The organism is Paraburkholderia sp. J69-1 (genome assembly GCF_905220255.1).
Classification (GTDB): Bacteria; Pseudomonadota; Gammaproteobacteria; order Burkholderiales; family Burkholderiaceae; genus Paraburkholderia.
In genome coordinates this window covers 1-44,422 of the sequence record NZ_CAJMZG010000037.1, presented here as the reverse complement: position 1 = coordinate 44,422, position 44,422 = coordinate 1, and the positions used below count along the sequence as shown (strand labels likewise).

The 44,422-nt window shown below is 59.7% G+C and carries 32 protein-coding genes and 4 pseudogenes; 9 read left to right on the top strand and 27 right to left on the bottom strand.

From position 1 onward, the window contains the following. Positions 1–213: hypothetical protein (locus U5A67_RS38695; RefSeq protein ID WP_321818498.1), on the top strand; the 213-nt coding region annotated here is incomplete at its 5' end. A gap of 195 nt (positions 214–408) precedes the next feature. After that, on the top strand, positions 409–1,608 hold the full coding sequence (locus tag U5A67_RS38690; protein WP_321818497.1) for a tyrosine-type recombinase/integrase: 1,200 nt from the start codon (positions 409–411) through the stop codon (positions 1,606–1,608). A gap of 370 nt (positions 1,609–1,978) precedes the next feature. Here U5A67_RS38690 and U5A67_RS38685 read toward each other — a convergent pair. From U5A67_RS38685 to U5A67_RS38645, 9 genes and pseudogenes are all read right to left on the bottom strand, one after another. Then, positions 1,979–2,605, bottom strand: a pseudogene (locus U5A67_RS38685) (IS5 family transposase); the annotation flags it as partial. A gap of 389 nt (positions 2,606–2,994) precedes the next feature. After that, positions 2,995–3,870 carry a MurR/RpiR family transcriptional regulator gene (locus U5A67_RS38680; protein ID WP_321818496.1) on the bottom strand — a complete coding sequence of 292 codons (876 nt, stop codon included), beginning with the start codon at positions 3,868–3,870 and terminating at the stop codon, positions 2,995–2,997. Next, entirely contained in the window at positions 3,867–5,039 is a 1,173-nt protein-coding gene (locus tag U5A67_RS38675) for a Gfo/Idh/MocA family oxidoreductase (protein WP_321818495.1), read from the bottom strand. Before U5A67_RS38675 ends, U5A67_RS38680 begins: the two co-directional genes overlap by 4 nt. Positions 5,040–5,136: 97 nt before the next feature. Further along, complete coding sequence (locus U5A67_RS38670; RefSeq protein WP_321818494.1) at positions 5,137–6,321, bottom strand: porin; 1,185 nt, start codon at positions 6,319–6,321, stop codon at positions 5,137–5,139. Positions 6,322–6,421: 100 nt separating this feature from the next. Continuing rightward, the gene (locus U5A67_RS38665; RefSeq protein WP_321818493.1) at positions 6,422–7,342 is read right to left on the bottom strand and encodes a sugar ABC transporter substrate-binding protein; all 921 of its coding nucleotides are present in this window, start codon (positions 7,340–7,342) and stop codon (positions 6,422–6,424) included. A gap of 139 nt (positions 7,343–7,481) precedes the next feature. Continuing rightward, positions 7,482–8,501, bottom strand: coding sequence for an ABC transporter permease (locus U5A67_RS38660; RefSeq protein WP_321818492.1), 1,020 nt, complete (start codon positions 8,499–8,501; stop codon positions 7,482–7,484). Next, entirely contained in the window at positions 8,501–10,021 is a 1,521-nt protein-coding gene (locus tag U5A67_RS38655) for a sugar ABC transporter ATP-binding protein (protein WP_321818491.1), read from the bottom strand. The genes U5A67_RS38660 and U5A67_RS38655 overlap by 1 nt, the downstream gene beginning before the upstream one ends. A 335-nt stretch (positions 10,022–10,356) precedes the next feature. Further along, positions 10,357–11,298, bottom strand: a complete 942-nt coding sequence (locus U5A67_RS38650; RefSeq protein ID WP_321818490.1) for a sugar phosphate isomerase/epimerase — start codon at positions 11,296–11,298, stop codon at positions 10,357–10,359. 59 nt (positions 11,299–11,357) lie between these two features. Continuing rightward, positions 11,358–12,377 (bottom strand): Gfo/Idh/MocA family oxidoreductase, encoded by a 1,020-nt coding sequence (locus tag U5A67_RS38645; RefSeq protein ID WP_321818489.1) that lies wholly within the window; start codon positions 12,375–12,377, stop codon positions 11,358–11,360. A 478-nt stretch (positions 12,378–12,855) separates the two neighbouring features. Here U5A67_RS38645 and iolD point away from each other — a divergent pair, with 478 nt between their 5' ends. From iolD to iolB, 4 genes are read left to right on the top strand one after another with little or no spacing between them, the layout of a single operon-like run. Beyond that, complete coding sequence (gene iolD / locus U5A67_RS38640; RefSeq protein WP_321818488.1) at positions 12,856–14,793, top strand: 3D-(3,5/4)-trihydroxycyclohexane-1,2-dione acylhydrolase (decyclizing); 1,938 nt, start codon at positions 12,856–12,858, stop codon at positions 14,791–14,793. A gap of 45 nt (positions 14,794–14,838) precedes the next feature. Continuing rightward, the gene (locus tag U5A67_RS38635; protein WP_321818487.1) at positions 14,839–15,702 is read left to right on the top strand and encodes a sugar phosphate isomerase/epimerase family protein; all 864 of its coding nucleotides are present in this window, start codon (positions 14,839–14,841) and stop codon (positions 15,700–15,702) included. 48 nt (positions 15,703–15,750) lie between these two features. Next, a complete protein-coding gene (locus U5A67_RS38630; RefSeq protein WP_321818486.1) occupies positions 15,751–17,691 on the top strand; it encodes a bifunctional 5-dehydro-2-deoxygluconokinase/5-dehydro-2-deoxyphosphogluconate aldolase in 1,941 nt (646 codons plus the stop codon). After that, positions 17,688–18,485, top strand: a complete 798-nt coding sequence (iolB, locus tag U5A67_RS38625; RefSeq protein ID WP_321818485.1) for a 5-deoxy-glucuronate isomerase — start codon at positions 17,688–17,690, stop codon at positions 18,483–18,485. The genes U5A67_RS38630 and iolB overlap by 4 nt, the downstream gene beginning before the upstream one ends. A 90-nt stretch (positions 18,486–18,575) precedes the next feature. Here iolB and U5A67_RS38620 read toward each other — a convergent pair whose 3' ends face one another. From U5A67_RS38620 to U5A67_RS38610, 3 genes and pseudogenes are all read right to left on the bottom strand, one after another. Further along, positions 18,576–19,646, bottom strand: coding sequence for a LacI family DNA-binding transcriptional regulator (locus tag U5A67_RS38620; protein WP_321818484.1), 1,071 nt, complete (start codon positions 19,644–19,646; stop codon positions 18,576–18,578). Beyond that, a complete protein-coding gene (locus U5A67_RS38615; protein ID WP_321818483.1) occupies positions 19,643–21,091 on the bottom strand; it encodes a sugar porter family MFS transporter in 1,449 nt (482 codons plus the stop codon). Before U5A67_RS38615 ends, U5A67_RS38620 begins: the two co-directional genes overlap by 4 nt. A gap of 357 nt (positions 21,092–21,448) precedes the next feature. Continuing rightward, positions 21,449–21,891 (bottom strand): annotated as a pseudogene (locus U5A67_RS38610) (transposase); the annotation flags it as partial. A gap of 314 nt (positions 21,892–22,205) precedes the next feature. Between U5A67_RS38610 and U5A67_RS38605 the strand changes: the two are divergent. Together U5A67_RS38605 and U5A67_RS38600 are read left to right on the top strand one after the other, a co-directional pair. Continuing rightward, positions 22,206–23,945 (top strand): site-specific integrase, encoded by a 1,740-nt coding sequence (locus tag U5A67_RS38605; protein WP_321818482.1) that lies wholly within the window; start codon positions 22,206–22,208, stop codon positions 23,943–23,945. Further along, positions 23,942–24,196, top strand: coding sequence for a hypothetical protein (locus U5A67_RS38600; RefSeq protein WP_321959814.1), 255 nt, complete (start codon positions 23,942–23,944; stop codon positions 24,194–24,196). The genes U5A67_RS38605 and U5A67_RS38600 overlap by 4 nt, the downstream gene beginning before the upstream one ends. Positions 24,197–24,348: 152 nt before the next feature. Here U5A67_RS38600 and U5A67_RS38595 read toward each other — a convergent pair whose 3' ends face one another. The 13 genes and pseudogenes from U5A67_RS38595 to U5A67_RS38535 form a co-directional block, all read right to left on the bottom strand. Next, on the bottom strand, positions 24,349–25,200 hold the full coding sequence (locus U5A67_RS38595) for a hypothetical protein (RefSeq protein ID WP_321818481.1): 852 nt from the start codon (positions 25,198–25,200) through the stop codon (positions 24,349–24,351). Further along, positions 25,197–26,948 carry an AAA family ATPase gene (locus U5A67_RS38590; protein ID WP_321818480.1) on the bottom strand — a complete coding sequence of 584 codons (1,752 nt, stop codon included), beginning with the start codon at positions 26,946–26,948 and terminating at the stop codon, positions 25,197–25,199. The genes U5A67_RS38595 and U5A67_RS38590 overlap by 4 nt, the downstream gene beginning before the upstream one ends. Positions 26,949–26,950: 2 nt before the next feature. Beyond that, the gene (locus U5A67_RS38585; RefSeq protein WP_321818479.1) at positions 26,951–28,867 is read right to left on the bottom strand and encodes a restriction endonuclease subunit S; all 1,917 of its coding nucleotides are present in this window, start codon (positions 28,865–28,867) and stop codon (positions 26,951–26,953) included. Further along, positions 28,867–30,642, bottom strand: coding sequence for an N-6 DNA methylase (locus U5A67_RS38580; protein ID WP_321818478.1), 1,776 nt, complete (start codon positions 30,640–30,642; stop codon positions 28,867–28,869). The genes U5A67_RS38585 and U5A67_RS38580 overlap by 1 nt, the downstream gene beginning before the upstream one ends. A 64-nt stretch (positions 30,643–30,706) precedes the next feature. Then, positions 30,707–31,414, bottom strand: a pseudogene (locus U5A67_RS38575) (DEAD/DEAH box helicase family protein); the annotation flags it as partial. A 53-nt stretch (positions 31,415–31,467) separates the two neighbouring features. Beyond that, complete coding sequence (locus U5A67_RS38570; RefSeq protein WP_321818476.1) at positions 31,468–31,695, bottom strand: helix-turn-helix transcriptional regulator; 228 nt, start codon at positions 31,693–31,695, stop codon at positions 31,468–31,470. 336 nt (positions 31,696–32,031) lie between these two features. Further along, on the bottom strand, positions 32,032–33,450 hold the full coding sequence (locus tag U5A67_RS38565; protein ID WP_321818475.1) for a UvrD-helicase domain-containing protein: 1,419 nt from the start codon (positions 33,448–33,450) through the stop codon (positions 32,032–32,034). Beyond that, complete coding sequence (locus U5A67_RS38560; protein ID WP_321818474.1) at positions 33,437–35,167, bottom strand: ATP-dependent nuclease; 1,731 nt, start codon at positions 35,165–35,167, stop codon at positions 33,437–33,439. Before U5A67_RS38560 ends, U5A67_RS38565 begins: the two co-directional genes overlap by 14 nt. A 169-nt stretch (positions 35,168–35,336) precedes the next feature. After that, a complete protein-coding gene (locus tag U5A67_RS38555) occupies positions 35,337–35,930 on the bottom strand; it encodes a TIGR02391 family protein (RefSeq protein WP_321818473.1) in 594 nt (197 codons plus the stop codon). A 215-nt stretch (positions 35,931–36,145) separates the two neighbouring features. Then, positions 36,146–37,051, bottom strand: a complete 906-nt coding sequence (locus U5A67_RS38550; RefSeq protein WP_321818471.1) for an AbiJ-NTD4 domain-containing protein — start codon at positions 37,049–37,051, stop codon at positions 36,146–36,148. A 33-nt stretch (positions 37,052–37,084) separates the two neighbouring features. After that, entirely contained in the window at positions 37,085–39,307 is a 2,223-nt protein-coding gene (locus tag U5A67_RS38545) for a S8 family peptidase (RefSeq protein WP_321818470.1), read from the bottom strand. Then, positions 39,304–40,461 carry an AAA family ATPase gene (locus U5A67_RS38540; RefSeq protein WP_186192855.1) on the bottom strand — a complete coding sequence of 386 codons (1,158 nt, stop codon included), beginning with the start codon at positions 40,459–40,461 and terminating at the stop codon, positions 39,304–39,306. The genes U5A67_RS38545 and U5A67_RS38540 overlap by 4 nt, the downstream gene beginning before the upstream one ends. Positions 40,462–40,690: 229 nt before the next feature. Further along, a pseudogene (locus U5A67_RS38535) lies at positions 40,691–40,849 on the bottom strand (DUF2274 domain-containing protein); the annotation flags it as partial. Between the two features lie 734 nt (positions 40,850–41,583). Here U5A67_RS38535 and U5A67_RS38530 point away from each other — a divergent pair. Beyond that, positions 41,584–42,510, top strand: a complete 927-nt coding sequence (locus U5A67_RS38530; protein WP_321818469.1) for a hypothetical protein — start codon at positions 41,584–41,586, stop codon at positions 42,508–42,510. Between the two features lie 505 nt (positions 42,511–43,015). Here U5A67_RS38530 and U5A67_RS38525 read toward each other — a convergent pair. Together U5A67_RS38525 and U5A67_RS38520 are read right to left on the bottom strand one after the other, a co-directional pair. Then, on the bottom strand, positions 43,016–43,306 hold the full coding sequence (locus tag U5A67_RS38525; protein ID WP_321818468.1) for a DUF6881 domain-containing protein: 291 nt from the start codon (positions 43,304–43,306) through the stop codon (positions 43,016–43,018). Then, positions 43,303–44,422, bottom strand: a 1,120-nt coding sequence (locus U5A67_RS38520) for an HYD1 signature containing ADP-ribosyltransferase family protein (protein WP_321818467.1), incomplete at its 5' end; no start/stop codon positions are given. The genes U5A67_RS38525 and U5A67_RS38520, both read right to left, overlap by 4 nt.

The following is a 44,422-nucleotide window of genomic DNA, read 5'->3' as shown; positions in this document are numbered from 1 at the left end:
GTTTGCGCTGCGGTCTTGAAAACATGCGTTTTGCCGGGACCGGGGTATCCGAGAAGAACAACGTTGCGAACTAACTCAAGTGAACTGAATCGACGAATTCCGGCGCTGCGCCTCCGGCGCCTCGTGTCGGGTTCTGCATACCTGGCGATCGATCATACGAAGCAAATTCATGGCGCTTTGGGGATTCGTCAGATGTCGCCGGCCACGTTGTGAAATCGTGCCTCCGAAGGCTCATAGGATACGAGAGCTAACGATGTCTGCCGAGGCCAAGAAATCGTTAATAATTTGACGTATTACATTAAATTCCAACCACCAAACACCAAATACACGACATTAGGCCTATAATGTCGTGTAGTGTATAATGTGGCTTCTTTTCGATTGCGCGACGCCATCTGGAGTCATCCTGCCGTGAATTCCGCCGAAATAGTTGCGATCCAACCCGTCGAATCGCTTGTCGTCCCGACCGCACTTGACGGACGCACGGGTACGAATCGTGGCGACGCGAGCCAGTCCCAACTTTCAGCTGACAACGACCTCGATGCTGTTCGGGCGTGGCTCACGAACCACATCGACTCGAAGGCGACATTCGACAACTACCGCAAGGAAGCCGAGCGCCTGTTGCTTTGGGGTGTCGTTCAACTAGGCAAGCCACTTTCATCGCTCACGCATGAAGACTTGCTGCTATTCAAGGCATTTCTGGCCGACCCGCAGCCAGCGGATCGCTGGATTTCAGCCAACGGTGGTAAATACCCCCGTGGGGATGCCCGCTGGCGACCGTTCAACGGGCCACTCTCATCCGCGAGCCAGCGCCAGGCACTCATCATCCTCAACGCCATGTTCACCTGGCTAGTAAACGCCGGGTATTTGCGAGGCAACCCAATGGCGTTGCTGCGCCAGCGCGCCAAGCGATCCGCGCCTCGCATCACGCGATACCTTTCGATTTCGCTCTGGGATGAAGTCAAGGCCTTCGTTGAGCAGCTTCCACAGGAAACCGACACCGAGCGCGCCTACTACGCACGCTGCCGCTGGCTGACGACTTTGTTTTACCTGCAGGGCATGCGGATCTCCGAAGTCGCCAGCGGGCAGATGGGAAATTTCTTCCGGCGCCTTGGCGCAGATGGACGCGACCAGTGGTGGCTGGAAACGCTGGGCAAGGGCGAGAAGGAGCGCATCGTCCCTGCCTCGCTTGAGCTCGTCCACGAGCTCAAGCGCTACCGTGAGTCGATGGGCTTGTCCGCCCTGCCCACCCGGGCCGAAGAAACACCACTCATTTTGCCGTTCAGGGGAAAGGCGCGTTGCCTGTCGCGCTCGGCCGTGCATGACGCAATCAAGAGCGTATTCAGCGGTGCCGCAAGCTGGTTACGCGGCCAGGGTCCTGAATTTTCGGACCGAGCCGATGAGCTTGAGCGAGCCTCCGCGCACTGGTTGAGACACACGGCCGGCTCACACCAGGCCGACGGTGGCGTCGATCTTCGGACAATCCGTGACAATCTTGGGCACGTCTCGCTGAATACGACGAGTTTGTACTTGCATACGGAAGATGATGAACGCCACCGCGAGACGGTCAACCGGCACCAGATGAATTGGAGTGGGACTAAGAACGGCTAACACAAGTCATCCCGTGCGACGCGTGTCGCCGTCCGCCGGACGCAATTCGGCAAAGTAGTGGATGGCAAAGCTCTTCTCTGCCTTGTCATACTCAATAGCAGTTGCCTACTCGGACGTGCGTGACTGGTAACGATCGGGTTCGAAGCTCCGAGGACAACGCACCCAACAATACGGCGGTTCACCCGGGTGACCGGGAAGGAATCGGCGTTGACAGGTACCGCATGCATAACGTACGTGAACTGCTGACAGAATCCTCGTTATTGTGAAAGAGCCCAAGCTGCTGTTGGCTCTGACCAAAACGTACATGGCTGGATACGTCTTTTTGATGTGGACGTACGTTGTCCTAAGGCCATCGGTGAAGAGACAGCTGCTAACCGGACAGGCCCGAAAGCCCTCGGGTCGGCAGGGATGGGAACGCGGGAATCCTCTCGAAGCGTGAACAGATAACGGCAGCAGCCAAAGATAGCAAGGCAAAGTGAATGTCGAGACGTCGCTCGAACCGAATGCGCAGTTTGCCGAAGCCGGCAAACCACGCATGCATGCGTTCGACCACCCAGCAAAGCCGTCCGAGCCGCTCCTTGCTGTCTACGCCGCGACGGGCGATGCGTGCCGTGATGCCGCGCCGCGTCAGGTGCGCCGACAGCGTGCAAAGTCATAGCCATTGTCCGCATGCAACTTGCCTGGACGTTTTCGGGGCTGACCATTCAGGTCCGACACTGCCGGAATGGCATCGAGCGTGGATTCGAATGCCATCGAGTCATGCCGGTTAGCACCCGTGACCGTGATGACCAGAGGAATGACGCGCACATCTTCGACCATGTGCCGTTTCGATCCGAGCTTGCCCCGGTCGGTCGGGTTCGGGCCGGTCTCCTACACTGGTCGCATCGAGGCTCGCCCGTTCCCAATCAATCTGGTCATGCTCACGCAACTGGCGAAGCATCGCCAGATGCAGTTGTTCCCACACGCCTGCGGCCTGCCAATCCCGCAGCCGTCGCCACTGACTTTCATCAATGACTATCGACTGCGATCGTTACGTGTCGACAACGTCAAGCTGCCTGCTTTGCCCTCGTGCGACTCGCTGCTTCACTGCCTGCCATCAGAGAATAGGCTTTCGCCTTAGCCGCGGCCGCATTGCGTTCCTTGACATGACCGAAGCCACGGGCTGTTTGCGGCAACTTCACCAGTTCAAATGATGCCCGCAACTGGAGCTCACCTAGGCCTTCTGACAGCAATAGAACCCATCCAAGGGGTCAGCAGGGCATTTCCGAACGCCCAGATTTCATGACTTATCCTAAAACCCAATCCCGAAACCGAAAGATCTCAGTAAGAGTCGTATTGGATGGAATGCTCTCGATCACGCGTTGCGGGCAGTCCGCTGCGTCACGCTCAGTCGCTGGCGCATTTAGACACAAGTGCGCTTGGCAAAGTACAGTGAGTGGAACGGGTGTATCCAGCTCCTTCCGCTATTCTCCTGTCTAATGCAACGTAGATCACTTGTGCCAGGCTGATAGCAGTTGCCACCGCGCGTAGGCAGCAGTCTGTCGCGTCATGAAACGTAAGCGACACGTCTGCACTTCGCATCAAGAGGCTCATCGGATTGCCAGAAAGAACGGCGAGTTGCGCACCGTGCTTCACACCATCTTTCACGATGCCGAGTGTCTCCTGCGTATCTGCTCCCAGCGTAAGTGCGAAAATCAAATCGCCTTTGCGTATGGCGTTCGCGTGATTAGCATGCAGGTTTTCAAATCCGCCTAACAGATACGCTTGAACACCTACACGCCTTAGCCCTTGCTCCAGATACACCGCAACAGGAAAGGCTTCTCTGGCACCTACGATCCAGACAACCTCCGCCTCTTTGACCAAATCGACAGTTCGTTCGAGCGAGGCGCGATCCAACATCTGCCGCAGATTACGCAGCTCCACGATATTGTGATCCAGCACGCTAGTTGCAACCGTTGACATCAGATTCTCTTCGGCTTCGTGATTCGGGTCTGCCGACCTATCGCTCCACCACTGTCTAAACAGCGCCCGCATCTCTGCGAATCCGGAGAAGCCGAAATGCTGCGCGAAACGCACTATGGCTGAAGGCTGAACCCCGCAGCGCCCTGCGAACTGCCGGATATCCCAGTGAGCCAGCTGCTCGCGATAACGCTCTACATGACGTGCGATCAACTTCAGGCGCGCACTCAGTGCAGGATACTCGCGACTCACCTCGTCCAGAAGCTCTTCTACCGTTTCTGGACACTTTGTCGACGCATTCACGCCGCGCTCTCCGGAAACATCAGCGGGAACGGATCCGGACGTAAAAAGGTCGTCTCCACTGCGACACTACGGCCGCTCCGTGCCGACGCCAGAATGCCATCCATCACCTCCTGCACATGCAGCGCCATCGCGGCGCTGGCTCGCGGAGCGCGCTCCCCGGCGATCGCATAAGCCATATCCACGAGGCCAATTCCCCGGCTGTTTTCCCTATGGCTCGTTTCGTTGAATCGATGTTCGATTGCAACGTCCTCCCAATCGCTCAACGAAACGCCACTTCTCGGCAGGTCCTTCCAACGATAATTGCGGCGCGTTCGCAGCAGCACTCGGCCGCCGAAGATATTCGGACCGTCGCACGGATCGGGGTCACTCATACAGAGCGTGCCGGCATCTCCATAGATTTCCAGCCGCGGCAACGCTGAGTCCCACACGTCGTAACTGAATATAAGGCTGCAATGCGCACCCGATTCGAATTCGAGCATTGCCGAAACGTGAGTTGGCTCCTCGACCTTGAAGAGCTCGCCTGCTCGCGGGGCGCTTTCGACTACGCGCTCGGCGGAACTCATGCTCGCGATGGCGCTGCATCTTCTTACCGGACCGAGCAGCGACGCGAGCGCGCTCAGATAATACGGCCCGATATCGAGCAACGGCCCGCCGCCGCGCTGATAGATGAACGCCGGATCCGGATGAAACCATTCCGGCCCGCGGCTGACGGCAAATGCCGTCGCGCCGAAGACGCGCCCAATCGTGCCCGCATCGATCAGCTTTCTGAATGTCTGTAATCGTCCGCCAAGAAAGGTATCCGGTGCACAGGCAACGTAAAGCCCTTTGGCATGCGCCATTTCGACAATCCGTTTGCCTTCATCGAAAGTCGTGCCAAGCGGCTTTTCGGAGTAGACATGCTTTCCAGCGCACAGAGCGGCCAGTGTGAGTTCCGCGTGCACCTGCGGCACCGTGAGATTCAGCACGATGTCGATGTCAGCGTCGGCGAGCAATTCATCGGCGCTCGCGTAGGCGCGTTCAATGCCGTGATGGCGCGCCTTTTCCAGTGCTTTTTCGCGCTCACGCCCGGCGCATCCTAGCACGTTGACGATCGGATATTTGCGCAGGTTGGCGATATAGACATCGCTGATATCACCAATACCGAGCACGCCTACGTTGAATCTACGCATCTGCACTCCCGTTTGAAAGCAAAAAGCGCCGCGGAATGCTGTTCCGCGGCTTCGTCCCGTGCGTTGATTACTCACTCAGCGACACATGACCGGTCAATCAGAATTGCGTCGCCACGCCCGCAAAGACACCGAATTGCCCGTGCCCGTAATTCGGATTCGTGCTCGACGCATTGCCATTGACGGGATCGTCGTTGACGTTCGCGCCATAGTTGCCGCCGTTGAGCCCGAGATTGGACGTCGAGCTGTTATGCAGGTAACCGAATTCCGTGTAGAGACGCGTGCGCTTAGAAAGCAGGTACGCGCCCGATAGCGTATACATCGTGGCGTTGCCATTGCCTTTATTGGCGTTGGCGTGATAAACGGCGCCGGTGATATAGGTGGCGGGCGTCACGGCCCATTGCGCGCCCACCCACCCGTTGTCGACCGCCGTCGGCAAGCCCACGCCGCCGGGCTGTGCGGTAGGCGTGCTGGTACCGAAGTAGCCCGCATTGGACGCATCGGGCGCGCTCAGGTGCTGATAGCCGGCGTATAGCGTCACCGGCCCCCAGGCATACGACCCCGCGGCGAAGATCGAGCGAGAAGCGAGATACACGTTGCTGAACTTGCCGTTGCCGTCGCGAACCTCGTCGTACACGACCTGCATGTCGACCTGGTGAGCGTTATACTCCAGCTTCACACCGTCGGTGCGGCCCTGCGAACTGCCCAGCCCCGTCGATGTACCGGCCTGACCCGGCGCGGTGCCCGGATTGCCGGAATTCCACTTCGTCGAATTGGTGAGGTTGTATTGCGCCTGCACCGTAAAGCCGCCGAAGCTCGGCGTTTTGTATTCGATGCCGTTGGCCGCCTGCGGGAACATCCGTCCGCGCACCAGCGTGCCGAATGAATACTTCTGCGTCTGCTGCGGATCGAGCACGCCCGCATACTGAAGCAGTTCGCTCGCGCCGAAGTTGCCGAGCCTGAACGAGCCATAAGCGTCGTTGCTCATGCCAACGGTGGCTTGGCCCTCGAAGAATGAGCCATTGGCATAAGACCCGTTCTGCGTATTGAGGCGCGACTCGAGCTGAAAATTCACGAAGGTGCCGCCGCCAATGTCCTCGCTGCCCTTCAAGCCAAAACGTGACTCGCCCCAGTCACCCGATTCCGCGGAAAGGCGATGACCACCCGCGAATCCCGTTTCATATTGCACGCCGTTGTCGACAATGCCATACAAGGTCACGCTGCTCTGCGCATTTGCCGCTGCGGCAAAGCCCATCGTCAACGAAACGATCGCCAAACGCTTCATTTACTCCTCCGTTTATAGATTTTATTTTCGGCGGCCGATTATTTGATCAGCCATCCGAATTTATTAAAACAAAGAGATTGATTCAATCAGACCTTCACGGCTACTTCAAATACATGCCGACGTTGTCGTGCGTAACCGATTCGAACGGAACGATGACCTCAGCCGGAGCGGGTTTGCCGCTCTTGAGCGTTTCCACGACCTGATACGCCGCGACCGCCTGGCCCTTCGCATTCTGGAAGATCGTCTGCGACATATCGCCCGCCTGGATCGCATGCAATGCGTCGCCGGTGCCGTCGACGCCCGAAATCATCACGCCTTTCAGACGCCCTGCCGTCTTCAACGCTTCCAGCGCGCCCAACGCCATCTGGTCATTCGCCGCGACAACGGCATCGAACTTCGGATAGCGCTCGACCCAGTCTTCGGTCACTTTCATACCCTCGGCGCGGTCGTAGTCTGCGGGCAGATTCGAAAGAATCTTGACGTCGGAACGCTTAGCCAGCGTTTGCGTGAAGCCCGCGAGCCGCTCCTTCGAGTGATAGAGACCCGGAGTGCCCTGCAAATACAGCACTTGCGCGTTCTTCGGCAGTTTCGCCGTCATGAACTCGCCTTGCAGACGGCCTGCATCGAAATTCTTCGAGCCGACGAAGGTGTACTTGCCGCCCGCCGATTGAATGCCTAGGGCGATAACCGGAATACCGGCCTTGTTCGCGCGCTCGACACCCGGCACGATGCCCTGGTAATCGACCGGCACGATCACGATCGCATTGACCTTCTGCGCGATGAAATTGTCGATCTGGTCGAGTTGGCGGCTGACGTCGCCATTTGCATCGGTATAGATGACGCTCAGGTCGGGGTCCGACTTCACCACGTTGCCGAAAGCAGTCTTACGGCTCATCGTGAAGACGTCGGTATCGGCGAGATTCGTGTAGCCCACCACGAACTTCTTGTCTGCCGCAGACGCACTGCCCGCCACGATCATCAATCCCATGGCGACTACCGCCACGCGTGTCCATGCTTTCATGTGCTCCTCCGAGTTCCGGAATGATTTTGATTGCGCTCTGAAAAACTAACGTCACTCTGAAAAACTAACGTCAAGCTGTTCCCCGCATTGACTCACTACCTCGGCAGCAACGGCGCGGGGCCCCGTGTGCCGTCAAAGATCACGTCGTTTGTGGCTTGCGTTTCGCGCCGCTTTGTTTAGTCTTCACGTCGAGAATCACGGCAACGGCGATGATCAAACCCTTCGCAATCTGCTGCCAGTAGGAACTAACATTCAGCAGATTCAGAATGTTGTTGATGACGCCGATAATCAGCGAGCCGATCATCGACCCCATGATCGTTCCCGTGCCGCCCATCAGACTCGTTCCGCCGACGACCACTGCGGTAATAGCGTCGAACTCATAGCCGACACCACCTGCCGGTTGTCCCGAATTGATGCGCGACATCAGCACGATGCCGCCCACAGCAGTGAGAATGCCGCTGTAGACGAAGGCCATCATCGTCACCTTGCGGGTGTTGATACCTGATGCCAGCGCGGCCTTGCTGTTGCCGCCCGTCGCGTAGACGTAGCGGCCGAATTTCGTGCGATTGAGCAGCACCCACGACGCCAGCAGCACGGCGATCAGGATCAGCACCGAGATGGGCACCGGGCCCACCGAGCCTTGACCGATCACGCCGAAATTGCCGAGCCCGCTGACAGGTACGCCGCTGGTGTAGAGCAGCACACCGCCGCGCGCCACCGTGGTCATGGCAAGTGTCGTAATGAACGACGGAATGCCGAACTGCGTAACCACGAAACCGTTGACGAAACCCACCACGATGCCCATCGCCACGCCCGCCGCCACGGCCAGCGCAATGCTGCCGGTCGCGGACATCACGCTCGCCGCAATCGTGCCGGTCAGCGCCACCACTGCGCCCAGCGACACGTCGATCTGCCCGAGAATGATGATGAAGGTCACGCCGGTCGCCAGCAGACTCACCACCACCACCTGACGCAAAACATTCGTCAGATTCGACACGCTGAGAAAGGCGTCGCTGACAAACGATGCGAGCACTACGATGCCAACGAAGATCAGCACAGTGCCGTATTTTCGGTAAATCGACGCGAGACTCGTGCCCTTGAATTTCGATACCGCGCCTTCGCGCGGCGACAAGGTTTTATCGTTCATGCTGTTCAACATCACTGACCTCCGGTAGCCAATTTCATGATCCGTTCCTGCGTCGCTTCGCTTCGATCCAGTTCCCCGGTGACCGCGCCTTCGTGCATCACGATCACGCGATCGCTCATGCCGAGAATCTCCGGCAATTCCGAGGAAATCATGATGATGGCGAGCCCTTCTTGCGCGAATTTCGACATCAGCCGGTGAATCTCCGACTTCGAGCCGACATCGATACCGCGTGTCGGTTCGTCGAGAATCAGCACGTTGAGATCGCCCAGCAGCCATTTCGCAATGACGATCTTTTGCTGGTTGCCGCCGCTCAATGTACCGGTCGTCGTCGTGAGATCTGCGGTCTTGATCTTCAGCATCTCGCGCATCTCGCGGGCGGCCGCGCGCTCGCGCGTCGCATCGATCAGCCCGCGCTTCACGAACTTGCCGAGATTGGCAAGCGCGATGTTTTCCTGCACCGAGCGGCACAGCACGAGACCTTCGCCCTTGCGGTCCTCCGAAACCATCGCAATGCCGCGCTTGATCGCGCTGGCGCTGCTTTTCAGTTTCAACGCCTCGCCTTTCAGCACGATCTGGCCTTCGTCCAGCGCATCGAGGCCGAAAATCGCGCGCGCGACTTCCGTGCGCCCCGCGCCAATCAGTCCCGCCAGTCCGACGATTTCACCGCGCCGCACCGCGAAGTTGATATTGCGGAACACACCGTGGCGCGTGGCATTACGTACTTCGAGCACTGTTTCGCCGATCTGCGCTTCGGCTTTCGGGAAGATGCTGGAGATCGTACGGCCCACCATCTGCGCGATGAGTTTCGACTCATCGTAAGCGCTGGCCGGGCCGGAATCGACATAACGGCCGTCGCGGATGATGGTGATGTCGTCGGCGATCTGGAAGATCTCGTCCATTTTGTGGCTGATATAGATAATCGCCACCCCACTCGCTTTCAGATCGCGAATCTGCGCGAACAACATATTCACTTCGGTATCGCTGATCGCGGAGGTCGGTTCGTCCATGATGATGAGCGACGCGCCACGCGAAATTGCCTTGCTGATTTCGATGAGCTGCATGCCCGCGACGCTCAATTCGCCCATCTTTTGCCGGGGATCGTATTTCAGCCCCAGGCGGTCGAGCAGCGCACGGGTATCGCGCTCCATGCGACCGAAATCCACGAAGGACTGCGCAAGCGGACCGGCGCCTCTAAGCGAAGGTTCACGCCCGAGGAAGATGTTTTCGGCAATGCTCATATCGAGCACCGGGCTCAATTCCTGATGGATCATCGCCACGCCCATTTCGAGCGCCGCTTTCGGGCCGCGCGGCACAAATGGCGCACCGCGAAAGCGGATTTCGCCGCTGTCGACCTGATGCTCGCCGCTTAATATCTTCATCAAGGTCGATTTTCCCGCGCCATTCTCGCCAACGAGCACATGGGTCGTGCCCGGCCGCACTTTCAGACTGACCTTGTCCAGCGCGAGCACACCTGGAAATGACTTCGTGACCTCGCGCATTTCCAGCACATAGTTTTCCTGCTCTAAAGCCATAGCCCTGCTCCTCACAGGCGCGCGACCTCAACCTCGATTCGCTGCTGCACCGAGACGCGGACGCGTCGTGCGATTCGAGGTGTTGTCAAACGCGCGAATACACATCGCCACCGGGCAGGCCTGAGCGGCCTGCTCGAACACGTGCGAAAGGCTTTGTACGGCGTTCGCCAGTTATCAGAGGCGATGAGAAAGGTGTGGAATCTGCCAGCGGCAAACACGGGATTGAATGCAGTACATGGGCTGTCTCCGATTATTTCTAATTGTGAGTTTTCTTTTATTGCCGGGCGGCGTTGATTCGATGAGATCGAACATCCGCTGCGCCCGGTTTGCTGCCCTTAGCGGCTGATAGTTTGCTTGAGCGCGTCGATAGAGGTGGTAATACCCGCTTCCACCGACATCGTCAGATCTTCCATTTCCAGCGATACCCAGTCGTTGTAGCCCGTCATGCGGACGACGGAGAAGAATTCTTTCCACCACTGGAGATCCTTGCCACATCCCACCGCAACATAGTTCCAGGCACGGCGGCCCACGTCCTCGACCGGCTTAGTTTCGAGCAGGCCATTCACGTCGACCATGCCGCGCTCGAGGCGCGCGTCCTTGCCGTGTACGTGGTGAATCGCATCGCCCAGTGCGCGCGCGGCGGCAATCGGGTCCGCGCCCATCCAGATCAGGTGGCTCGGGTCTAGATTCAGACCCACCATCGGCCCAACAGCGTCGCGCAAACGGAACAGCGTTTCGGGGTTCCACACCAACATCGCGCTGAAGTTTTCCAGCGCGAACTTCTCGACGCCGCATTCAGTCGCCTGCTTGACAAGCGACTTCCAGTACGGAATCGCGACGTCGTTCCATTGGTATTCGAGGCATCCCTTGAGCGTCGCTGGCCAGCTCGTAGTGTAGGTAATCCAGTTCGGCACGCGGTCATCAGGACTCGCGGGCGGCAAACCGCTCATCGTCACGATCTTCTTCACGCCGAGTTCGCCGGCAAGACGAATGGTCTTTTCGATATCGGCCTTGTGTTTCTTGCCCAGATCGCCGACATCGAGCGGATTGCCCGAGACGTTGAGCGCGGCCATCTCCATGCCCCGGCTTTCCAGCGCGGCGCGCAGCGCGCGTCGTTTTCCGGCGTCCGCGAGCAGTTCGTCGGTGCGCAGATGGGGCGCGGACGACCAGCCGCCGGTCGTCATTTCCACCCCGAAAACCTCCATTTCGCACAGCTTGTCGAGCATCTGCTCAAACGGCAGGTAGCCGAGGCTGTCAGTGCAGAATGAGAGCTTCATTGTCTTCTCCGTGTTTCATTCGCTATTCGATTGTTGTGCAGGCAACGTTGTCGCTGCGCTCAAGCGTCGCAATACAGCGCCGGCTTTTCCTTGAGCGCCACGCGGACCTTTTCGCCGCTTTGCTGCGCCGCTACACCGGCTTCGCAGCAGGCCGCCGTCGCGTAGCCGTCCCATGCGGAAGGACCGTCGATCGTGCCGCGCCGCGCCGCATCCACCCACGTTTTCAGTTCGAGATCGAAGGCCGCGCGAAAGCGCTCGACGAAGCTCGGCGTCACCTTGCCGCCCCAGCTTCCGGCGCTGCGCACATAGGGGCCGCCGTCGTTGCCGATATTGACGATGCCGTCTTCGAACACAGCCTGCGCCGCGACCTGATAACCGAATTGCGCATTCACGAAGATTTCGACATCGGCGAGAACACCGCTGGCCGTTTCGATCAACACCTGCTGCGGATCGTGCTGGCCGGGATGTGCGTGCCGCGTCGGACGGCCCAGGCGTACCTGCACCGAAGCAATCTCTTCGCCGGTAAGAAAGCGGATACCGTCGAACTCATGCACCACCGAATCGTTCACCAGCATCTGGCTCGTGAAATTAGGCGGCGTCGTGCCATTGCGGTGCGAGAAATGCAGCAGCAACGGATCGCCCAGTTCCTTCGACGCGATGAGATTGCGCAGTTGGCGGTATTCGGCGTCGAAGCGGCGCATGAAGCCCACCTGAATGAGCTTGCGGTCAAGCCGGCATTCGGCCTCCACCACGCGCCACGCAGACTGCGCATCGGGTGTGAGCGGCTTTTCGCAGAGCACCGGCAAGCCGTGTTCGAGCACCTGCAACAAGGTCTTTTCGTGAAGAAAGCCCGGCGTTGCAATGACCACCGCGTCAGCCAGCTCTTTGGCAAGCACCTGTTCGAGATCCGCTACGCCGATTGCACCCGGCGCTTTCTGCGCGACCTGTTTCGCCCGCTCGATATCGACGTCGACCACGGCGGAGACTTCCGCACCCACGATCCGGTTGGCGATTCGCTCGACGTGATCCGCGCCCATGAGGCCCGCGCCCACGACTGCCACACGAAGCTTGCTTTTCATATATCGGTATCCTGATTATTGGTCTATCGTCCCCACGCAATCCCGCGGGGCCTGTGCGTCGTTCGCTTCATGGAGCCGAAGTTTAGAGACGCGCCCTAAGCCCGCAACAAGAAAAATGACCATAAATGGTCACATGCCGCAGCATTTTTTCTTGGCCTTGAAACGCGCGTTGACGGCATTCGGCCATTGCGCCCGATTCGTGCAGGAATCTCGCCTGGCAATTGACCATAAATGGTCAACATTTCGGTTGTCGCCCCAGCCGCGCTCCCCTAACTTTGTCGACGAAAGCACGAAACGCCGCGCCCCAGGCGAGCGTTCCAGGCAAAGAAAAAATGTTGGAGACAGCCAGTGACCAGATCACCTTCCGCTTCCTTTCCCCAGGCATGCGATTCGGCGGCGCGTTCAAGCGCACGCTGAATCCCGTATCGACACTTCGCGTCTCCTCCCAAACGCACTTCAATCACCGTACGGATCTCTCATGGGTCATATCAGGCTAACGATGGCGCAGGCGCTCGTTCGATTTCTCGACAATCAATATGTCGAGGTCGACGGCCAGCAGACGAAATTCGTCAAAGGCGTGTTTGCCATCTTTGGGCACGGCAACGTGCTTGGGATCGGGCAGGCGCTCGAACAGGACCCCGGTGAGCTGGTCGTGCATCAGGGCAGAAATGAACAAGGCATGGCGCACGCAGCGATTGGCTTCGCGCGCCAGATGCGGCGTCACCAGATCTATGCGTGTACTTCGTCGGTGGGTCCGGGCGCAGCGAACATGGTGACGGCGGCCGCCACCGCTACCGCGAACCGCATCCCGCTGCTGCTGCTGCCCGGCGACGTGCATGGCGGTCGCCAGCCCGATCCGGTGCTTCAGCAAATCGAGCAGCCACACGATCTGTCGATCAGCACCAACGACGTGTTTCGCCCGGTCAGCAAGTACTGGGATCGCATCGCGCGCCCCGAGCAGTTGATGAGCGCGTGCATCAACGCCATGCGTGTGCTGACCGATCCGGCCGATACCGGTGCGGTAACGCTCTCGCTCCCCCAGGACGTGCAGGCCGAAGCGTTCGATTACCCCGACTACTTCTTCGCGAAGCGCGTGCATCACATCGAGCGCCGCCCGCCCGCGCCTGCGGCCATCGCGCGTGCAGCCGCACTCGTGGCGCAGAAGCAGCGTCCGCTGCTGATCTGCGGCGGCGGCGTGCGCTATTCGGGCGCGGCAAAAGCGCTGCTCCAGTTTGCCGAACGCTTCGGCATTCCGGTTGCACAGACACAAGCCGGTAAAGGTGCGATCGCATGGGGTCACCCGCTCAATCTGGGCGGCATCGGCGAAACGGGTTCACTGGCCGCCAATGACCTCGCGCGCAATGCCGATCTCGTCATTGGCGTGGGCACACGCTATACGGACTTCACCACGGCTTCGAAGTGGCTGTTCCAGCGCCCCGATGTGCAGTTCGTCAATCTGAATGTGAGCGGTTTCGATGCGGGCAAGCTCGATGGCGTATCGGTCGTGGCCGACGCCGCGCTGGCCCTCGCCGCATTGGCCGAAGCCTGCGAAGGCAGCACGTTCGAGCCTGCGTATCGAAGCGAAGTGGCGGACGCCATCGCACGAATGCGCGCCGAAGAAGAACGCGTTCACGCAGTGCACTACACACCGAACGCATTCGTGCCTGAAATTGACGATCACCTCGATCGCGGCGTGCTGGAAGAATTCGCGCGCCTGACCGGCTCAACGCTGACGCAAACGCAGGTGCTGGGACGGCTCAACGAAAAGCTGACAGCGAGCGACGTCGTCGTGGCCGCGGCAGGCAGCCTGCCCGGCGATCTGCAACGTATCTGGCGCGCGCAAGGCGAAGACAGCTATCACGTCGAGTACGGCTATTCGTGCATGGGCTACGAGATCAACGCCGCGCTGGGCGTGAAGCTCGCCGAGCCGCAAAAGGAAGTGTTCGCCTTCGTGGGCGACGGCTCCTACATGATGCTGCACTCCGAACTCGTCACCTCCATCCAGGAGCGCCGCAAGATCAATGTGCTGCTGTTCGACAACATGACGTTCGGCTGCATCAACAACCTGCAGATGGAACACGGCATGGGCAGCTTCGGCACCGAGTTCCGCTTCCGCGACACAGCCGGGAGCGGACTCACGGGTGGCTTCGTGCCCGTCGATTTCGCCGCCAATGCCGCCGCGTACGGCTGCAAGACCTACACCGTGAAGTCGTTGGAAGAGTTGGACGCCGCGCTCGACGATGCGCGCCGCCAGAACGTCTCGACGCTCATCGATATCAAGGTGTTGCCGAAGACCATGGTTCACAAATACGGCTCGTGGTGGCACGTGGGCGTGCCGGAAGTGTCGTCGAGCAGCAGCGTCGATGACGCTGCGCGCCGCATGAAAGAGGCGCTCGCCCGCGCCCGCCGTTACTGATCGCTCATCCATCGCACTCCCTCATACCTCACATCAGGAACCCGCATGCGAATCGCTCTCGATCCTTATATGTATCGCCATCTGCCGCTTCCGAAGATGGTCGAGAAAGTGGCCGAACTCGGCTACGAATACATCGAACTCTCGCCGCGCGAAGATTTTCTGCCCTTCTACAAGTATCCGCGCGTCGACAAGGCGCGCGTGCGCGAATTCAGGCACGCGCTGCGCGACACCGGCGTGAAGCTTTCCTCGCTGCTGCCGCTCTATCACTGGTCGCATCCGGACGAAACCATGCGCGAAGCCGCCGTACGCAACTGGAAGCGCGCGATCCAGGTCGCCGTCGACATGGAATGCGATCTGATGAACACCGAGTTCAGCGGCCAGTCCGACAATGCGCTCGTGTGCGAAAACCAGTTCATGCGCTCGATGGAAGAACTGCTGCCGGTGTTCGAGCGCGAAGGCATTAAGCTCGACATTCAGGCGCATCCGTACGACTTCTGTGAGCGCAACAACGAATCGGTGGACATCATTCGCGGCCTCGACAAGCCGTGGCTCAACTATCTGTATGCGGTGCCGCACACCTACTTCTACGACGACGGCAAGGGCGATATCGCCGCGATGATCGAGTACGCGAAACCCAAGCTCACGCACCTGATCATCGCCGATACGTATAACCATCGCGCGTCGTCGAACCTGCGCTACATCGTCAATCCGCCGGGCGTAACCGCCACCGTGCACCAGCATCTGGACATCGGCCAGGGCGAAATCGACTGGGACACGTTCTTCCGCTCGGTGCGCGACATCGGCTTCGACGGCATCGCCACGGTCGCGGTCTTCGCGTGGGAAGAACGCGCCGACGAATCGTCGCGAATGATGCTCGATGCCGTGAAGCGCGGTCTCGGCCTCGTTTGAAGCCGCACGCTCGCCATTTCGATCAACACCTAAACTGGAACTCTTATCGTGCAAACCCCGACCTTCGCGCCCGAACGTCCGCTCGACGTGATCTGTCTTGGCCGGCTTGCGGTCGATCTCTACGCGCAACAGATCGGCGCGCCGCTGGAAGACGTGAGCAGTTTCGCCCGCTATCTGGGTGGTTCGTCCGCCAACATCGCTTTCGGCTGCGCGCGTCTGGGCCTGAAATCGGCCATGCTCTCGCGCGTGGGCAACGACCATATGGGCCGCTTTCTGCGCGAAGCGCTGGTCCGCGAGGGCTGCGACGTCAGCCATATCAGCACCGATGAGCAACGCCTGACTGCGCTCGTGCTGTTAGGCCTTAAGGATCGCGAGACGTTTCCGCTGGTGTTTTACCGCGAGAATTGCGCCGACATGGCGATCGACGAAACCGACTTCGACGAATCGTTCATCGCGTCCAGCCGCGCGCTGCTGATCACCGGCACGCATTTCTCCACGCCGCAGGTTCATCGCGCGAGCATGAAGGCGCTGGAATACGCACGGCGCAATAACGTGCGCACGGTGCTGGACATCGACTATCGCCCGGTGCTTTGGGGCCTCACCGGCAAGGCTGACGGTGAAACACGCTTTATCGCCGATGGCAGCGTGAGCGAGCATCTGCGCAGCATTCTGCCGATGTTCGATCTCATTGTCGGTACCGAGGAGGAATTCCGCATCGCGGGCGGTTGCGACGACGTGCTGGACGCGCTGCGCATCGTGCGCCGCGCGACGGCCGCTACGCTCGTGGTCAAGCGCGGACCGTTGGGCTGCGCGATCGTCGATGGGGCGATCCCCGAGTCGCTCGACGATGCCCGCAACTATCGCGGCGTACAGGTCGAAGTGCTCAATGTACTGGGCGCGGGCGACGCGTTCATTTCGGGCCTTCTCAAAGGCTGGCTCACGGGCGCCGATGAAGCCACCTCATGCGCCTACGCGAACGCGTGCGGCGCACTGGTGGTGTCGCGCCATGCCTGCGCGCCCGCCATGCCCACGCCCGCCGAACTCGATTACTTCCTCGCCAATGCTGCGAACATGCAGCGTCCCGACCGCGATGCGGCGCTCACGCATCTGCACCGCGTGAGTCCGGCGCGGCGCGAGTGGGACGAAGTGCTCGGTTTCGCGTTCGACCATCGCGATCAGCTATTCGCGCTCGCGCAGCAGGCTGGCGTGGACGAAGCGCGCATTTCGGCGCTCAAGCAATTGTTCGTGCAGGCCGTCGCTGAAACGGAAGCTGAACTGGGCCTGCAAGGCAAGATGGCGGTCCTGATCGACGACCGCTACGGCCAGGATGCGCTCAATGCCGCAACCGGCCGCGATTGGTGGATCGGCCGCCCGGTGGAATTGCCCGGCTCCAATCCGCTGCAATTCGAACATGGCCGCTCGGTGGGAACGGCGCTCGTCTCCTGGCCGCGCGAGCACATCGTAAAGTGCCTCGTTCAATATCACCCCGACGACGAAGACACGCATCGCATCGAACAGGAACGCCAGCTATGCGCGCTCTACGACGCCGTGCAGGCGAGCGGCCATGAGCTGCTGCTCGAAGTGATTCCGCCGAAGGATCGCCCCAACCCGCCCGGACTGATCGTGCGCGCGCTGGAGCGGCTCTACGACCTCGGCATCCAGCCCGACTGGTGGAAGCTGGAATCGCCGCGCGCCGACGAATGGCGCGAGATCGACGCGCTGATTGAGCAGCGCGACCGCTGGTGCCGTGGCGTCGTGCTGCTCGGCCTGAATGCGCCCGTCGAACGGCTCGCGGACGGCTTCGTCGCCGCCGCCGCCAGCCGCACCTGCCGCGGCTTCACCGTCGGACGCACGATCTTTTTCGAGCCCAGCCGCGCGTGGCTCGAAGGCAAGCTCGACGACCGCGGCTTGATCGACGCGGTGCGCAAAAACTTCGAAGCGCTGATCCGCCTCTGGAGACAATCGCGTCCGCAAAAGGAGGCCGCATGAGCGAGTTGATCGTCAAGGGAAAGCAGACGGGCCGCGATATCGCCACCGTGACGCCTGAAAGCGCCGGCTGGCGTCACGTGGGTTTTGCCGCGAAGCGGCTCGCGCGCGGCGAGCGCTTCGCACTTGATACTGGAAACGCCGAGTTGTGCGTGGTGGTGCTCACCGGCATCGTCACGGTGTCGACGCCCGAGCGGCGCTGGCGCGAGATTGGCGGGCGGCGCAACGTGTTCGAATCGCGCTCGCCCTACGCGGTGTATCTGCCGCCGCACCAGGCCGTCTCCATCGAAGCGCACGATGACGCCGAAGTCGCACTGTGCAGCGCGCCGGCGACGGGCCAGCACGAGGCGCGGCTGATCGAACCTACGTCGATGGCGCGCTCGGTGCGCGGCAGCGGCACGAATACGCGCTATGTGTGCGACATTCTTCCGCAAAGCCAGCCTGCCGAATCGCTGCTGGTGGTCGAAGTGGTCACGCCTGCGGGGCATTCGTCGAGCTACCCGCCGCACAAGCACGATGCCGATGCGATTCCCGAGGAGAGCTTTCTGGAAGAGACCTACTATCACCGCATCGATCCGCCGCAAGGCTTCGCGTTCCAGCGTGTCTATACCGATGCACGCGATATCGACGCCGCTTACGCCGTCGAGAATCACGATGTGGTGATGGTGCCGCGCGGCTATCATCCGGTCACCGCGCCGCACGGCTACCACAGCTATTACCTGAATGTGATGGCGGGCCCCAAGCGCGTTTGGCACTTCAGGAACGACCCCGCACACGAGTGGATGCTGGCGAAGTAAACGTAAAAAGGTGGCGGACAGCCTGCGCTGACCGCCACCGCTTTCAAACACGCTTTTAAACCCGCCTTAAATCGAAACCGGATTGCAGCTTTAAAGCGTCGACGGCAAGTACGGCGCCTGCCGCAGGTTCGCCAGACAGAACACGCCGAACTCGACCGGCCCGACCGGCGGCGAATCCGCCAGCACACCGCACGCGTGCAAAAGATGCTGCAAGGCCGAAATCACCTGTGCATCCGGGTTCTGATCGATGACGATATCCATGGTCCCTTCTTCGATGAAGGTGCGATGCTCGTCGAGCATCTCATGACCGATCCACACCACCTTGCCCGCCGCGCCAAACTCGCGCAGCGCCGCCGCAATGCCCGGCGAGCCGTAACCACTGTTGTAGATGCCCGCGAGATCGCCCTGCTTCAGCGCACGCGACACGGCGCGATAGCACGCGTCCGCGTTATCCTGAGTTTCGATTTCCGCGCCTTGATATTCGAGCTCGGTAGGCATCGCGGCCAGCGCCTCGCAAAAGCCCGCCATGCGGTCGCGATGCGCGCCGAAGCTCAAACCGCCGCACAGTTTCAGCACGCGTCCCTGCCCGCGAGCGAGACGTCCGATGAAATAGCCCGCCGTGCGCCCGGCCCGCACGTTATCGATGCCCGCGAAGTGCACGCGCGGCACGCCCGTGATATCCGTCATCAGCGTGACGACCGATTCGCCGCGCGCCGCTGCGGCTGCAAGCGCGTCGCGCACGGGCTGCGTGTCGCGCGCAGTCAGCACCAGGCCCGCACGCTTGTAGCGCGAACGGGAAATCGCCTCGACCACGGCGGCGTCGGACTCGGGCAGGATTGTCCGATGCAGCACGATGCGTTTGTCGATGATCTGCGCGGAACGCTGCCATGCGGCGAGTAAACGGCGAAAAAACGGCGTGTCGCCGTGAGAAAGCAAGACGTCGATATGGATGAGCCCGTGCCGCACATCGGGCAGCACGCGGCGCACGCCTAGCCGGCGCGCCGCTGCAATCACGCGCTCGCGGGCGGACTCCGATACGCTGCCGCGCTCGTTGAGCACGCGATTCACCGTGGCTTCGCTCACGCCCGCTTCAGCGGCGATTTCAACAAAGCGCGCGTCGCGTTTGCGGCGCATGCCCGGTGCTGCTGCACGTTCGGTCATCGTGTCGTGCTCCCCGCGTGCTCGTACTGCGCCTGAAAATGCGCCTCGATTGCTTCAAGACTGCGGCCCTTCGTTTCGGGCAGGCTGCGGTGGATGAACGCGATCGACACCACGCCCAGCGCGGCGAACAGGAAGAAGGTATTGGCAATGCCGACATGCGCGACCAGCGACGGAAAGCACAGGCCGATCGTGAAGTTGACGAGCCACAGCGTGCAGCCCGCCACGCCCCCCGCAAAACCGCGAATCCGCAGCGGAAAGAGTTCCGCGAGCAGCACCCAGCTCACCGGTGCGATCAGGGCCTGCATGAAGGTGAGAAAGCCCACCATCGCCGCGAGAATCAGCCCGGCGCGCAGAAACGAAACCGGCAGCAGCACCGAAAAGAGCCCGATCATCAGCAGCGACAGCGTCGTGCCCGCAAGACCCAGCAGGAACATCGGCCGGCGTCCGATCTTGCCGAGCGCGTAGATGCCCGCGCAGGTCGCCAGCACCGAAATCGCACCATTGGCGACGTTGGCGATCAGCGCAGTTTCGCGGCCAAAGCCCGACTTCGTGAGAATCTGCGTGCCGTAGTACATGATCGAATTGACACCGGTGGCCTGCATCACCACTGCTACGCCCAGGCCGATGAAGAACACGCGGCGAATCCACGGCGTCGACAGTTCGGCCAGCACACGGCGGCCCGTCTGGCGATGCTGAGCGCCCGCGCGACGGATTTCGGCAAGTTCCGCCTCTGCCTTGCGCGCTTCGCGCACACGGCGCAGTACTTCGAGCGCATCGGCGAAACGGCCTTTGGATGCGAGCCAGCGCGGGCTTTCCGGCATCGCCAGCATGCCGAGCCACAGCGCGACGGCAGGCAGCGTCGCGACCACCAGCATCCAGCGCCAGATCCCATGCGCGCCGCCCCAATGGTTGCCGATCACGGCGTTGAGGATAAACGCGAGCATCTGCCCGGACACGATCATCAGCTCGTTTTGGGTCACGATCTGGCCGCGCCGGCTGGCGGGCGCCATTTCCGCGAGATAGGTCGGCACCGCTACCGACGCCCCGCCGACCGCAAGCCCCAGCACGAAGCGCGCGATCACGAGCATCGTCACGGTGGGCGCGAAAGTGCAGGCGAGCGTGCCGGCGAAGAACGCCACCGCGAGCGTCATGATGCTGGTGCGGCGCCCGAATCGATCTGAGAGGTGGCCGCCGATGACTGCGCCAAGCGCGGCGCCAAGGAGAAGAAAGCTGGTCACCATGCCTTCGGTCAGCGGCGTGAGACCGAAGTCGCGCTTCATGTAAGCGAGCGCTCCGTTGATAACTCCGGTGTCGTACCCGAACAGCAGACCGCCGAACGTGGCCACAAGGGTAACCAGGCGGACATAGCGGGATATCCGGTCCGTTTCGGACGTGTCGGATTGGGCAAAGTCGCCATTTATCGGCGCCTTGTAAGAGTTTTGCATGTCGTCTCCGTACTTTTTTGTGCACAGCATTGTTAGCGATGCCGTCCTCGTCAAACAACCGGGCGGGGCAACGCTGCGCTGCTGTTCGCGCTCAGGCCGATCCGGTGAGAAATCGGTCGCAGTCCATGGACAAAAGTAGTGAAACTTTACGTCCTCGACAACGCAAATTGTGACCATTTGTGGTCATAACCTGATGGCTCTTGTTGAAGTAGGCGCTTACAGCAGTCCTGGTCAGGCTCGAATCAAAAATCACGAGTTCTGAGCGGCAAGACAACCCGCCGGAAACCAGCCTTATGTCTGCTGATAAACCAGTTCCCAAAGCGGAAAATCATTAGGCAACATGCGCCACGGCGCACGCTTCAACGAGCCCCACGCCAATCTCGCGTACTTTGCGGTGGCAATCGCGATGGCAGCTCGCCAGTAGCCGCGGCGCTCGACCAAGGTTCGGACACACCGGCTGAAGCGACCTGCTTCTCGCCGATACGGGCAAGAACGGCGCAGGTGCCGTTGACCAGCAGGCCACGTAGATAGGCGTCGCCCGCATTCGTGATAATGCCCAGCCGCGCCTTACCGCCACTGCTGTATTGACCGGGCGTGAGTCCGATCCATGCGTTTACCTGTCGGCCGTTTGTGAAATAGTGCCCGGCGCCGATACTGGCGAGCAACGCGCTGGCCGTGGTTGGGCCGGTGTCGCGCAAGTGCATCAGCCTCTTGGTGCGTGCATCTTCACGCGCGATCTCGGGGATCGCACGATCGTAGTCGAGCATGCGATCCTCGATATGGCCAGCAAGCTCGAGCAAATACAGTTGCTCCGGGGAGAATCCACGTGTATTTCGCGCTTGCTGTGCAGAGACCTCATTTCCTTCCGCCGAAACGGGATGGCCCTGACTACACACGATGGAGGTCGCCTCGCTGATCAAGATTTGAGCAAGCCAACATGAAATCAAGGATCAGGGGTTGCAAAACTGGGGTGGACCATAGATTTACTTGCAATTTAGACCCAAATTTATTTGCGTGAGCGGCCAAAGTTTTCCTTAGAAATCGAAACTTGACACGACTATTAGGATAATCCTTATTATCATAATGTATGTATTTATACAGTAAACTCGTCTGTATGAAAACGCGTCACACCTCGCTACCCGCACCGCCCCGTCCAGACGATCACAGTCCGTCTGGCTTTCCCGATGCCGCCGAACTCGCCGCACTCCGCGCCTGGTATGCGGGTGTCGCCGTGCGGCCCGCGGTCGAGCGCTACCTGCCCTCAGCGCTGGGGGACGGAAAATCGGCGCGCGGCGTGCTCGGGCGCATCCGGCGCCGGCTGGTGTCGCTCGCGCATGCGGCCCATCGCGAGGATCTGGCGGCCCTCTTCGATCACCCTGCGAACGAACGCACCCGGCACGCAAAAGCGGTCGCCCAGGCCATCGATGCCCTGCGTACCGTCCGGCCGCCCGAGCCGCAGATCGCCGACGAGATCGCCCAGTGGTTCGCGCCGCGCGCCGTACGGGTGCTACAGGCGTATGGCATCACGACACTCGCGGATCTCACCGTGCGCATTCCGCGACGCCGCCAGTGGTGGAAGGTCGTGCCGGGTCTCGGTGCGGCCAGCGCCCGCGCCATCGAGGCCTTCTTCGCCGCGTGGCCAGCGCTCACGGAAAAGGCGCGTGCGCTGATCGTGGCCAGCCGGCAAGGTCCCGTCGTGCCGTGGGAGTCGATCAGCCTGCCGCATGAGGTCGATGGTTCCGAAGGCACCTTCCGCGCGCCCGCGGCCACCTGCACGCTGGACGCAAACAACGACTATCAGGCGGTGCAAACCTGGCTCGCCCTGCACGAGTCGCCTGCGACGCAACGCACCTACCGCAAGGAAGCCGAACGGCTGATCCTGTGGGCCATCGTCGAACGCGGACGGGCACTGTCGTCGCTCACCACCGAGGACGCGATCGCCTACCGCGCGTTCCTGCGCCATCCCTCGCCACACGCCCGCTGGATCGGGCCGGTTCGCCCGCGCACCTCGCCCGACTGGCGGCCGTTCAATGGGAGTCTGTCCGCGCGTTCGGTCGCGCACGCGCTGTCGATCCTGGGCGCGCTTTTCCGCTGGCTGATCGAACAGCGCTATGTGCTGGCCAATCCGTTTGCGGGTGTGAAGGTCCGCGACGCGACGGGATCGAATGTCCTCGATGTCTCGCATGCGTTCAGCGAAGGGGAATGGACGCTCGTGCGGACGATCGCGGACGGGCTGGAGTGGTCGTCCGAGGGGTCACCGCGCTGGTCAGCGCCCGCTGCGCAACGGTTACGCTTCCTGCTGGATTTCGGGTACGCGACGGGACTGCGTACTAGTGAGCTCGTCGGCGCCACGCTCGGCCACGTCGAGACTGATCCACGCGGCGACACCTGGCTGCGCGTGACGGGCAAGGGCAAGAAGCTGGCGCGTGTGGCGCTGCCACCGCTCGCCTGGGAGGCACTGGCGCGCTATCTGGCCGAACGCGGCCTGCCCGTCACGCAGTTGCACTGGCGCCCGGAAACGCCGGTCATCGGCAGTCTCGAAACGGACAGCGCCGGTGCAGCGGGGGCAAGCATCAGCAGCGTGCGCCTGTGGATGGTGATGCGCCGTTTTTTCCTGCTGGCCGCAACGGCGATCGAGGCGGATCACGCACCACTCGCGGAAAAACTACGCCGGGCGAGTCCCCACTGGATGCGGCACACTCATGCCACGCACGCGCTCGGCCGCGGCGCGGAACTGACGACCGTGCGTGACAACCTGCGGCATGCCTCGGTATCGACCACGTCGATTTATCTGCACAGCGATGAGGTCAAGCGGGCACGGCAGATTGGGGATGCGTTCGCCGGACGGAAGTGAAGACTTTCCTGTTTGGACTGAATGGCGAGTGCATGATCCACGACGGCCGCAGTGAAGCTGCGGCGATCGCCTGCCTTACCCCGCTTACGATACGAAATGCGAAGCCGCCGGGTGAGATGGCGACATTTTCCATCAACGCGACGCGCGACATCTCCATCGACGAAGACGTCGCCTCATTGACTATTCCCACTCGATCATCAACAGCTCGCCTAACCCCGCATGGTCAAAGGGATTGGCGGCGATTGACTTGAGGCTTTACCGTCGCTTTTACCGTCACCGCCGCAAACCTTTTACTGGCGCGGGAGATGGAGCGACTGGCGAGGCGACGACTCCGGCGCCCCCGAATCAATCATTTCTGATCATACAGAATGTGAGAGACCCTCGCCTGTGTTACGCCGTAAGATCAGGCAACCAACCTTGATAGCTGAGGATCGTTGCGCAAACGGATGCACCATTTCGCTACAGACGAAAGCTCAGCTTCAGGCTTGGTGAGGCAGACGATGTCGCGAGCCGTAGATTTCACTCGCTCACGCGCCGCGGCTGAGGTTCGTACATCAGATAGCGCCTGTAGGTACTTATTAACCAGCTTTGTGGTGTTTTGCCAGACCTTCCGCCGCTCCTCGGCCAAGGCCTGATGTTCGGTAAGTTTCAAGCGCTCCACGGTACGTTTGACTCGCACATAATCCCAGCGAGGAATGCCGGGGGCGGGCACTGCCTTCCCTTCTTCATCAAAAGCGAGCAGCGTGACGTCGTGGGCATTCGTCGGGTCAAGGAAGTGCGGAACCTCGTCCCCTTCACAACGGTGCGTGTAGGTCGAGCATTGCGAGCCGTACCGGAGCGGAAACCAAGCGCTTTTTTTTCGATTGGGAACCGTGCCGGCAATGCGGAAGTTCATATAGTCGAAGGCTAACCACCAATAGCCATCACGCTCTAACCCTTTGATGTTGCGTGCAGCTTTCTTTGGGCGAAAGTGTTCGACATCGAGATGTGATGCGATATCACGCGCCTCAGTAAACCAGCATTTGCCGCCCGACAACGCGAGAAGCCACGGCTTCAGCTTCCCCCAGTGCCCCCCATGCTTGTCAATCAACTCGTTGCGCTCCTTAGTCTTCCCAGCAGTATCGAGCTTCGAGAGTTCTCCTGCCAATCGCTCTGACTCTGCCAACCACGCGCTCCAATCGGCCTGCTTCCAGCGAATATTCTCAGGTAGGTCTGCATCGGTTGGCAGCTTATTCTCCAGATCAATGAAAATCACTGATCACCCTCCTCTCGCAAAATCTCATCAATGATGTCACCAGCAATGCGGTTTTGTTCGGCCTGCTCTTCCGCTGTGAGCGTGGGTTTTCGGAACTTACGGTGCTGCGCCATCTTGCGCACGAACAAGGCATAGTCCGGATCACGAAAATCCGCCGTTGAAAATCCCAGATCGGCTAATTCGCTGGATAGACGTGAAAGCTCCGCATCCTCTTGGGACGTGCGTGCAGACTTAACGAACAATTCATTACGGCGGAACAATCGCCGCTCAGTTTCGATGTCCAGTGTAGAAGACAGACCGAACAGCTCGCTCTTGAGCAACCCGGTTACACCCATGCCCTGCGGGTGCTCGTCAGGCACCTCTACCAATGTGCGCTGGCCTTGGCGGCGAAGGATATGCACCTGCTCGCGCTTGAGGCTACCTACCATCATCGGATCATGTGTGGTGATGAGTATCTGCGATTCGCCTTGTGCCATCTGGCCAGCATCGGGGCTCAGCACACCCTCGATGTCGTCGAAGTAGCGCAGCTTCCAGATCGGATTGAGGTGAGTGTCGGGCTCATCGAGCAAGAACAGGCAATGGTCTTCGCGGGTGATGCGCATCAGGCCCAGCACTGTAAGCATCTGCAACTCGCCTTCGGAGAGTTGGGTGAAGCTCACCTTGCCGCCGTGCTCGTCGCGCTTTTTCACCGTGATGCGCACCTCATCGATCAAGTCGCCGATGTAGGCACCTTCGGCGTAGCGGAAGAAGCTGTCAGTGCCGCCCACCATTTCACCCAGTTGCTTCAGCTTGGCGTGGCTGGGAACGTACATGTAGAGCTGCTTCTGCTTTTCAGTGCGTCCACGGAAGTCGATCTGCTTGGTTGCCTCCCGCTCGATGGGCGCCCAAGCCACCTGCCAGAGCTTGTCAAGAAACTCGCTCACCACATTGCCACGCGCGTACCAGAAGCGCGGATCGCCTTCGTTCAACTCGTTCTCGTCAAACTTGCCGCCTTGACGCTTGCTGCGCAGCCTGTGAGGTTCCTTCAACACGAACAGGGCCGACTCCAGCGATTCAATATGTAGGTTCTTCAGCACCTTCTGGAAGACCTGATCATCCGACAGCAGACACGCCAGCAGCACAAGCTGGCTGTGGCCGCCACGACAGTAGAACAGGCGTCGTAGACGATCATCGCCCGCCTGCCTTTGCCGTGCCTCCCGGCGGCGCTTGGCCTCTTCCAGCGCGCGGATGTCCGCCTCACTGGCTGTGAAGTTCTCCAGCAACTGCTCAGGCAGTACCTCATCGGTAGTGATCTCCTGGCGCTGGTTGAAGCGGCGCTGGTGTTCCTGGAACAGCGCCTCAATACGCTCGTTGCGGCCCGAGTAGTAGGCAAAAATGTGTGAGGGCAGTAACTCGCGGTTCTTCAGCAGATGGCCTTGCGACTCGGGTTCACCGTCCACCCATACGAAAGGCCGTTTCTGCTTGGCGGTCTCGGCTTGCAGACGCACCGCACGGCCACGGATCTCATACTCCAGCGTATAGTCCAGTGCGGCATCGCGGTCCAAATCCACGTCGCGAAAGATCGTGATCAGCGCCTCGATCAGATTAGATTTGCCTACGCCATTCTGGCCAATCAGCGCGTGACTGCGGATGGGCTTGGATGCGCTATCGGCAGCTCCACCAGGCGTGGGCTCCAGATGCGTGGCAAAGTCGATTACCACCCCACGAAGGTTCCGAAAATCCGGGATGGCCAAATATCTGAGTTGCATGGTCAACCACCAACGGTTTCGGTGGGCTTTTCGCGCACCTCGGCCACTTTGGGCTCAGCAATCCAGCCGTGGGCGACTTCGGTTTTCAGTTGTGCATAGAAGGCGTCAATCTCGCCGCCAAAACGTTGCCATAGGTCACGAGCTGACAGCTCGCCATTATGGCGAACCAAGATCGTGGCCAGCGGCGCCTGGGCTTTGGCGTCAGGCGGAACGCCTAGGCATAGCGGGGCGACAAGTTCGGTTTGCGGGGCTTTCACGGAGATGTCCTGATCTTGTTCGAGGGTTACGCCCGTTAGAGCGGCGACGGCAGCGATACTAAGTCGTACCGCAAGGTCGCACTTGGCATCCAGCTGTTGTGCTAGCTCATCACACAGCTCTTGATGTCTGCGCAAGCTTGCTAGTATCTCGGAAAGAACTGGCTCCGGCGGGACTGGAATAGGAACACTCCCCACCTGGGTAAGGTTCAAACCGGGCTTGTCCCCATAGATGTATCGGGCCAAGAAGGCTCGTCCGCCGAAAGCGTTAACCATCCAGAAGTGAATGAACTCGGCCAGACTCGGCTCATTCAGCCGAATCAAGGCAACGTGCTGGCTGACATAGGCTTTGTTTGGCAGCTCAGGAATAACTGCGCATCGGCCGACATTTCCACCGGTAATCGTGAGTAAAACGTCACCTGGACGAACCAGGGTTCTTTTCCCTTCCACTCGCTCTGGCAAATTCACGAAGGCAGGCGAGTCGAAGATCAGCGCATCCTGCCGGATATCCTGTGAGCGAATGAAAGAGTCACCCGCGCTCGACATATAAGCTTTCCAGCCTCGCGACCCGCTGGTGATGTACTCGGAGAGATCGGCAAGTGTTTTCCATTCCCACCCCATGGGGAGCGCGCCCAACTCCATGCCCGAAGAGTCGTCCCGTGTCGCCAGCTTTGACTCGGGCAAGAGCATGCCTCGCAGCGCAAGATCGAAAAGCACGTCGCGGAATAATCGAACGTCCCCCTGCTCACTGAACAAGCGCTCGAAGTTAGTTTGCAGTCGTTGCCAGCTGTCTTGCAGTTCGAGCGGGCTTTGCGCGCTGGCGAGGGCTTGCAGGATAGACTGGCGCAGGGCGTTCTGCAGTTTGCGGCGATCTTGCTGCTGCGCTTCTAACTGATCGCACAAAGCCATCAGTTCATCGACTTTCGCGATGATTTTGGATTGCTCTTCTGTGGGCGGCAGCGGGAAGGCCCGCGTCGCGAAATAATCGGTGGGAACGCGCTTTTGGCCCGCCGTGCCAGTCATGTTCCTCTCGCCTTCGATCGTGAACAACGGTGATCGCAGGAATAGGTAGACGTAGCTCGGCAAGACACCCGGATGAATGGCACGGAACACCTGAAGCTCTGTTGTACCAGCACCGATACCCGCATCTCCCGGCAAACGTTCAACAACCGCAGCCTTGCCGTTTTCAAAGCATGGCGTGATCTTGGCCAGCACCACATCGCCATTTGCGAAGTGGGTGTAGCCCTTCTTGATGTCACTCCAGCGCTTGGTCTCGGCTACGATGGGTGCCTTGTAAAGCTGGGGCACACCACTCATCGGAACAAAAGCGGCCAACTGATCGTCTGGCGCCTCGTTGCGGGGGTTGATCTCGCCGATGTCAAGCAAACGAGACCATTGCCATGTTTCTGGAAGCACGATGCCTTGGGGCGCGTGCACCGGCTCGCTCTCGAGCTCAAGCAATCGCTTGTACTTCTTAGCTTGGATCAGTCGCCGCCGCTCCTTCCCGATGCTGGACAGCAGCTGACCAGCACCGTCCACGTTTTCTACTCGTGGTATGAGCGCGCCGGTGACCGCCAGTTGGTAGATCATCTGGCGCAGTTGCGTGATTCCCCTAGGCGCGTTGGCAATATGCCCGAACTCCGCCAAAAACTGCTGCGCATCCATCAGGCATCCTCGCCGACGACATGGTGCGCCAGCGCGGCAGCGAGTTCGCTCTTCAGGCGGTTCTCGGTCTCTTCGATCTGGCCGAGGAGGGTCTTGTACTTGTCCAGCAGCACGTCGGGATCAAAGTTTTCTTCCTCTGGCGCATTGGGGTTCTTCAGATCCAAGTTATAGATGGGCCAGTACAGACGATCACCAGCAGCCTGGGCGTCGCGGGCCTGCAACCGCAAGGATTCAACCTGGTTGCGCAGGCTGTCGATTTCAACTTCCACCGGCGTGCGTTGCTTGGCATCGCTCAAACCTTTAATGGATTCACGCAGCTCGCGTATACGGTTGTCCAATGCGCTGGCTTCGTTGCCCAGTTGTTCAGCTCGGGTCCAATGCGGCTGCGCCGCCGCTTCGGCCTGCTCACGTTTGTTCTTGAAGTCCACCTTCCAGGCGAATTCGTTCTCCTCGCGATCGGCAAAGTCGTTGGCCTCGCTGCCCCACCAGTCCTGAAGAGGTTTGAATTCCTCGAAGCGGATGGGCTTGGTCTTGCTGTAGCTCCTGTAGCCCGTCGGATAGGGATGCTCGTAGTACCAGATGGTATCGGTGTGGAAGTGCTCGGTGCCATCGTCCACCGTGGCACGCCTAGTGAAGAACAGCAGATTGGTCTTGATTGTGGTGTAGGGTGCGAACACGCCCTTGGGCAGACGTACGATGGTGTGCAGCTTGCAGTCGCGCAGGAGAAGTTTCTTAAGCGTGGCTTTGATGCCATCGCCGAATAGAAATCCGTCTGGCAGCACCACGGCAGCGCGGCCATTTTCCTTTAGAAGCTTCTTGACGATGAGGGACATGAACATGTCGGCCGTCTCGCGGGTGCGCAGGTCGGCCGGGTAATCGCTGCCCACGCCGTCGTCTTCATAGCCACCGAAAGGCGGATTGGTGATGACACAATCGACCTTGTCGTTAGCGCTCCATTCGTTCCAGCCGATGCCGAGCGTGTTCTTGTGCTCGATCTGGCTGGGCACGTCGATGCCGTGCAGCAACATGTTGGTGGTACACAGCAGATGCGGAAGCTGCTTTTTCTCAATGCCGCGAATGGCCGCTTCAATGGCCCGCTGCTCTTTCGTTCCCGACTTGGTAGTCCGCTGATTGCGTAGATGGTCGATAGTGGCAGTCAGGAAGCCACCCGTCCCGCATGCTGGATCCAGAACGACCTCGTTCTTCTTCAGTCGTGGGTCGACTCGATCGACCATGAACTGGGTGATGGCGCGCGGGGTGTAGAACTCGCCCGCATTGCCGGCGCCGCGCAGATCGTTGAGCAATTGCTCGTACACATCCCCCAGGTTGGCACGAGTCTTGAAGTCGTGGAAGTTGATGGCTTCTTCCAGCTTTTCGATCACGGCCAGCAACTGGGGACCCGATTTCATGTAGTTGTTGGCATCTTCAAAGACGCTACGAATCACCTTGTGCTGGGCACTAGCGTTGGCGTCCAGTTCCTTGAGCTTGGGGAACAGATCATTGTTGACGAAGCCGATGATCTCGCTGGCCGCCTTCTGCGGAGCCTTCTTGCCATCAGAACCGCCCAAGTAAGCAGCCCAGTTGCGCCAGCGCAGGTGCATGGGCAACGGGGATTTGTATTTTGGGTTGTAGTCTTCCCACTCATCCTCGCGCTGATCGAAGACCTTGAGGAAAAGCATCCAGGTGAGCTGACCCAGACGTTGGGCGTCGCCGTCGACGCCATCGTCCTTGCGCATAATGTCCTGAATGGACTTAATGGTACTGCTGAGGTTCATATCGTTGTTCTCATATCACGGCACCTGAGGGTTCGACTCAGGCCCTTTTCTGTTCGGGCTGATCTTGGTCGTATAGAGCTTGTTCAGCCAAGAACAAGATGCGCTTCTTGGCTTTGGCCTTCCACAGGCGCCAGATAATCTGAAAGGCTGTATAGGTTTTTCCAGTGCCGGTGGCCATGACCAGCAACACTCGTTGTTGACCTTTTGCGATTGCTTCAATGGCTCGGTTGATGGCCACGCGCTGGTAATAGCGTGGCTCCTTGCCACTGCCATCGGTATGGAAAGGCTGCTCAACCAACTTGACGGCATCGTTTGTAGTGATGCCCTTCCATTTTTGATATAGCGACCAAAGGTCATCAATGGATGGGAACTCGGATAACGCAAACTCGCGCTCAATCGGCTGGGTCAGCCCAGTGCGATCGTGCATCCAGAAGCCATTCCCATTGCCGCTGATCGCGAAGGGTGCATCGAGCATCTCCGCGTAAGCGAGCGCCTGCTGCATACCATATCCAACAGAGAAACGTGCCTGCTTCGCTTCGACAACTGCAATGGGGATGCTCGGCCGGGCGTAGAGCACGTAGTCGGCGCGCTTGGGGCCACCTTTGGCCTCGGGGTTCTTGGTGCGAGCAGCGAGTTTGCCGCGTACCATGACGCGACCATCGGTCAGATTCACCTCTTCACGGAACTGGTGCTGCTGCCGCCCAGCCTCTCGAATCGCGGGCGTGATGAACTTGGTGCAAATATCCCGTTCGCTTAGTTCGTACTTATCCACCCGACTCTCCCCTCAAATTTGCCGCTGGCTATTCCTTTGTTCGATTGCCTCTGTCATTCATTCGACGGAGGAGACGCATCATCCGGTGCGTACTCTAGAAGATCGCCGACATTGCACTGGTAGTGCTGACAGATGGCATTAAGGGTGTCGAGATCAATGCGCGCTGAAGTCTCGCGATAAAGACTAGCCACCGTGTTGCGCGACAAGCCCGTCGCGCGCAGCAGGTCGACGATCTTCTCTTTGTTCTCGCCCATCAGGCGTGAGAGATGTATTCGGATCACTTATGCCACTCACAGTTGCGGGTCAAAAGCATCAATTACCTGACGTTTTTCATCCTCAATCATACCATGCAGGTAGAGCATGCCAACTTCTCCTGGCTAATGCCACACGATGGGAACCCGTTGATCTGTCGGTCGATCCTTGGATGTTGGCCACATTGCGGCACAGGAATGGCTAGCGGACCAAGGGGTTCTAACTGAGGGAGCTCCATTGTGAGCGGGGCACTGCCTTCGCCTGGATTACATCCTCGACGATTGTCTCCATGAGCTTTCCAGCAGGCGGCTCTTTCGCACCGCTCGGGCTCGCGAACTTTTTCCTCTTGCTATTTCCCCGCCGACTTAGCCCAATATGGCGCTGGCGCTACACACAACCAACTTCATCGATCCGCGGGTCATGGCCACATATAAGTGCTGCGCGCTCATGCCCTCCGTATTCAGCACCACCGCCACTTCTGCCTCCAGCCCTTTGAGCAGCAGCGTGCTGCCGACTGCACGCTTGGGCAACGGCCGGCCCAGCAACCGGTTCTCTTCGCGCACACGCCTGGCAGCCTCTGCAAGCGGGACGCTTCCTGCCGAGGCTCCACGCAGTGCCTTGAGCACGCCGTAAAGAATGGCGGGTCGATGCACGCGCACATTCGGCATCTCACGAAGCTCTGACAATAGTGTTGCCGCTGCGGCGATGGACGGGGCGCGCTGGAAGGCCAAGGCACTGCTCTCCGCTGTGGACGGCGGATTCCTTGCGGTTCCTCGGGCCAACGACTCCAGACGCCGCGTCAGCTCTGCGACACCCACGTTTGTCATGACGCTTTGCGCCAGCGCCAGCAACTGCCCCATGGCCCCCGCAGACGCAACATCGAAACTGTTGCCGAAGGCGATGAGGTCCTGTAAGTCGACTGCCTCAACGGTCGAGGCCCCTGGCGTCTGGCTTGCGAAGTTCTGCTGGCTAGAACGGTTACGGCTGTCGGCGACGATCAGCACGCGCCCGTCGGCGGTGGGCGGAAGTGTCCGCGCCGCGGCCAGTCGCTGCTGGTGGTCGTTGGGAGGGACCGTCTGAATCCACGTCACATGTGCTGGTGGTCCAGTGCGCAGATCCACCGACTGACCGGTAATCAACAGGCGGCGAGCCTCTAGCAACCATTGTCCGAGTGCTTCCGTACCGGCATTGCGCCACCGCCACGGCGTGGCCAGTTCCGCCACGACTGGGAAATGTGCGCACACTTGCTGCTCCCAGTTGGCCAAGGCGTTGCCACCGAACCCGAAGATGCCCTGCATCGGATCGCCAAGCACGCAGGTCGGTAGAATCAGCGAGAGAAAGTAGACGAGATAGTGCTGAGGCACCGAACAGTCCTGGTACTCGTCAACAATGAGGTGCGCGTAGGACGCTTTTAGAACGTCGCTGACGTGCCCAGCCTGCAACAGCTTCCAGGCGAATTCGCGGATCGCCGGGTAGTCTCGCGCCGGCGTGGCGAGCCGCAGGATATCTGGGTCGTGACCGCTGCGACCCGGAAAGTTCGCAATCAACCGAATGGCCCAGCCGTCGATGGTGCTCAATCGATAGGCATTGTGCGGCACACCTGCACGGTCCAGCCGGCCACGAAGTGCCGCCACGCCAGCATTCGTGTGCGTGAGCACGAGGATGGGTTTGCGATCTCGGTGAGCGGCCAGAGCGTGGGCGATCAACTGTGTCTTGCCGCACCCGGCCGGTGCAGTGACGGTGCCGCGTGCAATCGCGCGCAGGTCGAGTTCAACGGGCCCCATGGGCCGCCCACGCAGATACCTGGTCCACCAGCGCCTTGAAGCCCGGATCGCATAGCGGCAAATCCGGCGCCACGATGGTCCTTGCTACGTCCTCCATCCAAGAGATGGACTTAAACCAGCCGGCCTTGCGAATGCGCGCCGCCTGCCCGAGCATAGCTCGGCTTGGCACCGATAGCGCTTGCGTGTTCTGGATCTCGTCCCAGACGGCCTGAACGGTCAGAGTGTTGTTCGAGACCGTGCGCAGGTGTTCGTGGATCAAGTCGCCATGCAGTTCGTATGCGTAGCTGATTAGTTTTTGACAAGCGGCCGGCGTAAGGCTGCCAAACAGTTCGTCCTCCAAGGCGCGGCCTGCGCGGTAGGCGACGACCGCGCCACCGGCCTGCAGAAATGCCTGTTCGATGGCAGGCGTGGGCTTCTTGTCGTCATCCCGCACCACCATCACCCTGTAGCCTAATGACTGGAAGGCCGCAGCGCGAGCATAGGGGCGGTCGGGCTCGCCACCACCACAATCGACCATGGCAATGCCCTGTGCTGCGAGGGACACGCCGCCGTGTTCGACTCGGTGCAAATCCAGGCCACGCAGGAGTCCGATCTCGCTGGCCCCTTCGCACACGATCACCGAGCCAGCCAGAAAGGCCTCGGGATAGAGACGAATGGTGCTTTGGGTATCGTTATCGGTGCCCACCATACGGGCCTCATGGCCGTGGAGACTACGGCGCAGCACAAAGAGCTGGCCGCCCGACAACTCCCTGAGCGCTACTGGCGAATGCGTGGTGAGAAACGCCTGCAGCGGGGCCGGCTCCTTCGCTCCGAGAGAGCCGAGAAACCGAGCAATGCGGTGCGGCTCAAGGCCATACTCCAGTTCGTCCGAAAGGACGATCGATGCTTGGCTGGCCGCCTTACGCTGCAGACCAGCGACCAACAGGCGTGTGGACCCGACGCCGAGACTGCGAAGCGGGATGCCGCCCTCATTGTGCAGGGAGATGGTCCCGCCTCCGAACGACACGGAATGCGAGTCGAGCAGTGCCCTCGCCTTCTCGCCAATGTAGACGCCGAGTTCCTGAGCGGTCGCAGCGACGATCCCCAGCGCTTCTCCCAATTGCTGCTCAGCCTGATCGCCAAAGCCGCCACGTGCATCCCGTGCTGCCTTCACGAGGGCTGCCGAAGCATCAGCGCGTTCCTCCGAGATGCGGTTCAGTACCGAACCCCTCTGCCAAGCCAAGTTGTAGTCGGCGAGCGCACCGATCCGCGTCGGCGCCAGGGCCAGGCGATCCTTCCATGCGAGCGTCTTCACCAGACCTTGCTGGGATGCGCGATCAGAGACGAGGGTCCAGGACGGTTCCAGGTCACTGGCGACGGTCAGATTCAAGCAGAGAACCACTTCTGAGCCGGCGGAGGGCTCGTCTTCGACGATGCCCGTGGCGGCGTGATAGCCGCGCAGAAACGCACCAAAGCTTTCCAGCGAACTCATGTTGTCGTCCAGCGCGCCGAGCGTTAGCGTGATGCTGACTGGAGCGGTGATGTCCATGCCAAAGAAGTCAGCGTCGGAAATCTGGACATTGCGCCTAGCGCCCAAGCATAGATCGATCGCATCCAGCACTGTGGATTTTCCGCTATCGCCCGTGCCGATCAGACAATTGATACCAGGGGATGGACACCATACCAATTGCTTGATGCCACGGAAGTTGGCGATCTCGATCTTTCTTATTCTTGCCATTGGGCGCCCCTGTAATGTTGTGCGGCCTGGTCCGCTTTAGAAATCCCTGGTGCAGAAGCAAATTGCGAGGTGTTTGATTCTTTGTGCCGCCTGGATTCGTCCACAGGACATCGCCTGAGTCCCAGCGGCCCTAGGTCGTATCAAGAACTACCGACGCAACTGGCGCGACTCAGCTCTTCGGAGCGTCTTTCGCTTCGTAGATCCGTCGGGCCAGAAGGCTGGCGAAGATCAGATACTGCGCGGCCTTCTCCGGGTCGAGATCATGATTCAGCGAATGCGCCTTGGGATTGCGAATACCAAGGTAAGCACCGACCAAAATCTGCATGAAACCCTTCTGCTCATTTCGGCCCGACTCCGTGTCGAGTTCGCTGAGGATCAAGTGCGGTTTTTCCACGCTCAACGCTTGTGTCGCCAGAGCCGCACCGTCGAGATCCAGGCCTGTGCGCTCTCGCATCAAATCAAATATCGCAACGACGGAGTTCAAAACGGCATCGCGGTAGTGTCCGTCCACATAGTGCTGGAAGGCATGCGCGAAGATGACCGGATGCAGCGGTCCCTCAAAGCCGATGCTCGGTTTGGTGCCCGTCGCTTCACGCACATACGCTTCCGCCCTCACCTCTACCTGGGGAAGATCGCGCGCAAGGATGTCGTCGTAGTCATTGGCGTCGCCAAATCCGATATGCCTGCCAAGACTTCCCATGTCTTGCTCAGGGAACCCTGCGCCGGTCCACAGCTTGCGCAGTAGTTGATAGTCGGCTTTCAAATACCATTGATCAACTTGGCTCCAGCTTTATCGTTGCTCGCAAGAAGGCCTTGTGCATCGATCGCTTTCTGACGCATTGCCCGAAACAGGGCATTTACCTCCAAGTACCATTCAAGCATTGCGTCTCTCCCCGATTGATCTTTTCCATTTCACAAGCCCCCCCAAACCTGCATGAGCGATCGCCGCTATCGCGCAACGTACGGGCTTTCGCGCTTTTACTTTTTCCTCAGCATCAACTGAATCATGGCGAACAGTCGATGGAAAAGATAGTCAATCTGGTCCACATCGATCACCGGCACCTGGCTGATCTCCGAATGCCGAATGAGGTGACTGTTCCCAATGGAGTTCAGTTCTGTCGCTTCTTTCTCCAACCTCTCTCGCAGCGACGGTAGGGAGGTAACTGCATCGAGGATGATCTTGATAGAGCGCTTCTTGTCGCTCGGGTCAGCCAGTGACTTGAGTCGCTCCCATGCGTCCCACAACCGCTCCAGCGCTTCACGACGCACCAACGGATTGCGATCCGAAAACTTGGCCCGGCATTCGTCGAGCATGTTGTCGAGCGTGCGATCTCCCGTATTGAAAAGCGTTCGTTTCAGTTCTTCGCCGAGCACCGGCGGTAACAGTCGCTCAATTCGACCATTGGGCAGCATCTCGAACGCAACGCCGTTGCGCGCGAATATGCGATTGACGGTCGCACGAAAGTCCGCCTGCCCCGCCTCCTGATCGAAAGTCAAGTGATGATGGCTGAAGAAGTCGTGATACTTCCCAGGAATCGGCTTAGCCACTGACGCGTGAACAAACTCGATAAAATCCAAGATGAGCAAGGTATCCGGCGCGAACGGCTGTCGCTCAGCAAAATAGCCCTCCCCCTCAACGGAAACGATCTCCAACGGCCAAGCCAGACCCGGCATTTCCGCACTGACGGAAGCCGCCAGCGCATCCGAGTCGCCCCCGCAAGTGGCTTGGCCGTCCGGACAGCGTTCGGGAAAGCGTAGACCAAATGCGCCGCTACTGATCAAGGCTTGTACCGTCGCCACAATGCCGGCCCAGACCGTCGGTGAAATCACCTGCTCGGTGCGTGCGCGTGGACCGTTCTGTCGGTCGCTGAAATAGTCGCTCATAGCGTTGATTTCATATTCGTTCTGCTTGATCCACTACACACGAATAGGCAGTGTGACCTTCGGCTGAATGGGCACCAACATCTTGGCGTAAGCACGCAAAATGTCGTTGTACAGATCCGCGTGCTTGGGTGCCTCGACAGTGATAATTAGCGCGTAGCGAATCTTCTCCGCACTCGTCGTCGGCGCACCGGCCTCGCGTGCGTTGTAGTGGATATCGAACACAGGGTTATCCAGGCTAGTGCCGCGCATGGACTTGTTACCGTGCAGGACCGTCTCCCACTTGCCCATGTCGGAACGACGCTCCTCTTCCGTAGCGTACTTCGTCATATCGAAGAAGCCCTTTGTGTCCGCGTTGCTCTTGCCTTCCTTGACCTTCTTGTCGCTGGGCCGGAACACGATTTCCAAGCCGGCCCGCGTGTAGGCAACGGCATCCTGCGGGTCTGTAGGCGACGCATAGCAGAAGGTCGCCTTCAAGCGGATGTTGCCTTGCAAACCACCGGCAGGCAGCGGAAGTGACGCACGCAGATATTTTCCCGGCTTCAGCTCACCCTGATAGACCACCCTCGCCACCCCGGTTGGGCACGTAATAACATCCATCAAATCTTCTGGGATCTTGCCCCAACCCACTTCTAGCTTGTCGTGCGTGGACGAGTCTGCTGCGTGAACGAGCAGGGCCTTGATAGCCAGCGGCGTTAAGTCCGCACCTAGAATCGCCCGGACGCCGACGGCATTGCGCAATAGATATGGCGACGCAAAGCTGGTACCCAACTGCGGCACCAGTGTCGGCTTCGCACCTGGCGCCAACACATGAAAATACTTGGAGTTAGCGGCATCCCCGCCGAAGGCCATGAGGTCTGGCTTCACCACGCCGGGGCTACGCCCCGGCCCAATAGCACTGTACGCGGCACGTGACCATGATGCGTCGATGTTGTCGGCAGCGCCCACAGCTAGCGCATTGACGCAGTCCGAAGGTACCTGCACACGGGCGTTTCCTACCGACCTATCCATTTGACCATTGTTGCCAACAGCCACGGTCATCAACGTCTCGCCATCGCTGAGCAGGTCGTCGATCACGGAAGTCCAGGCATGCACATCCGTGTCATCAATTGGAAGGTCCGGCCCAAGACTCAAATTGATGAACTGATACTGTCGCGACAACAGCACTTCTTCGACCAGTCCCAGCGTACGATACAGCTCCAATGGGTCTTCCGAGTCGGTCTCGCGATCCAGAACGCGCAAGTGATCAACGTAAGAGTAAGGCCGTGCAGCGGTGCTATTCGGAGCAATTGGGCCGAACAGGAATGCCGAAGTCACACCAAGGCCATGCTCCAAGCCGCCCGGATCGTCCTCTGCCTTTTCATCCAGAACGCGGTAGGTATGCAACCATGGCGCAATGCCGTGCAGCTCGGGCAAACCGCCATCGAGGATAGCCACCTTAGGCTCGGACGATAACGGCTGTTCCGTCGGCAGACTGCACGGCACCGTCACAGCCGCCGAACGCTGCACGGGACGCATACCACGCAGCTTCGGCATAGAACGAATTACGCGAACAAATGAGAATTCGGCCAGACGCACAACGTTGTCATGCGCACCTTCAACCGGGAGGAACCACAGATTGCCAGCGCTAAACGCCAAGTCGGCATGGATCTTCACGCCGACATCAGCCGCGTACTTGACAAATGCTCGCTGCACGAACTGATCATTGTTGCCAGGAAGCAGATGGATGCCAACCTCGAAGAAGCGATCCTTTTCGTCGCCAAGCGAAACAATACGATCCTTCGGTTCGAACGCGGAAATCCGCTCGATATGCGACAGATCCTTCGCTTCGCTCGACCCCTCCTCCAGTTGCCCTGCCCAGTCCTTCAACTGACGGAAGGCCTGGCGTTTGCCCACCACGAATAGCTCTGTGGTGGTCGACTCCCGCGGCGGCCCCTTCTTCGACCAGCCGTCCGGCGTAAGTTTGACTGCCCTGCTGCCGACCGACTCAAGACCCACGTTGCGCAGCATGGCCACCGGAAAAAAAGAGCGCGCAATGTAGCTGGGATTGAGCGCGAGGCGTGCTACCCCAAAATCCCCCGGGCAGGCGTTGTCAGGCAAGGTATCGAGGCTTGCTGCAACGTCGAGGAACTGCGGTGTCAGTCGACTCCGCGCCTGCTGCAGCGTGTAGACCTCAGCCTTATCCATGCCGCGCTTCGGCCCCTTGATTTCGTGGGTCAGCAACTCGCCACGCCCGATCAGGAAATTGGTCTGGTTCATGCCTCACGCCCCCGTTTTTTAGGCGCGACGGTCGATCCGTCGCTTGTGTACTTGCGAATGGTGTCTCGGCTCACGCCGGTGATATCCGAGATGCTGTGCTGGGACAAACGCGTCTGCTTAGCCAGCAGCACCGCCATATCGATGCGCCCCTGACGGTCCAGCGACAGAGCGCGCGCCTTGATGAACTCTTCGATCAAATCTGCATCTGGTGTCGTCCCCAACGCCACGGCACGTCGGAAACGCTGTATCTCGCGCTCGATGTCGCTGAAGGACTGGCCGCGAAACGCGAAGGCCAGAATCTCGATCCAACGCCCAAACAGGGCGAAGTCCGGCCCCAGGAAGCGCTTGATTGCCTCTTTGACTGCTGCTGCCTCTGGCACCTTGAATTCGACCACGAGGTCGAATCGACGCCATAGCGCCGGATCGATCAGTTCCGGATGATTGGTTGCTGCCAGTAGCATCCCCGTCGCCGGCCACTCATCAACCTCCTGCAGTATCACAGTCACCAGCCGCTTGAGTTCGCCGACGTCAGTGTCGTCGCTACGACGTTTAGCGATCGCATCGATCTCATCCAGCAATAAGACACAGGGGACACGTTTGGCAAAATCCAGCGCTGCGCGCAGATTGCTGCCACTACGTCCCAGCAAGCTACTCATCACAGCAGTCAGATCGAGTACGTACAACGGCACGCCAAGTTGAGCTGCCAACCAACGCGCTGTCAGCGTTTTGCCGACACCTGGCTGACCAACAAAGATGGCAGAGCGCGTCGGCGTCAAGCCCAGTGCGGTGAGACGGGCTGTTTGCTTGCGCTCCTGAATTAGCTGACCAAGGGACTCTTCTAGACTGGCAGACAGCAGTGGCGCTTCGCGATCCGGAGAGTCCTTGAAAACCTTAAGCAGCGACAAACGCGATTCATCATCCACCGGCAGCACCTGTTCGGTGAATGACGGCGCGGCCGCCTTGCGCAATGGAGCTCCCGCTCGATGCGGCTTGGCGCGAAGGAACAAATCCACCTGCTCAGCCAACTCTGGCTCGGTGCCCCGATACTTTCTGACCAGCCTCGCAGCGAACAGACGAACATCCTCCGTCTGCTCAGCCAGTGCCAATCGCACAATCTGGGCTAAATCAGCCTTCAAACCACTCAATTCGCCCATAACACGCACAACCCATTGATTTAAAATGTTTTTTACTAAACAAAAAACGGACTAGTCGTATTGTCTCATACTTTTCAGATGGCTGTGAAGGAGATCGGAAATGGGGCACATCGCGCCGATCTACCTCCTAAAGGAGGCAGGCGCCGATGGTGCGGAGGTGGCACAGTCCACCGCATCAGGCCTAGGGGCGCAGTCAGCGGCGACTTATCGGAAGCGCGACAGATAGCTGTCAGCCGTCTTTGGCGATGGGCTTCGCGGCCGGGAATTTGTTAGTCCGCCGAAACCCTCGATCCCCAGCCATAGAGGCCTCCAACATGTGCGGAATCAACGTCGTGGCATCGAAAGCCTCGCCATATGCTTGCGCGTGCAACGCGGCGTAGCGGACAAGGGATATTCCGAACGCAGTACCGGCGAGCGCGAAGCAAAACGGGAAGCGAGTTGCATGCCATTTCTCCTGACGAAAAGGGTTAGCCGTTCAAGCCGCACACCGGATTCCTAGATTCGGAGCCCGCCTTTCGGCGGTTCTGTGCGGTCGGCACGAGGAACCCGGTTGGCCCTGTTGCCACCGTCTTTCCTGAGTTCATCGCCCGCGACGGTCAGGAGCGCGTGAACGCGGGCCGTCAAGGGACAAAAGCGCAGGGTTGGTGCGGCCCGCAGGCGCAGCCGAGGACACGGCCCTGCGCGCCTTGACGGGACACGGCCGCGGGCTACAGTCGCGGACAAGGTGATGAAGTCAGGGGAGACGGCTGGACAGGCAACGGCCATCCCCGTGTGCCAATCGCACGCAAGCGAAGCGCGCAGGCCCGGATCGAGGAATCCGGGCCGTAGGCGTCAGCGATGGAAGCCCGTAGGGGCGAAACTCGCGCAGCGAGGTTCGATGCGAAGCACGAGAGCGCGGCCCGGCCGTGCCGGGGACGCCCGCCCGCCTAGCTATTCCAGACACTTGCTCGTAGCCGATTTTTTGCGGACAATGAAGGCAAGGCCCCGTCCGCCTGAGCTTCGAGCGGCTCAATCAAGACTACGTTTTTCGCACGACCTTCTTTCTTGCCACCACCATGCGATATCGCCTGGGCGTCGGCCAAGTAATCGCTCGATTGGCCTGCGCTGAATCAGGAGAATCGTATGTCGATCGGCATTTCGGACCTTGCCCATTCTGTTCGCACGAGCAGCGCCTCTGCGGGTGTCCCCGTCCAACTTGGACATGCGCAACAGCTTGTCGCCGCCGCACTGGGTTATAAGAGCCTTGCCGCCTACCAGGCTGCACAGGGAGCGACACAGGAACCCCCGCATCTGGATGACGTTCACCATGTCATACCCGACTACGACATGCTCAATCAACGTGCTGGTGAACTTGACGCGGCCCCAGCGCCGAGCCAACTCCGCGAGTTGATCGGCGAAGCCTTCAAGGCACGGGCGCCCCATACACGTATCCACGCCTCTCACGCGAACTTCGATAACTACGTGCGCGAGCACGTAGATCAAGTGGTCATCGAAGATGGCGACGTGAACAACGAGATGGCCGGTGCCAACTACGACGGCATCGATGAGATCTATTTCGACTTCGAGATCGAGTCCAATACCATCCCTGTCGGGAGCACGCTGGACATCGACTTGGACGGCCATGTTGGCTTGGGCATCGACACGGAGCGCCCCTATTCCGGCCACATCGTGAATGTGGAAGGCACCGTGAGCCTGGCGCGTTCTGGCCGCCGGTGCTTCGGATCGGTGGACTGCCAAGTCACCAAGGCATCACTCGATACCGACTGGGGGGACGACGATCATGATGGCGAACCGCCTGTGCGCAGCACGTCCGAAGCCTATGCCGAGCTGCTTAGCCTGGCGTTGCATGAGGTCGACGATCTCGCCGATGTAGAAGCAATGCCACTGGATGGAAACAGCGGCGAAATGGTCTATGGTTACCTTATCGATTTCACGGACGCCGCCTCGCCGGAGGTAGCTAAGAAGATCCTGCAACGTCATTCTTCGCTGCGTATCGAAGTCGGCCCCAGTTTCTTCGAAAACGTGCGTTACGACGGCTGGCCTCGCTGACGGGGCGATGTGAGCACATCCCGAAGGGGATGCGCTGCTGGGGTGTCGGGTGACGCCCCAGCGCTGGATTAAACGACGATCCGCCCGGCGTGCCGCGCTTCGCGCGCGTAGGCGCTCAGGCGCTTCTCTGCGCGAAAGTGCGTATTTCACACCAAGCTGGACAGCGATTTCACACGAAGCTGGACAGCGATACCTGCCCACGTTCGTTGGTTGAACATGGACACGTAGCCTCTGTGAATCAGCCGAGCATGGGAAGGGTGTGGTTTATAGACCGCCAAAGTCGGCCACCGCCCGGGTAGAACCGCTCGTTATACTCACTTGACTAGTTACCGCAATGCCTTCCTGGCTTGTAAGACCTGCCTGCGCCGGGCTCTCCGCAAGTTTGCCGGCTGCATTGTTGGCTGCAAGGGTGCTGGCCGCAGTCGAACTGTTTGTGGCAAGAATTCTGGAGCGAACTTTCGTCAGGGTCGACAAGATGCTCAGCCCCTCTACAACGAAGGTCAAATTAGACGCCCCGCATCGATAACGCCGCAGCCCATATCGACTCAAAGTCGTCTTCACTTATCTCGGTGGGCACGAACTGCGAGTCAGCTGCAATCTCGTCCTCCGCTGGCAGCGGCTCTGTACTCAACATCGAACCGCCCACTGAACGGCCATCTTCAGCGAATCCCATCCGCCCGTCGGCATAGATTTCGACTTTTCTTCGCTCCCATCGATTGGAATCGACCTCGCTGTAAATGCACGTCGGTTCCGATGGAATCACATGAATCCAGTTAACGCGAATGTATTTCATCATTTTCCAGTCACCTTACCACTGCCAACAATCCGGCCAGTTAGATTGAGCGGTGTCTCGTTCGGGACAACGAAGACCCCAGGTCTTCCTTGAATGACGTTGAGATCACTAACATCGATCGAAACATAGTTGGAATACCGCGCACCTTGAAAAGGGTTATTGATGAAGGCCCGCGACAACTGAGCTGGGGTCATTGTTCCGGGAACGATGTCGGACAGATATTGGCCGTTCCCATAACGAACGTCGTTGGGATTCAGAGAAAACAACGAAGGATTCAAAGTCTCTGAATCGAGAATCCCATTCATGCCAGCTTCGTTCGTGTAATGGTACAGCGTAGACGCTCCGTCGCTTGTGGCACCCACCCAATCATCCCCGGTCCCAAGATCAATACCCGAGCCAACTCCGACCGGGAGTCCACTACCTACCGCATCTTCGCCACTTTCCTGTGCCTGCTCCGATGGCGTGGTTGCCGGAATGATCGACACCGTATCGTTGTCCGCCTCACTCTGTTGACCCGGCTTCCCCCCCGTCTCATCAGGTTGTACGTGTTGTAGCGTATTATTCAGTGCTTCGTTTTCCGCTGATGTCTCAGCGCCTATCACACTCTGGCCCAGAATCTCCGCAATACCGCCGCCAGCCAACATGGCAATCGATGCCGTCAACGACGACTGACCCAATGTAGGTGAGATTCCCGACGGGTCGAGCGCGTCTATCACCAAGGGCGAGAGGACCGCGCTCGTCGCCGCTCCGATAGCTCCGCCTCCGCAACCCTGCCCACTAGCGGCGCCAGCAGCACACCCCAGAGCCGCGTGAGCCGCGACGGCCTCTCCCCAATCAATGTAAGAATTCTGCTTCGCGGTTCCGATTGAGTACGCCACACTCGCCGCTACGTCTGCAACGCCGTCGTCACGAAAGTTGGTAAGAAAACTTCCACCCTCTATCGCCGTTTGCGCCCCGGCCTGAATCACCGCCTCTGCCCCGAGCGCGGCAGCGGCTTCAGCCACACCCGTTGCCGTCGCGGTGCCTGCAGTCGGAATCAGGGCATTGCCGACACTTTGAACACCCGCGAGTGCGGCAAGGCTCGACGTTGACGCGCCAGTGGTAAATCCAACCGAGCCG

What these genes read in the sequence shown, in the direction of transcription:
- U5A67_RS38540 (WP_186192855.1), bottom strand. Translation starts at nt 40,461, where the DNA reads ATGGGCGAATTGAGTGGTTTGAAGGCTGATTTAGCCCAGATTGTGCGA.
- U5A67_RS38565 (WP_321818475.1), bottom strand. Translation starts at nt 33,450, where the DNA reads ATGGGGCCCGTTGAACTCGACCTGCGCGCGATTGCACGCGGCACCGTC.
- U5A67_RS38605 (WP_321818482.1), top strand. Translation starts at nt 22,206, where the DNA reads ATGAAAACGCGTCACACCTCGCTACCCGCACCGCCCCGTCCAGACGAT.
- U5A67_RS38590 (WP_321818480.1), bottom strand. Translation starts at nt 26,948, where the DNA reads ATGCAACTCAGATATTTGGCCATCCCGGATTTTCGGAACCTTCGTGGG.
- U5A67_RS38665 (WP_321818493.1), bottom strand. Translation starts at nt 7,342, where the DNA reads ATGAAAGCATGGACACGCGTGGCGGTAGTCGCCATGGGATTGATGATC.
- iolD (WP_321818488.1), top strand. Translation starts at nt 12,856, where the DNA reads ATGGGTCATATCAGGCTAACGATGGCGCAGGCGCTCGTTCGATTTCTC.
- U5A67_RS38545 (WP_321818470.1), bottom strand. Translation starts at nt 39,307, where the DNA reads ATGAACCAGACCAATTTCCTGATCGGGCGTGGCGAGTTGCTGACCCAC.
- U5A67_RS38660 (WP_321818492.1), bottom strand. Translation starts at nt 8,501, where the DNA reads ATGTTGAACAGCATGAACGATAAAACCTTGTCGCCGCGCGAAGGCGCG.
- U5A67_RS38560 (WP_321818474.1), bottom strand. Translation starts at nt 35,167, where the DNA reads ATGGCAAGAATAAGAAAGATCGAGATCGCCAACTTCCGTGGCATCAAG.
- U5A67_RS38530 (WP_321818469.1), top strand. Translation starts at nt 41,584, where the DNA reads ATGTCGATCGGCATTTCGGACCTTGCCCATTCTGTTCGCACGAGCAGC.
- U5A67_RS38655 (WP_321818491.1), bottom strand. Translation starts at nt 10,021, where the DNA reads ATGGCTTTAGAGCAGGAAAACTATGTGCTGGAAATGCGCGAGGTCACG.
- U5A67_RS38525 (WP_321818468.1), bottom strand. Translation starts at nt 43,306, where the DNA reads ATGATGAAATACATTCGCGTTAACTGGATTCATGTGATTCCATCGGAA.
- U5A67_RS38620 (WP_321818484.1), bottom strand. Translation starts at nt 19,646, where the DNA reads ATGACCGAACGTGCAGCAGCACCGGGCATGCGCCGCAAACGCGACGCG.
- U5A67_RS38635 (WP_321818487.1), top strand. Translation starts at nt 14,839, where the DNA reads ATGCGAATCGCTCTCGATCCTTATATGTATCGCCATCTGCCGCTTCCG.
- iolB (WP_321818485.1), top strand. Translation starts at nt 17,688, where the DNA reads ATGAGCGAGTTGATCGTCAAGGGAAAGCAGACGGGCCGCGATATCGCC.
- U5A67_RS38645 (WP_321818489.1), bottom strand. Translation starts at nt 12,377, where the DNA reads ATGAAAAGCAAGCTTCGTGTGGCAGTCGTGGGCGCGGGCCTCATGGGC.
- U5A67_RS38615 (WP_321818483.1), bottom strand. Translation starts at nt 21,091, where the DNA reads ATGCAAAACTCTTACAAGGCGCCGATAAATGGCGACTTTGCCCAATCC.
- U5A67_RS38675 (WP_321818495.1), bottom strand. Translation starts at nt 5,039, where the DNA reads ATGCGTAGATTCAACGTAGGCGTGCTCGGTATTGGTGATATCAGCGAT.
- U5A67_RS38580 (WP_321818478.1), bottom strand. Translation starts at nt 30,642, where the DNA reads ATGAACCTCAGCAGTACCATTAAGTCCATTCAGGACATTATGCGCAAG.
- U5A67_RS38550 (WP_321818471.1), bottom strand. Translation starts at nt 37,051, where the DNA reads ATGAGCGACTATTTCAGCGACCGACAGAACGGTCCACGCGCACGCACC.
- U5A67_RS38670 (WP_321818494.1), bottom strand. Translation starts at nt 6,321, where the DNA reads ATGAAGCGTTTGGCGATCGTTTCGTTGACGATGGGCTTTGCCGCAGCG.
- U5A67_RS38585 (WP_321818479.1), bottom strand. Translation starts at nt 28,867, where the DNA reads ATGGATGCGCAGCAGTTTTTGGCGGAGTTCGGGCATATTGCCAACGCG.
- U5A67_RS38650 (WP_321818490.1), bottom strand. Translation starts at nt 11,298, where the DNA reads ATGAAGCTCTCATTCTGCACTGACAGCCTCGGCTACCTGCCGTTTGAG.